Raw genomic sequence first — 56293 nt, 5'->3', positions numbered from 1 at the left:
TACGGCGTGCTGGTGACGGGTGTCGGCGGGACGGGCGTCGTGACGATCGGCGCGCTGCTCGGCATGGCCGCGCATCTGGAGAACAAGGGCGTCACCGTGCTCGACGTCACCGGCCTCGCGCAGAAAGGTGGCGCCGTGATGAGCCACGTGCAGATCGCGAAGAATCCGGCCGACATCCACGCGACCCGCATCGCCATGGGCGAAGCGAGTCTCGTGATCGGCTGCGACGCGATCGTCACGGCCAGCGACGAATGCGTGTCGCGCATGCAGGCGGGCCGCACACGCGTGGTGTTGAACAGCGCGCATACGCCGACCGCCGAGCTCATCAAGAATCCGAACTGGCGCTTCCCGGGCACCAGCACGGAAGCCGACGTACGTGCGGCCGCAGGCGACGACGGTGTCGACACGGTCGACGCGAATCACTTCGCGGTCGCGCTGCTCGGCGATGCGATCTATACGAACCCGTTCGTGCTTGGCTATGCATGGCAACGCGGCTGGGTGCCGCTAATGTATCAGTCGCTGATGCGCGCCATCGAGCTGAACAATGTGCAGGTCGAGAAGAACCGCGCGGCGTTCGAATGGGGTCGCCGTGCCGCGCACGATCTGGCAGCGGTACGCAAACTCGCGCAATCGCAGGGCCGCGGCGCCGCGGCGGAAACGGCAAGCAGCAAGATCATCTCGCTGCACACGCCGAAGGCGCTCGACACGCTGATCGACAAACGTGCCGACTATCTGACGGCGTGGCAGAACAGCGCGTATGCCGAGCGCTATCGCGCGCTGGTATCGCAAGTGCGTGCGGCGGAGTCGGCGCTCGATTCGATCGACGGCCAATTGCCGTTGACCGAAGCAGTCGCGAAGAACCTGCACAAGTTGATGGCCTACAAGGACGAGTACGAAGTCGCGCGTCTGTACAGCCATCCGGCGTTCATCGAAAAGCTGAAAGCGAATTTCGAAGGCGACTGGAAACTGCACATTCACCTCGCGCCGCCGACGTTCTCGAAGAAGGATGCCAAGGGTCATCTGGTGAAGAAGAAGTACGGCCCTTGGGTTTTCAGCGCAATGCACGTGCTGGCCCGCTTCAAGTTCTTGCGCGGCACCGTGCTCGATGTGTTCGGCAAGACGGAGGAGCGTCGCACCGAGCGTGCGTTGATCGGCGAGTATGACGCGCTGGTGCGTGAACTGATCGCAGGTCTGACCGTGCAGAAGCGTGAGCTGGCCATCGAACTGGCGAATCTGCCGGACGGCATCCGTGGCTACGGTCACGTGAAAGAAAACAACGTGAAGGGCGTGCGCGTCAAATGGAACGAGTTGCTGGCGCGGTGGCGTTCGCCTGAGGCCGGCAAAACGCAACACGCGGCTTGATCGGAATGGCTTTGACCGGCTCGCCGGTCAAAAAAACAAAAGGCGGCTGTCCTCGCGGACAGTCGCCTTTTTTTACGTGCTGTGAGAGGTGAAGCGTGACACAGGTGCGACGAATGCGCCAATAAAAAGCCACGGACGCGACATCCGTGGCTTTTTCGCAGACTCGTCGCGAACGCCTCGACGAAGCGCCGCTCCGAGTTTCAAAGCACCCGCACTACTTCGCGTTCACAGCCTTGCGCGCGTTGGCCGAAGCCACTGCCGTCATGTTGATGATCCGGCGCACGGTCGCAGCCGGCGTCAGGATGTGCACCGGCTTCTCCGCGCCCAGCAGGAACGGGCCGACCGTCACGCCTTCGCCGCCGATCATCTTCAGCAGGTTGTACGTGATGTTCGCCGCTTCCACATTCGGCATGATCAGCAGGTTGGCTTCGCCGGTCAGCGTCGTACCCGGGAATGCAGCCTTGCGCACGGCTTCCGACAATGCCGCATCGCCGTGCATCTCGCCGTCGATCTCGAGCGAAGGCGCACGTTCGGTAATCAGCTTGCGAGCCGCAGCCATGCGTTGCGACGACGACGACGGTGCGCTGCCGAAGTTCGAGTTCGACAGCAACGCCACCTTCGGCGTGATACCGAACTTCTCCATCTCACCCGCAGCCAGCATCGTCATATCGGCGAGCTGCTCGGCGGTCGGCGTTTCATTCACGTACGTATCGCAGATGAACAGATTGCGGCCCGGCAGCATCAGCAGATTCATCGCGGCGAAGTTCTGCACGTTGTCCGCCTTGCCCAGCACTTGCTCGATGAACTTCAGATGCGCGTGGTACTGGCCGATCATGCCGCAGATCATGCCGTCCGCTTCGCCAAGGCGCACGAGGATCGCGCCGATCAGCGTGTTGAACTTGCGCATCGCGGCCTTCGCCACGTCCGGTGTCACGCCTTCGCGCGCGCCGAGCTCATGGTAAGCCTGCCAGGATTTCTGATAGCGCGGATCGTCTTCCGGATCGACGACCTCGAAGTCGTCGCCGCACTTGAGCTTCGAGCCCATCTTCTTCAGACGCATTTCGATCACCGACGGACGGCCGACCAGAATCGGCTTGGCGATCTTTTCCAGCAGCACGAACTGCGCGGCGCGCAGCACGCGCTCGTCTTCACCTTCGGCGAACACGATGCGCGCCGGCTCCGACTTGGCGGCCGCGAACACCGGACGCATCACCATGCCCGTGCGATACACCGTCGTGCCGAGTTCTTCGCGATACGCGTCCATGTCCTTGATCGGACGGGTCGCGACGCCCGAATCCATCGCGGCTTGCGCGACGGCCGGCGCGATCTTGATGATCAGACGCGGATCGAACGGCTTCGGAATCAGATACTCGGGGCCGAATTCCAGCGAGTGGCCTTCATAGGCCTTCGCGACTTCATCGCCCTGATCGGTTTCTTCGGCGAGTTCGGCGATCGCGCGCACGCAGGCGAGCTTCATTTCTTCCGTGATCGTGGTCGCGCCGACATCCAGCGCGCCGCGGAAGATGAACGGGAAGCACAGCACGTTGTTGACCTGGTTCGGATAGTCCGAACGGCCGGTCGCGATGATGCAGTCCGGGCGAACCTTCCTGGCCTCTTCCGGGCGGATTTCCGGTTCAGGGTTTGCCAGCGCGAGAATCAGCGGCTGCGTGCCCATTTCGGCGACCATCTCCGGCTTCAGCACACCCGCGCTCGAACAGCCAAGGAACACGTCGGAGCCGCGGATCGCGTCAGCGAGCGTGCGTGCCTCGGTGTTCGCCGCGTAGCGTTCCTTCGACGGATCGAGGTTGCCGCGGCCTTCGTAGATCACGCCCTTGGAGTCGGTGACGAGAATGTTCTTCTTCGACAGGCCCAGATTCACCAGCAGATCCAGACACGCGATCGCCGCTGCGCCCGCGCCCGAACACACGAGCTTCACTTCGTCGAGTTTCTTGCCGACCACTTTCAGGCCATTCAGGATCGCCGCCGAAGCGATGATCGCCGTGCCGTGCTGGTCGTCGTGGAAGACCGGAATCTTCATACGCTCGCGCAGCTTCTTCTCGATGTAGAAGCACTCGGGCGCCTTGATGTCTTCGAGGTTGATACCGCCGAGCGTCGGCTCGAGCATCGCAATCGCTTCAACGAGCTTGTCCGGATCGGACTCGGCGAGTTCGATGTCGAACACGTCGATGCCCGCGAATTTCTTGAAGAGACAGCCCTTGCCTTCCATGACAGGCTTCGCGGCGAGCGGACCGATGTTGCCAAGGCCGAGCACGGCCGTGCCATTCGTGATCACGCCGACGAGGTTGCCGCGCGAGGTGTACTTCTGCGCGTCGAGCGGCTCGTCGTAGATCGCCATACAGGCCGCGGCAACGCCTGGCGAGTAGGCCAGCGACAGATCGAGCTGGTTCGATAGCGGCTTGGTGGGCGTGACCGAAATCTTGCCTGGTTTCGGATTCTGGTGGTATGCGAGAGCGCTTTGCTTAAGTTGTTCGTCCATTTTTTGGCCTGCGAGACGTAAGTGATCGGGCCCGGCACACCGCACCGTCAGCGTCGCGTGCATCTGTCGGATGGATAATCGACCCAGGCGGTTTTGCGCATGCGCCGGTTGAGCGCGGCGTCGAACCTCGCCGGAGGACAGGACGATGCGGAGTGCTTCGCGGGCCGGTTAGTGTACACCCCGAATGAGGCGATGCACTGACTGGTTAACGTGACTCGCCATCGGCGAAACAAGGTGCGCGCAATGCTGCGGCGCCGCATCAGGCGGCGGTCTTGCGCTTTATCAGCCGCAGGTCACGCACAGGCCGTTCGCGCTCACTCGAGCTCCGCGCCCCGTCGTTCGGGAATCAGGAAGAGCGTGGCGCAGATGTCGAGCAAGTAGATCGACGCGAGCAAAGCGAGCGCCGCGCCGAATGAATAACGCGCGGCCAGAGCGCCCACCACCACGGGCCCGAAACCGCCCACCGCGCGGCCGACATTGAAGAGCACGTTCTGCGCGGTGGCGCGCGCGTCGGTGGGATAAAGCTCGGAGATCAGCGCGCCGTAACCGCCGATCATGCCGTTGACGAATACGCCCATCGCCGCGCCGCCAATCAGGAGCGCCATCGGCGTGCCCAGATGAGCGTAGACGAATACCATCACCACCGCGCCCGCCTGATAGAAGAGAAAGGCCGGCTTGCGGCCGAAGCGGTCGGCGGCAATCCCGAACAGCCAGATGCCGCACGCCATGCCGAGAACCGTCACGGCGGTCCACAGTCCGGATTTGGTCAGCGAATAGCCGAAGGTTTTCGACAGATAGCTCGGCAGCCAGATCATCAAACCGTAATAGCCGAAGTTCTGCACCGAACAGAGAATCGCGACGCCGATGCTGGCGCGCGTGGTGCGACCATCGGCCACAAGCAGTTTCAGCGGCAGCTTGCGCATGCCGCGCGCCGCACGCTCGGTGAAAAGTGCCGGCTCCTCGACGCGGCGCCGCACGAAGAACGACACCACCGCCGGCAAGAGTCCGAGCGCGAACATGCCGCGCCAGCCGATCGCCGGCAACAGCAGCGGCGTCAGCAACGCTGCGGCCAACACGCCGAGCTGCCATCCCAACCCGACATACGACGACACGCGCGCCCGCTGCGACGCCGGCCACGCTTCGGCCACCAGCGTCATGCCGATGCCGAACTCGCCACCGAGCCCGATCCCGGCAATGGTCCGGTAGGTCAGCAGGTCGGCATAGCCTTGGGCCAGTGCGCACAAGCCGGTGAACACGGCGAAGATCAGGATCGTCCACGTCAGCATGCGCACGCGGCCGAAATAGTCGCTCAGCACGCCGAAGATCACGCCACCCGCGACCGCGCCGATCAGCGTCCATGTAACGAGCGAACCGGCCTGTGCGGAGCTCAGATGCAGATCGGCGGCAATCACCGGCAGCATGAAGCCGAGAATCAGCAGATCGAAGCCGTCCATTGCGTATCCGAGCACCGAGGCGATCAGCGCTCGGCCGGCGTAGCCATTTCTCACTAGTGCGCGGGAATCGGTGGCGGAGGGAGCGGCGTTCATTGAAAGGATTCCGTAGGTCAAATGGGCGGCAACAGCGGCACGCGCCCGAGAAATTCGCGTGAGTGTAAAGGTGCCCTTGGCGGCTCACAAGCGAGCCAAAAAGCATTCGCCGAGGCGAGTGCCCTGCGCCGCCCTTCGGTGTCTGGCAAGGCCGCCCGATGCGTCCGTTGTGGCCGTCATTCGGCGCCGCCACGCACGACAGGCTCCTCGGAAGGGTCCGTTTCGGGTAAAATGTCGGCCTACGCGCGCAGCAAAAACCGGCCTGCACTCCACTGACCGGCCGCGTACTCCGCCCAACATGGCGCGGAATACCACGCTTGCTGCGCCACCGGGCCCCGCGCCCGCTTCTCCCCGCTCACACCCAAGGATTCCGCCCATGACAGGCTTCGATCGCCAGACGATCTCCGACACGACCGCCAAAATGCTGCTCGAAGTGCAAGCCGTGCACTTCAACGCGGAGAAACCGTACATTTTCACGTCCGGCTGGGCGAGTCCGGTTTACATCGACTGCCGCAAGCTGATCTCGTATCCGCGCGTGCGCCGCGGCCTGATGGAAATGGCCGAGACCACGATTCTGCGCGACGTCGGCTATGAGCAGATCGACGCGGTCGCCGGTGGCGAAACCGCTGGCATCCCGTTCGCGGCATGGCTCTCCGATCGCCTGATGGTGCCGATGCAATACGTGCGCAAGAAGCCGAAGGGTTTCGGCCGTAACGCGCAGATCGAAGGCCTGCTGACCGAAGGTCAACGCGTGCTGCTGGTCGAAGACCTGACCACCGACAGCCGCAGCAAGATCAACTTCATCAACGCGCTGCGCACTGCCGGCGCCACGGTGAACCACTGCTTCGTGCTGTTCCACTACAACATCTTCAAGGAAAGCGTGTCGGTGCTGAAAGACATCGACGTCGATCTGCACGCGCTCGCCACGTGGTGGGACGTGCTGCGCGTCGCGAAGGAAAACAACTACTTCGACACCAAGACGCTGGACGAAGTGGAAAAATTTCTGCACGCACCGGCTGAATGGTCGGCTGCGCACGGCGGCGCTACCTCGACGCCGCAGTAAACCTCTCCGCCTCGCGCGGATTGAATAAAAAGGGCGCCTGTCTTATCGACAGGCGCCCTTTTCTATTTTTGCCTTAACCCTCGTACACGACTTTAAGACACTCCGCCTTTGTCTTCCGTTGAATGCGACGACAGGTTCAGCAAGCCATTGCTCTGCGCGTACTGGAACAACTCGGAATCGCGCTCGATGCCGAGCTTGCGCATGGCGGTGTTCTTCTGCGTGCTGATAGTCTTGATGCTGCGGTTGAGATGCTCCGATATCTCCTTGATCGTCATGCCCGACACGAACAGACGCACCACTTCCAGTTCGCGTTTGGACAGCATCACTTCGTCGTTCTTGCCACCGGCATTCATGCGCAGCGTATCGAGCGATGCCTTGACCGACGGGCTCATGTATTCAATGTGGCGGCTGACGTGCTGCACCGCGAGCCCAATGTGGCTGAGATCGTCCGACTTGTTGACGACGGACGTCACGCCGAGTTCGCTCAGTCGCTTGAGCAACGCGGCGTTCTCCAGCATCGTCAGGACGACGATGGGAAGATTGGGGAAGTTGCGGCGCAGATAGCCGATCAGCGGCAACCCGTCGCCGTACTGACCGCCTGGCATTGCCAGATCCGTGACGAGCACGTCGCAGGCAATGGTTTGCAGCACTTTGATCAACTCGGTTGACTGTCGCGCACGCGCGACGACCTGCAGACCGGGGAACTTGAGCAAAGCCTGTTCGGCGCCGAACAGAATAACCGGATGGTCGTCAGCGACCACGACCCTGACTGGATCTTGCATTGCCCTCCCCTCAACAGGTAAATCTCTCTCCAGAACTTCCGACATGTCTTTTATATTCTAGCTACTCAAACGGGTGAGGACGCGGCCTATCACGGCTCGGATAATTCCTCCGACTATAGCCGATTACGGTCCGCAAATTCCAGCGGACCGCAACAATGATGCGTCGTAGAGCTAATGTTAGACTTGGATCGACCTTGGGGCACAAAATAGGGACAATAACCATCGCGAGGACAACCGCCTCGCGCCCTCACAGGAGAACCGGCACATGCGCTCGCGTTGCCTGGTTGTTTCGATTGCTTCGCCGTCGCGCCGTCTACCGTCGTTCCCCTGCGTGATGCTGGGTCTCGCGCTACTGGCCGCGCACGGACCACACGCCCTTGCCGAAGGCGCGTTCGCGCTGACCAGCGCCAGCTTCCGTGCCGGCGGCACCGTGGCGGACGCTCAGGTATTCAATCAGGACGACTGCAAAGGCGGCAACCGCTCACCGCAACTTTCGTGGCGCGACGCGCCGCCCGGCACGCGCAGCTTCGCGATCACCATGTTCGATCAGGATGCGCCGGGCCGCGGCTGGTGGCACTGGTCGGTGGCGGGCATTCCGGCCACGGTCAGCAGCTTGCCGGAGAACGCGAGTTCTTCGGGCTTCCTCAGCAAACTCGGTGCGGTCGAAGCGCGCAACGACTTCGATACCGACGGCTATGGCGGTCCCTGTCCGCCGCCGGGCAAACCGCATCGCTACATCATCACCGTTTATGCGCTCAGCACCGCCGACCTACGCCTCGCGCAAGGCCGTCCCGCGCTGATGTTCGATCATGAGATCGGCACCGCCACGCTCGGCTTTGCGCGGATGGTGGTCAATTACGGGCGCTAACCTCGCGCACTGCAGCGCATCGTGGTGCATCGCGGCGCGGCGCGAGCAAACCGAACGGCATGACCGCCGGCCCGAGCCGGGGCCCGAGCCGGAGCCCGGAGCCCGGAGCCCGGCGCATGGCGCATGGCGCATGGCGCATGGCGCATGGCGCATGGCGCATGGCTTGCATCGTATTGCCGCTCGCGCGGAATTTCCGTCATCTGTGCCCGCTGATGTGCAGCCTGGCGGTGTGCGCCATGCTTGCCGCTGTCGTGCCGCTGCACGAGCGCACCATTGCCGTGCCCGACCCATCGTCTTTTCACTTTGCTGGAGTTTGTCATGTCGAAGATCGTCATCGTTTATCACAGCGGCTACGGCCACACGAAGAAAGTCGCCGAGTCCGTGCTGGCGGGCGCCCTCGAAGCCGGCGCGGACGCGAAACTGATGCCGGTCGGCGAGATCGACGACGCAGCGTGGGCCGAGCTGGCCGCGGCCGACGCCATTATCTTCGGCGCGCCGACGTACATGGGCGGCCCCTCCGCCGACTTCAAGAAATTCGCCGACGCGAGCTCGAAGCCGTGGTTCGGCCAGACGTGGAAGGACAAGATCGCGGCCGGCTTCACCAACTCGGCGACCATGAACGGCGACAAGTTCTCGACGATCCAGTACTTCGTCACGCTGGCCATGCAGCACAGCATGATCTGGGCGGGCACCGGCATGATGCCGTCGAACACCAAGGCGGCCACCCGCAACGACCTGAACTATGTGGGCGGCTTTACCGGCCTGCTCACGCAGTCGCCGGCCGACGCCTCGCCGGAAGAAGCACCGCCCGCCGGCGATCTGGAAACGGCGCGGATGTTCGGCACACGCGTGGCCGCGGTCACGGCGCGCTGGATCGCCGCGGCCCGCTGACGCGCGGATTGCCGCGATCCGGCCGGCATCGGCTTGCATCTGCTGCATAACGGGTCACGCCGATGTCATGTTCGGCGCGCATCGTCGTTTTTTCACCGCTTTTGCACGTCCGGCGCCGTCACGTCTTAAAATGACGTTCCGGCGCGCTGTCGCGCCCCGTTTCCAGCAAGCCAGTGAGAGCGAGATGAGCACGAAAGTTTTTGTCGACGGACAGGAAGGCACGACCGGCCTGAAGATTTTTGAATACCTGTCGCAGCGCGCCGACGTTGAGATCCTGCGTATCGAAGAAGCAAAGCGCAAAGACCTCGAAGAGCGCCGTCGTCTCATCAACGCGTCGGAGGTCACGTTCCTGTGCCTGCCGGATGTCGCCTCGCGCGAATCCGCTTCGCTGGTGGAGAACGATCGCACGGTGCTGATCGATGCCAGCACCGCGTTCCGCACGTCCGCCGACTGGGCTTACGGCCTGCCCGAACTGGCCCGCTCGCAACGCGAGCGTCTGCGCACGGCGAAACGCATTGCCGTGCCGGGCTGTCATGCGTCGGCCTTCGTGCTCGCCATGCGTCCGCTGGTCGAAGCCGGCGTGGTGGCGCCCGAGTTCGCCGCGCATGCGTACTCGATCACCGGCTACAGCGGCGGCGGCAAGAAAATGATCGCCGACTACGAAGCCGGAAGTAACGACAAGCTCAAGAGCCCGCGTCCGTACGCGCTCGGCCTCACCCACAAGCATCTGCCGGAAATGGCCGCGCATACGGGCCTGAAGTCGGCGCCGATCTTTACGCCGATCGTCGGCGATTTCTACAAGGGTCTCGCGGTCACCACCTTCTTCTCGCCGAACCAGCTGGCGAAGAAGGCCACGCCGCAAGACGTGCAGGCGCTGTTCGCCGAGTATTACGCGGGCGAGGCGTTCGTGCACGTCGCACCGTTCGACGCGGAAGCAAACCTCGACAGCGGTTTCTTCGACGTGCAGGCGAACAACGACACGAACCGTGTCGACCTGTTCGTGTTCGGCAACGAAGAGCGCTTCGTGACCGTCGCGCGGCTGGACAATCTGGGCAAGGGCGCCTCGGGCGCAGCCATCCAGTGCATGAACCTCGCGGTCGGCGCCACGGAGGAAAGCGGCTTGAAACGTTAATCACGCTATTCGAGCTGGAAATTACGGACGGTAATTCTCCGTCAATATATTGAAAGGCCGGTCTACAAAGACCGGCCTTTCTTTTTTTAAAATCCCGCCGCTCAAAATTCCTTTTCCGCGTTTAATCAGTAGTAGCCCGTATTACTTAAAAAATAAAAACGGATTGCTTAACAAATCACCGGTAATTCATTCCTGATATCGCCGCGTAGCGCATAGTTTTCCGCATAGGGAAACTCCGGATTTTTTCGCGAACGGTCGTTCGCAGATCATAGAGCCATTTTGCTCTAACGCTTACCTGGTAAGGGAGTGCGGTGGAGCACCGATGCCGTCTCACAAGCGAAAAATCCTTTTTTGTTTAAAAGCCCGGCACATCCCCGCGCGCTGCGCGTCTGGTAAAAAATCGCACTGTTTGAATCATTATTTTTAGACGGCTCATTCAATTGACAGCCATTAATCGTGCAGCGAAATTAGTTCGCACAATTACATGAAGGGAGACAGAAGCATGTCGCACGCCATTACTCGAAGCCTGGCGATGGCCATTGCCACGGTTCCGTTCCTGATTGCTTGCGGCGGCGGCAAAGCCGACAACCCAGGCGCGATCAACGCACCGCAATGTTCAGGCGCGAGTTGCGGCGTGCAAGGGCCGCCCGCCTCAGGCGCCGGCGCGGTGGCGTTGTGCCCGGCGACTGCCGACATCGTCAAGAGCACCTTCCTCGGTGGCGCGGGTAGTGGCGAAGTGGTGCAACTGAACATCGACGCGACGGCGATGACCTATACGCTGAAGTGGCTCAAGTCGCCGATCCCGCTGACCAGCGCCGACGTCACGATCACGCGCGAAGGCACGCAGATCACCGGTGCGGTGATCCATCCGCCGACCGGCACGCTGCCGACCGCGGAGCAAACCCGTTGCGCATTCATTCTCGGCAAAGGCACCGGCATCGCGCCCGCCAACGGCACGACCTATACGACACCCGACTTCGTCAACAACCCGAATCCGCCGATGATCCTGGTCGGCCAGGGCGTAGCCGGCGGCGGCATTCCGGGCGCGACTGTCGAGTACGACGGACTGACCGTCATTCAGGGCGTCATCGATCATGTCGGCGCGGTGCCGAACCGACACTTCGATTTCTATCCGTTCCTGGGCTTCGCCAGCACGACGAACGATCTCACCAGGCTGGCCGGCACCTACAACGGTCTGCTGTACCACCTGGTGCCGTCCGGTTCGTATGCGGCGACGGCGACCAACACAGTCGAAACCTTCGACGCGGCCGGCAACTGCACGGGCTCCAATCCAGCGAACGCAGCCTTTACGCCGAGTCCGAGCGGCTGCCTGACGACCGGCACGGCGTGGACCGCCAATAGCAGCGGCTACTTCGACAGCCAGAACGCACCGCAAATCGGCGCGCAGCTCAAGCTGCCGCCGCTGAATAAGCCGAGCGGCGTATCCGCGCAGGCGCACATGATTCTCGGCCAGATCAACGGCGCGACGGTGCCGCTCGTGATCCGCACGGGCTCAGTGAACCTGGGCACGCCAGTGCTGTTCCACGCCGACGCCAAGGTCGACGACGAGTCCGGCATCGCGATGCTCGCCGTGGCCACGCCGCTTGCCTCCGGCGGCTTCGACGGCGGCTACGCGGGGGCGGACTCCAACTTCAAGTACACCGCGGCGTTGATCCAGGGCGGCGTCGGCACCTTCATCAACCCGTCGACTTCCGCAGGGGAAGACGGTTTCGGTTTGGGCTACGGCTTGCCGAGCCCGGGGCTGGTCGGCGTCCAGCAAGCGAACGGTCAAACCGGCCTCGCCATCGCTTCCGGCGGGCTGTACGCGATCGAGATTCAAGGGACCGTCAACGGCGGCGTCGCGCCGACGTCGCAACTCAGCAGCACGGCTTCCAGCGCACCCTACTTCGGCATCGGAGCACAAATCAGCAAGTAGATCACCCAAGTGACCCAGCGCGAACCGGCCGTGGGCAGTACGAGAGACAAATAGCAAAAAGGTGGCGGGACTGGGAGCCGGCCACACACAAACGAGAAAATTCTGGAGGCGGTATGAAATGGAGAATCCTTTCGGTGCTCGCTCTTACTGCACCGTTGCTGGGGGCGTGCGGCGGCGGCGGCGCAGGCGCCGGACCCGTTACGGAAGTCCGTCTGTGTCCGGCGTCGCTGGACTACGGCACGGTCTTCACGGGCGGCGGCGGTGACGGCGAACTGGTCAAGCTGCAACTCGATACGAGCAAGATGACCTGGCAGGTCAATTACATCGAGTCGCCGATCCCGGCGGCCACCGGCACCGTCGTTCCGACGCGCGCGGGCCAGAGCGCCAGCGGCACGCTGACGCAGGAAACCCTGCTGCCGACCAGCAAGCTCAACCAGTGCGCGTTCCGCCTGAACGGCGCGAGTCTCGATCCGAATCGTCCAGCGCGGATTTTCGTCGGCGAAGGCGTGGCGGGCGGCACGATCCCCGGCGCGGAAATTTCGTTCGGCGGGATTCTGGGCGTGGGCGCCGTGCCGGATACCAGGTTCCCGTACTACCCGTTCATCGGTTTTTCGTCGATTGAAACGAACCTCGCGAACGTAGCCGGCACGTACAACCAGCTCGGCTATCACCAGGTGCCGTCGCAAAACTTCGCGCCGGTCGTGGTCGATTCGAAGATCACGATCAACGCGGACGGCACATGGACCGAGTGCGACAACGCCGGCGTCAACGCGGGCAAGTGTCAGCAGCCGGGCGGCAGTTTCGCGCCGGCGGCGGACGGCAGCGGCGCGTTCCAGACCAACAACTTCCTGGGCCAGGCCAAACCGACGCTCGCGACGACTCCGCAAGCGCGCGGCTACATGATCGTCGGCAAGTTGCGCAACCAGCTGGTGCCGATCCTCGTGCGAACCGGCGCGGCGAACTCGTCGGTGACCGTGCCGCAAAACGGCGCGCTCGGCCCCTACGCCGACGACGAATCGGGGATTTCGATTCTGGCGCCGCAAAGCGCGATCACGGTGAACTCGCAAAACGGTGAGTACATCGGCGTGGATAGCCAGTTCGACTACCGCACCACCGCGCTCGAAGGCACTCAGGCCACGCTGCTCGATCCGTTCAACGCCTCGCAGGCATCGCTGGCGACCGCGCTGAATCTGGACTTCACGCAAGCCGTGTCCGGCGTGGTGACGACGACGCAAGTGGGCGCTTCCACCGGCACCACGCCGACCGGAAAGATGATCTTCACGGGTGGTGTGTTCGGCTACCTCGACCTGACCAACGCGGCCTCGCCGTACTTCACGATCGGCGCCTTCGTCCAGTAACGGACGCAGCACGCGCCGCCAATCCGTAACGTGGCGCGCGCGTCCCGGCTGCTGCGCAGCGCAACCGCGCGGCAGCGGGCTGCCCAACGAATATGCAGCGCGCCGTCGTGGTCGCCGACCCGCCGCCGCTTGCCGCGCGCGCGACGAGCCTCAAGCGCGCCTCAGGAGGAACAAGATGAAAAAAAACTATCTCGCGTTACTGGCCGCGTGCCTGTCCGCCAGCGCGCACGCCCAGCAAGCGGGCGACAACGTCGCCGCGCTCGGCTGGTTCCACGTGATGCCGCAGGACTCCAGCACGCCGCTCACCACCCATGTCGCGCCGACGCCGATCAACACGCCGCTGCGTCTACCGAGTTCGTTCACCTCGACCGGAACGAGCTTGTCGACCAATAGCGCCGACACCGTCGGCCTGGTGTTCAGCCATTACCTTACCGATCACATCGCGGTGACGACGGTGGCGGGCGTGCCGCCAGAATTCAAGATCTACGGGCATGGCACCATCAAACCGCCGGGGCCGGCCGGCGCGCTCGGCCAGCAGGATCTGGGCGATCCGCAGGCCAACCCGATCGTCAAGAGCGTGCGCCAGTGGAGCCCGGCGCTGCTGTTCCAGTACTACTTCAATGCGCCGACGGCGAAATTCCGGCCGTTCGTCGGCATCGGCGTGTCGTACAACTGGTTCTCCGACGTTCAGTTGAGCCCGAACTTCGTGACATCGACGCAAAACAACCTCGGCGCCGTGCTGGCGGCCGGCGCGGGCAAGCCGGGGCAAACGCAGGTGTCGGCGAAAGCGTCGTCGTCCTGGGCGCCAGTGTTCAACGCGGGCCTCGTGTACAACATCACCGAGCATTGGGGCCTGCTGGCCTCGGTCACCTACATTCCGCTGAAGACGACCTCGTCGGTCATCATCAAGGCGGCGGACGGCACGGAGCTGGGTGTGTCGAAGGCGGACCTGAAGGCCGATCCGATCATTTCCTTTCTCGCCGTCTCGTACAAGTTCTGAGTTCGATCCTGACGCAACGCAGCCGGCTACCTTGCGCAAAGGTGAGCCGGCTTTGTCTTTTCCGCGACGCTGGAAATTCTGGGCAAAAAAAAGCCCGCCTAAGTGGGCGGGCTGAATCCATATCAGAGGAGACATGGAGGAGACAAGACAAACTATAGCAAACGGCTTGGTGCGGCGCAACATGAAAATTAGGGTAGACCCTCGGCGTTGCAAGTACGCAACGCTCGCCGAATGGCTTGCCGCCTCCACTGACGCACGGCTCCGCGTTGCCTATCAGTGGCGCACCAGCGCCATCATCGCGCCGAAGCCGACGAACACCCCACCCGTCAGACGATTGAACATCCGGGCGACGCTGCGGCTCTTCAACTTTGCGCCAATCCGCGTACCGAAGCCCGCGTACACCAGATACCAGCTCACCTCGATCACCGCGAAGGTAGCGACGAGTACGCCGAACTGCGGCAACTTGGGCTGCGCGGCGTCGATGAATTGCGGCAGCAGCGCCGCGGCGAACAGAATCGCCTTGGGATTGCTGCCCGCGACCAGAAAGCCGTTGCGAAATAGCGCGAAGCGCGAGCGCGCGGGCTTCGCGGCCAGTTCGTCGGCGTCGCCGGCGACGGCTTCGTCAGCGGGTGCGCGCCACGCCTTGATGCCGAGATACACGAGGTAAGCCGCGCCGATCAGCCGCAGCGCGTTGAACATGGCCGGCCACGCCTCGAGAAACACGCCGAGACCCGCCGCCGACATCGCCAGCATCAACACCAGCGCCGACAGGCAACCCGCCATGGTCGCGCTGGAGCGGCGCAGGCCGTGCTGGGCGCCGTGCGTCATCACGAGCAGCATGTTCGGACCGGGAATCGCGGAAACGACAAAGACAGTGGCGACGAACAGCCACCAGGTATGCAGACTCATGGGAATCACGGCGGATAGAGGATCGGGCGGCTATTATGCCCGCCCGCGCCCGTCCATGCCGCCGGTCAGTGGCTTTTAGCGTCCTGCTCGCCGCGCGGCGACCTGGCCCAGCACGGCGAAATCCTTCTCACCGTCGCCGTGAGCGACGGCTTCGAGCAGGCTGTCGCGCACCACGCTGGCGATCGGCAGCGGCGTCGTGACGGCGTCGGCCGCGGCCAGCGCGAGACGGATGTCTTTGAGGCCCAGACGCGCCTTGAACAGCGCCGGCTCGTAGCGCTGCTCCGCGATCAGCTTGCCGTAGCCCGAATAGACGGGCCCAGGAAACAGGCCGCTCGTAATGACGTCGAGGAAATCCTGCATCGCGAGACCGTGGCCGGTCACCAGTGTGGCCGCTTCACCGAGCGTCTCGACCGCCGCGCCCAGCATGAAGTTAGCGGCGAGCTTCATGACGTTCGCCTGCTGCGGCAGTGAACCGATGCGCCATGTCTTCTGGCCGACCGCGTCGAAAATCGGCTGGACGCGGTCGATCGACTCAGCCGGTCCACCCGCGACGATGGTCAGCTTGCCCGCCGCCGCGACGTCGGGCCGGCCCATCACCGGCGCGGCGACGTAGTTGACGCCGCGCGACGCGTGCGCCGTCGCCAGCTCCTCGGCCAGCGCCACCGAGATCGTCGCCATGTTCACGTGGATCAGCCCGCGCGGAGCGTGTTCCAGCAGCGACGCGGTGATGACCTCGCGCAACGCGCTATCGTCGGCGAGCATTGAGAACACTGCGTCGCCCGCAAACGCTTCGGCCGGCGTCGCGACGATCCGCGCGCCTGCGTCGGCGAGCGGCTGCGCGCGCTCCGGTGAGCGGTTCCACACGCGCACCTGATGCCCGGCTTTCAAAATGTTTGCAACCATCGCGGCGCCCATCTCGCCGAGACCGATAAAACCGATGTCCATCTGTCACTCCGTCTTCTAAAGAACTGGAAGTAAAGCACACCCATGCGACACGTGCAGGACAGCGCGCAAAGAAACACGGTGCGATACTGCGGTGATGGTGACCGCGACATTCCGCTTCTACGAGGAGCTGAACGATTTTCTCGCCCGGCCGCTGCGCCGGCGCGCGTTCAGTTACGCCTGCGCGCCGGGCGCCACTGCGAAGCACATGATCGAAGCGCTCGGGGTGCCGCACACCGAAGTCGAACTGATTCTGGTCAACGACGAGTCGGTCGGTTTCAATCATCCCCTCTCGGACGGCGATCGCATAGCCGTCTATCCGAAGTTTGAAGCGCTCGACATCCAGCCGCTCCTGCGCGTGCGCGAACGTCCGCTGCGCGTGGTGCGTTTCATCGCCGATGCGCATCTGGGCGGCCTCGCGCCGCTCCTGCGGCTCGCCGGCTTCGACACGCTATACGACAACCACTTTCCCGATGCCGATATCGAAGCGCTTGCCGCCGCGCAGCAGCGCATCGTCCTGACCCGCGACCGCGAGTTATTAAAACGCCGCAGCATCACGCACGGCTGCTACGTCCGCACGCTCAGGCCGCGCGAGCAATTGCGCGAAGTGTTTGAACGGCTCGATCTGGCCGGCAGCGCGCAACCGTTCCGCCTATGCCTGATGTGCAATGTGCCGCTGCGGCGCATCCCCAAAGAGGAAGTCGGCACGCGCGCCCCCGACGGTGTGCTGGAACGGCATGCTCAATTCGTTACCTGCGACGTGTGCCGCCGCGTATTCTGGGAAGGCACGCACTGGCAAAGAATGCGCGCGCTGATGGATAGCGTGGCTGCCGCGCCGGGCCGGTCCAGGTGAGCTTGCATCGAGGTTCATCCCGGCTTCCGCTCCGCGCGGCAATCGGTGCGCGCGCAATCCGAACGCCGCGCGTTCGCGCGACGTCCGGCGCGGTGCGTACAATGCGGGATTACTTATCTGGCAAAGGCCTTCCGTATGGCAATGAAAAAGACCGACCTTGAAAAGAACAAGGCACTCAAGCTGAACAATGCAATGAAGCTGTCGACCGCCGATCGCTTCGGTAAAGCCGCCGCGGCCGAACCGAAGCTCGACCGCCGCGAACAGCGCAAGCTCGATCAGGCGCAGGGCCTCGTCGCGTTTGCCTGCAAGCTGAACGGCGATCTGGTGACCGAACTGAAAGAGCGCGCCGCGACCCATCCCGAAGGAATGACCGGACTGCTGAACGAAGTCATCAAGCGCGGCCTTGCCGGCTAATCGCCGCAAGAACCCACCCCGAATGCAAAAAGGCCAGAGCACGAGCTCTGGCCTTTTTGCTTGCGACGCCTTCATCCGAAGCGCGCTGCACTGGCCGGCTGGCGGCGCAGTGCAGTCAACCGGCGAAGCTGGCCCGAAAGCTCGGGCGGCAGCTTAGTTTGCCGTGCCCTTGTCGTTCGTGCCAGCTGCCGAAGCGGCTGCCGAAACCGGAGCGCGCTTGCCGTGCGTGTTCAGCTTCTTGATGTGATGCTTCTTCGGCGCGCTTGCCGCAGCAGCCGGTGCTGCGTCCGACGCTTGTGCGAAAGCTTGAACGGAAACCAGCGCGATCGAAGCGGCTGCGAGCGAGACGATAACTTTTTTCATGTGTTGTTCCCCAAACCTGGACGACTGAGTCAATGTGAATGAATAGCTGCACGGTGAAGCAGACAGGGCTTTGAGGCGCCTTCCCGCTCCCCGCGGGAGAGTATTACCCAGTGTAGGCGGTTTGTCATGCCCAAAACTCGATATGTATTTTCCGGGAGACAGCTTGCTTTCGACCTGCTTTCACTCATTAAGCGGCCCATACCAGGGGATTCACCTAGACCGTCTCAAACCAGATTGCGCAACAGGCTGGCATTCTCCAAAAGGGTCGGCAACACCCGGTCCAGCGCGGCGTTGGCCGACTCCTGTCCGACCAGCATCGAGGAATATTTGCGCGATTACGTTCAAGGGCTCGAGACTGTTCGCTCCGTCTCGGACGTCCGCACACGCGGATAAAATCAACGCCTGCCTAACACAACAAACAGATTAGAAAGACCACCTTTGAAAACCGAAACCCGCCAACACCTGCGTGCCAATGTGCTGATGCTGATCGCCGCGATGATCTGGGGTTCCGCATTCGTCGCGCAACGCCTGAGTCTCGACGCGATCGGACCGTTTCTGTTCACCGGTCTGCGTTTTCTTCTCGGCGCGCTCGTCGTGCTGACGCTAATCGTATGCGTGCGACGCTCCGCGCTGGCCGAACTGTCGAAGCGCGAGGCCGGCGGCGCGCGCGAACTGCTCGGCGCCGGCGTGCTGCTCGGCGTGGTGCTGGCCGCCTCGATTTCATTGCAGCAGATCGGCCTGCAGTACACGAAGGTCGCCAACGCGGGTTTCATCAGTTCGCTGTACGTAGTGATCGTGCCGTTGCTGGGCGTGCTGTTCAGACATCGCACGGGAATCGGCACGTGGCTCGGTGCGGCGCTCGCGGCCGTGGGCATGTATTTCCTGAGCGTCAACGACCATTTTTCGATGCTGTACGGCGACTGGTATCAGCTTGCCGGTGCGCTCGTGATCTCCGTTCAGATGATGCTGGTCGGGCGCTTCGCGCTGCGGCACGATACGCTCATGCTCGCGCTCGTGCAGTTCGTGACGTGCGGGCTCGCGTGCCTCGTTGTCGGGATCGCCATCGAACCATTCAGCCTCGCGGTGATGGCGCGCGCCGCGCCGACCATCCTGTACGGCGGGGCGCTCTCAGTCGGCATTGCCTATACGATTCAGGTGGTCGCGCAAAAACACGCGGCGCCGTCGCACGCGGCGGTGATCTTCAGCATGGAAGGGGTGTTCGCCGCGCTCGCGGCGTGGTTCGTGCTCGGCGAAACGCTGTCGGCGCGCGCGCTGTTTGGATGCGCGCTGATGCTCGCGGGTTTGATCGTGTGTCAGGTGATGCCGGCTTGGCGACGCGGGCGTGAGCGCGTGCCTCATGCGTCGTCTTGAAGATGGAGGCAGTCATCGCATTCCACGCCAAAGCGTGCAGGATTTTTGCACCGGCGGCCGGCGGTGTTGGATTGCTTGATGCCCTCACGCAGCCCGCGAATGCGCATACAGAGCCGGCGTATCGGCAGTAGGCGGAAACACGCACCAGCAGCCGTCGTCATGCCGAAAGAAGAACAACCCCCGTGAGCCCGTCCCGAGCGACGTCTCGACTCGGACATACCGTCGGCCTCCCAGGCGAGTGCGACTGAATTCGGTGACATGGACCGGCGCCGAAGGCTCCGGCGCGAGCCATTTCTCCACCAGAAACCGCAGCGACTGTTCGCTCGCCATTCTCATGATCCGCTCCGTGCCGGCTTGTCCCGACGCGCGTCGCGCGTGGCGTCGGTGTTGTCGTCGCTATCGGCGTCCGCGTCGTGTTCAGCGGATGCGAGCGCGATGGCCCGGTTGGTGGCTGCCGCCCGCAGCGTGCTGCAATGGGTGGCATGTCGAATATCCGAGAGAAGACGGACAAGCTGTCGTGCTGTTCTGCGTTTCATTACACACCCCCGCACTGCACCAATAACCTCAGAAAACACTTTAACTCTATGCCTGGATCGGGCGTTGCCGAAATGGTTTTGACTAAATAGCAACAGTTGCGCTTGCAAAAAGAGAGACGCAATCTTTGTACCGTCCGTCTTCAATGTGCGCGTCGGGCGGGTGGCGGTCTGTACGGTGGCGAGCGCTTCGACAACTTGAAAAACTTGCTCGGCAAGCGTTGGAGAAACGACTTCGAAGCCGAGTTATCCACAATTCCCTATGAATAACTTCGGGATAGCGCATGGAACAGCCTGTGTGCGGAATCTTGATAAGACGCCCCGGCAGGCAAGCCCCATCAAAGTTATCCCGGTTTGGTACTTTTTCTACAAGCGCGTTCCGTACGCTTATGGGCTTCGCATGACGTTGATGTGATGGAACATTCCCAAGTTATCCACAGAAGGGGTTAACCCTTGTTAACTATTACTACCTATGTATACGTATGAAGTAAAAGACATAGGATAAGTGATGCTTCGCGATGAGATTGAAGGCTGATCAGGTCTTGAACCGCTTCGAAAACGCGAACTCCCCGCTGAATCAGGGCGCTACGCCGACCCCGCTCACCGGCTGCACGGACGCAGCCTTGCCGATCGCGTCGAGCATGTCGGGAACGGGCGCCGGGGCCGTCGCTTCGACGGGCACCGGCAGCAGGCGCGTCTCGATGCGGTTATTGGCGACCGGTTGCGTGCGCACCACCGTCTGCAGATAGTGATCGACGAGCCCGAAGAAACGGTCGTAGAACTTGCCCGACGGAATGGTCTCGCTGGAAATCTTGACCATCGCATCGCTGTTCGAACGGATCGGCAGCGAGAGCGAACCCAGCACGCTCAGTCCAACGCTCGCCGACGTATCGCTTTTCTTCAGCGCAAAGCCGTTCTGCACCGCATTGACGTAGACGATGCTCGTATCGCTCGCCTCTTCGCCAGGCGTACAGACCACATGAAATTCAACGACCACGTGCGTATCGCCTGTCGGCTGGAAGTTCTTGGTGCCGTCGACAGTGTCGTTGCGCGTCATCGTCGTCAGATAGCCTTGGCTCAAGAGAGCGCGGCGCGCGGCCTCGCAACTGTCCGTGGTGTTCGAGTTGAAATTGCGTGCGTACGGACTCGCGCCAGTTTCGAACAACTCCTGCTGGAATTTCGGCTGCGGCGTGCTGCTACAGGCGGCAAGGGTCAGCAGGCCGACAAGTGCGGTGGCTGTGGTTCTGGAAAACGAGGTCAACATGGTCGATCGGAAGAGGTGCTGCGTCAGCGCGATGGGAATGCATTGTAGAGCGGTTGCTAACCGCGCGTAAAAAGCACGCAACGCGACGTCTTGCAGCCCGTGACCGTGCATTGCCGCAGCTGCGATGCGACTGCGGCGGATAAAAAAAGAGAAAGCGGAAAGCCGCTCAGTGCGATGTAGCGGGAAGTCCCGTCGCCGATGTGGCTGGGCCGTTCAACCAAGCGGCGTTGACGGCAGGAACGCTGAACGCGTTGGCCCAGTTGCCCGGTGCCGCGCAACGGTCAGAGGTGGACCGTGCCGCGCACATGCCGGTCTGCGCATCCGATTGCTGGGCGGCAGCTTGCGACGGAGCGATCGCTGCAAAGTCTTCGACGCGCAAGCTCACTTTCTGCGCGTAGGCTTGCGACCCGCCGTAGCTCTTAAGCGCGGCGTTCAGGTCGCCATTGGCCGAGCGCATGTAGCCGTACAGGATCGCCGAGCCCACTTCGATGTTCGCGGTGGGCTCGGTGAGGTCCTTGACGTTCCTCAGCATTCCGCGATGCGCGCCCGGCACGACCTGCATCAGCCCGGTCGCGCCGTTGGCGCCTTTGGCCTTTTCCTTGAAGCGGGATTCGATCGAGATGATCGCCAGCAGAAGCGCCGGCGGGAGAGAGTATTTCGAGGCGGCGGACTGCACCGCGTCGGAAATCTTCTGAGCCTTTTCCTTTGCCAGACCGAATTTTTGCGTCAGATAGGCGGACATTCGGTCGGTGTTTTCATCGGCCGTCGCGGTGTGCACGAGGCCGAGCGAAAGCACGATCAGGCAAAGTAACCGGCTCATAACGGAGGACGGGAAAAAAAGGGGATCCGGGCATTATAGCTCTGCCCCCAAATTAGCCCCAGAACGAGCGCAGATTCATCTTAGGAATCGCGCCCGGCCGGGCTTCTTTTCGCGTTTCAGCGCGACGGCTTCGATAGATAGTGCGCAGCGAGATCGCGCATTCGCCGGCGAGCGACTGCGCAGTGACGCGGCCACGGGCCTGTAGCGTCATCAGAATGGAAAGAAGCCGGCTGGCTCTCATGCGAACAAGCGTAGTCATACCTGACACCAACTGACAGGTATGGACGCGTAGGATGAACGCATCCCCGGTGCTTCTATTGCCTCAAGCCGGTTTTCGTCCACGACGCTAATTCGGGAACGCTCAAGCCATGACCACAGACCGCACGATCACGCTGTTCCATTCGCCGCAGTGCCGTTCCGTCAGCGCGCTCACGTTGCTTGAAGAACTCGGCGCGACGTATCAGTTGAAAGTGTTGAACATGAAGGCCGGCGAGCAGCGCAAAGCGCCCTATCTCGCCATCAATCCGCTCGGTAAAGTGCCGGCGATTCTTCACGGCGACGCGCTGGTCACCGAACAGGTCGCCATCTTCATCTATCTGGCCGACCTGTTTCCTGAAGCCGGTCTCGCGCCGGCGCTGAACGATCCGTCGCGCGGGCCGTATCTGCGCTGGCTGGTGTACTACGCGGCGTGCTACGAGCCGGCGCTAGTCGACAAAGCGATGAAGCGCGAACCCGCGCCGCCCGCCACTTCGCCCTATGGCGATTTCGATTCGATGATCGGAACCGTGACAAGCCAGTTGCAGGCCGCGCCCTATCTGCTCGGGGACACGCTGTCGGCGGCGGATATCTTGTGGGGCATCGCCTTGCATTGGGGAATGATGTTCAAGCTGGTGCCCGAAACGCCGGTCCTGCTCGAGTACGTCGAACGCATTTGCTCACGGCCGAGCTTCGTGAGCGTGAGCGAGCGGGACGTCGCGCTGGCGGCCGAACACGCAGCAGCAGTCAAAGACGCCTGAAGATGCCGACGACCGGCTGCGTTGGCGGCCGCCGGTCGGTTCGCTCGCGGGCCGGTCGGTTGAATCCGCCCGGATTTGAGACAATGAAGCCCGCCGGCGAATATCCTCCCGGGACAACCGGGTGTAGGCTTGGCCTTTCGTGCCGCGCCGGCCCATTGAACAAGAGATGTTTTCAGGTATGAGCAAGACTGCATTTATTCCCAGCGTCCCCGCGACGTCGGAGGACGAATTTGAGATTTCAGCCACCTCGAAACTGGCCGGCTACCGGCGTTTCTTCGGCGTGTTGAAAGTGGTTCGAACCACCGACGGACGCGTGCTGTTTCCGTTCGACGGCGCGCCCGAACTCGGGCCATATGCGACCAAGCTGGAAGCGGTCGCGGCGGCACAGGTGTACGGCGAACACATCGTCACCAGCGATCTGGCGCGCCCGGAATTGTAGGCGCGAGCGCGCGGCGGGTGTCGCGCCCCCTCACTCCACCGTCACCGACTTCGCCAGATTCCGCGGCTTATCCACATCCGTACCCCGCGCACACGCCGTGTGATACGCCAGCAACTGCAGCGGCACCACGTGCAAGATCGGCGACAACAAACCATAGTGCTCCGGCATCCGGATCACATGCAGACCTTCGTCGTTGACGATCTTCGTATCCGCGTCGGCGAACACATACAGCTGACCGCCACGCGCACGCACTTCCTGAATATTCGACTTCAGCTTTTCCAGCAGCGCGTCGTTCGGCGCCACCGTCACCACCGGCATCGCTTCAGTCACGAGCGCGAGCGGCCCGTGCTTCAACTCACCGGCCGGGTAAGCCTCGGCGTGGATATACGAGATCTCCTTGAGCTTCAGCGCGCCTTCGAGTGCGATCGGGTAGTGCAAGCCGCGCCCGAGGAACAGTGCATGTTCCTTGCGCGAAAACTCTTCCGACCACGCGATGATCTGCGGCTCCAGCGCCAGCACGCTATTCAATGCCGCGGGCAAGTGACGCAGCTGTTTCAGATATACCGCTTCCTGCTGTTCGCTCACACGACCGCGCATTTTGCCCAGCGTCGCCGCCAGCACGAACAGCGCAACCAGTTGCGTCGTGAACGCCTTGGTCGAAGCCACGCCAATCTCGCGGCCCGCGTGCGTCAGGAACGACAACTCGGTCTGGCGCACCATCGCGCTCGTACCGACGTTGCAGACCGCCAGCGTATGTTTGTGACCGAGCTCCTGCGCATGCTTGAGCGCCGCGAGCGTGTCCGCCGTTTCGCCCGACTGGGAGATCACCACCACCAGCGACTTCGGATTCGGCACTGACTCGCGGTAGCGATACTCGCTGGCAATTTCCACCTGAGTCGGAATCTTCGCGATCGATTCGAGCCAGTACTTCGCGGTCAGCCCCGAGTAGTAGCTCGTACCGCACGCGAGAATCAGCAGGCTGTCGATCTCCGCGAACACCTTGTCCGCGCTCTCGCCGAACAGTGACGCTTCGAACGAATCTGATTGCGGGATCGTGTCGGTGATCGCGCGCGGCTGCTCGAAAATTTCCTTCTGCATGAAGTGGCGATACGGGCCGAGTTCGACCGCGCCGCCATATGCCGCCACCTGACGCACTTCGCGCTGCGCTTCGTTGCCGTCACGATCGGCGATGCGCACACCGTCGAGCGACAGTTCGCAGACGTCGCCCTCTTCGAGGAAGATGAAGCGTTCGGTGCTGCCCGCGAGCGCCAGCGCGTCCGAGGCGAGGAAGTTCTCACCCTGGCCGAGCCCGACCACCAGCGGCGAACCCTGGCGCGCGCCAACCACCGTATGCGGCTGGTCCTTATGCAACACGGCGATCGCATACGCGCCGTGCAATTGCCCGACGGTTTCACGCACAGCGGCGAACAGATCGCCGCGATACAGGCTATGAATCAGATGCGCGATAACCTCTGTGTCGGTCTGCGAGACAAACGTGTAGCCCTTGCCGCGCAGCATCTCGCGCAGTGTTTCGTAATTCTCGATGATGCCGTTGTGTACCAATGCGAGGGCATCTTTGGAGAAGATCGGGTGCGCGTTGTCCGTCACCGGCGCGCCGTGCGTCGCCCAGCGCGTATGCGCGATACCCGTGATGCCTTCAAGATGGCTCTCGCGCACCTGCTCGTCGAGATCGGCCACACGCGCCACGCTGCGCGCGCGGCGCGGACCGTCGTCGCCGAGTACGGCCACGCCGCACGAATCGTAGCCGCGATACTCGAGGCGACGCAGTCCTTCGATCAGGACGGGAACGATGTTACGTTGCGCTACCGCGCCGACAATGCCACACATGGCTCATTCCTTTTCAATGCTCTAGTGCCGGGTTTCAAGGACCGCGCCTCGTGCGCGTGTCATGTCCATCAGCTTTTCTTTTTGGTCGGGCGCACGTAGCCCGTTTTGCTCGTTTGAGTCTTGTCGTTCAGGACCAGCGCGTCGGCGTCGACGTCTTTCCAGACCGTGGTGCCCGCCGCGATCGTCGCGCCGCGCTGCACACGCACCGGCGCAACCAGTTGCGTGTCCGAACCGACGAACACGTCGTCTTCGATGATCGTGCGGAATTTGTTCGCGCCGTCGTAGTTGCAGGTGATGGTGCCCGCGCCGATGTTCACGCGCGCGCCGATATCCGCGTCGCCGATATACGTGAGGTGGTTCGCTTTCGACCCATGCCCGAGCACCGCGTTCTTCACCTCGACGAAGTTGCCGACATGCGACTCGTCGTGCAGCGACGCGCCGGGGCGCAGCCGCGCATACGGTCCGAGCACGACATTCGCGCCGACTTCCGCGCCTTCGATGTGCGTGAACGCGTCGACGCGCGTACCGGCGCCGATGTTCGCATCGCGGATCACGCAGTTCGGTCCGATGGTGACGTTGTCGGCCAGCGTCACGCGGCCCTCGAACACGCAGTTCACGTCGATCGAGACATCGCGGCCACATTCGAGCGTGCCGCGCACATCCAGCCGCGCCGGATCGGCGAGCGTCACGCCCGCGACCAGCAGCGCATCCGCCACGTTGTGCTGATGAATCCGTTCGAGTTCGGCAAGCTGCTGCTTGCTGTTCACGCCGAGCGTTTCCCACTCGTCGTCCGGTTGCGTGGTGACGACTTCGAGTCCGGCTTCGATCGCCATCTCGACCGCGTCGGTCAGATAGAACTCGCCTTGCGCATTGTCGTTCTTCAACGCTGCGAGCCAGCCGCCCAGACGCTCGGTCGGCGCGACGATGATCCCGGTGTTGATCTCCGCGATATCGAGCTGCTCGGGTGTAGCGTCTTTCTGTTCGACGATGCGCGCCACCTTGCCTTGCGCATCGCGCACGATGCGGCCATAGCCGCTCGGGTCCGCCAACGTGACGGTAAGTACGCCGTAGCCGCCTTGCCCCGCGCGATCGGTCAGCGCCTGCAGCGTGCTGGCGCGCGTGAGCGGCACGTCGCCGTAGAGCACCAGCGTGGGCGCGGACGGATCGAGCAGCGGCAACGCCTGCTGCACCGCGTGGCCCGTGCCGAGCTGCTGTTCCTGCACGGCGAACTGCACGTCCGGCGCGGCGACGGCCTTGCGCACGGCTTCGGCGCCGTGGCCGATCACCACCACGAGATGTGCGGGCTTGAGCGTGCGAGCCGTGTCGATGACGTGAGCGAGGAGCGGCCGGCCAGCCAGGGGATGAAGCACCTTGGGAAGCGCGGACCGCATGCGCTTGCCGGTGCCCGCCGCCAAAATCACAATGTTCATGGCACGGCAAATAGAGGAATTTGAAGCCGATGATTCTAACATGCACCCTCTAACGAAAAAGGCCGCTGTGGCGGCCTTGCTGCGAACTTCAATATGCGCGGACGCCCGTACTGCGGGCGTCCGCGTTAAAGATCGTCGAACTGGACGATGGCAATCGATTTCGCGCCGCCGGGCATCGCGCTGTCGCCGGCATCGGTCGAACACGGCTCCTCGTCGAAGGCGATATCGCCTTGCGGATCGGCCTCGCCGTTCGCGCGCAGGCCCGCGAACGGGAACAGCTTGTCGTCCATCAAATGCGAGGGCACGATGTTCGACAGTGCATTGAACATGTTCTCGATGCGGCCAGGGAAGCGCTTTTCCCAATCGCGAACCAGCGCCTTCATTTCCGCGCGCTTCAGATTCGGCTGGCTACCGCACAGGTTGCACGGAATGATCGGAAATTCGCGCAGCTCGGCGTACTTCTCCAGATCGGTTTCCTTCACGTAGGCGAGGGGGCGGATCACGATGTTCTTGCCGTCGTCCGATTGCAGCTTGGGCGGCATGCCCTTCAGCTTGCCGCCGTAGAACATGTTCAGCAGCAGCGTTTGCAGAATGTCGTCGCGATGATGGCCGAGCGCGATCTTGGTCGCGCCGAGTTCGCCCGCGACGCGGTAGAGAATGCCGCGCCGCAAACGCGAGCACAGCGAGCAGGTGGTCTTGCCTTCCGGCACCAGCCGCTTGACGATGCTGTACGTGTCCTGGTTCTCGATGTGAAAGGGAATGTCGAGTTGCTTCAGGTACTCGGGCAGAACATGCTCGGGAAAACCGGGCTGCTTCTGGTCGAGATTCACCGCAACGATGTCGAAGTTGATCGGCGCGCGCTCGCGCAGCCGCATCAGAATTTCGAGCATCGCGTAGCTGTCCTTGCCGCCCGACAGACACACCATGACCTTGTCGCCGTCTTCAATCATGTTGAAGTCGCCGATCGCCTGGCCGACCTGGCGCGCGAGTCGCTTGAACAGCTTGTTGTTCTCGTACGCTTCCTTCTGTTCGCGGCGCGTGAGCGGCGACTTGGCGCGCGCGGCGGCCTGCGTGGCCACGGTTGCGTCGGCGGCCTCGGCGGCCGCTGCGCTGGTCAGGATTTCCGGAGCATGCATGGCTCAATCCTCTTTGATGCGGAAGACTTCGACGCCCACCGCGTCGCAGTCAGGATAAACGTCCGGCTTCTCGGTCGACACGCGCGCGGCCCGCACCTGCGGATGTTCGAGCATGGTCTTGACGAGGTCGTCGCAGAGCGTTTCCTGTAAGTGGATGTGGCCTTGCTCGACGCGGCGCGAGATGGTGGAACGCATGAAGTCGTAGTCGACGACTTCGTTGAGCTTGTCCTGAACCGGCGTGGACAGCGCGAGCGGCACGAACAGTTCGACGTTGATCACGACGCGCTGTTCGCCGCGCTTTTCGAAGTCGTGCACGCCGATGTTGATGTGCACTTCGTAATTGCGCAGAAAGAGCCGGCGGCAATCGGCGAGCCGGGGATGCGAAAGAGCGGCAAACATGTTCGTTCCAGTCGAAAAAGGCGTGCGGAGCACGCAAAGGGGCGCTTCACAGCGCGGCGGCCGTCGCTACGGCGGCTGGCCGCTCGCGCTTCACGCGCCCGTCAAAAACATCACGTCGCGCGGCAGCGGCACGAGGTGCTGCCCGCCGTCGACCACCAGCGTCGTTCCGGTGACGCCCGCTGCATCCGCGAGATACAGCGCGGCGGCGACAATATCCTCGGCCCGCGACGCGCGGCCCAAAGGCGTAGTACGGTGAGCGGCCGTGAAACCGTCCGCCGTTTGATCGCCGGATTGCATCGTCAGACCGGGCGCGAGCCCGACCACGCGCACTTTAGGCGCCAATGCCTGCGCCAGTGCGACCGTGGCTGTCTGCAACGCCGCCTTGGTCAGCGTGTAGGACAGGTAATCCGGATTCATGTTGTACAGCTTCTGATCCAGCACGTTGATGACGACGCCGCGCAGACTTTCGTCGGTGCGCGCGGCCTCCGGCGTCGCCTCGAACAACCTGCGCGCCAGCACCAGCGGCGCACCGACATTCATCGCGGTCAGCTTCAGCAGCAGGTCGTAACCGACGGTTTGCGCCGTGTCCTCCTCGAAGCGCGACGCGTTGTTGACGATACACGACGGCCGGCCCAAGGCGTCGATACACGCCGGCAAAAGCCGCTCGACTTGCGCCTCATCGCCCAATTCGGCCTGCAACGCGACGGCCCTGCGGCCCAAGGCTGCGATTTCCGCGACCAGTTCGTCGGCCTCCTCCTTCGACGCGCCGTAGTGGACGGCCACGTCCCAGCCACGCGCGGCAAAGCCGAGCGCAAGCGCCCGTCCGATACGACGGGCGGCGCCGGTAATCAGCACGACGCGCGGCGTTTCAGGCGCGCGGGCGACGACGGTGTCCAAAGAGGCGGTCATTTACAATGCGGGGATGAATCCGAAAGCTCACCAACCCGATAGTTTACCTGCTCCCGGCCCAAGCGCGCTTGCGCAGTCCGAAGCGCTGGTCGCGCGGATCCGCGCGGAGCTCGACGCCGCCGGCGGCTGGCTGCCGTTCGACCGCTACATGGAACGTGCGCTGTACGCGCCGGAACTCGGCTATTACAGCGGCGGCGCGCGCAAATTCGGGTTGCGCGGCGACGACGGCAGCGACTTCGTCACTGCCCCGGAACTGTCCCCGCTGTTTGCCGCGACGCTGGCGCGGCCGGTCGCGGAAGCCTTGCGGGCGAGCGGCACGCGCGACGTGATGGAATTCGGCGCCGGCACGGGCAAACTCGCCGCCGGCGTGCTGAACGCGCTCGACGCTTTGGGTGCGGAATTCGACAGCTACTCGATCGTGGATCTGTCGGGCGAGTTGCGCGAGCGTCAACGCGAGACGATCGAAGCCACAGCGCCCGCGCTTGCCGCCAGAGTGCGCTGGCTGGACGCATTGCCGGAGCGGTTCGAGGGTGTGGTGATCGGCAACGAGGTGCTGGACGCAATGCCGGTGCGGCTGTTCGCCTTCACCGGCGGCGTATGGCTAGAACGTGGCGTGGCGTGGCGTGGCGAAGCGTTCGCATTCGACGACCGGCCTGTGTCCGCCATTGCGGATCTCGCGCGGCTATCGGAAATCGAAACCGCGGGCGACGACTACGTGACCGAAACGCACGAAGCCGCGAGCGCATTCACACGGACTATTTGCACAATGCTCGCGCGCGGCGCGGCGTTTTTCATCGACTATGGTTTTCCGCGTCACGAGTACTACCATGCGCAACGCGCCCAAGGCACGTTGATGTGCCATTACCGGCACCGGGCGCACGGCGATCCTTTTCTCTACCCGGGTTTGCAGGACATCACGGCGCACGTGGAATTCACCGGCATCGCCGAAGCCGGCGTCGAGACCGGCGCGGACTTGCTGGGCTTTACGTCGCAAGCGCGGTTTCTGCTGAATGCAGGGATTACCGAGGCGTTGTCCGGGATCGATCCCGCGGACGCCAAGCAGTATTTGCCCGCGGCGAATGCGGTGCAGAAGTTGCTGTCGGAGGCGGAGATGGGTGAACTCTTCAAGGTGATCGCATTTTCGCGCGGACTGGATGACACGCTGCAAGCGTTTTCCAGCGGCGACCGGTCGCATACGCTGTGAATTTTTGCTTCAGGAACTGACGATGATCCGCTGGCTGTTGACTACGTTTATTGCAGTGGCCGTGTTGTCGTCTTGCTGGCCGTGGCTCAGGAAGATCGGCATTGGGCGCCTGCCTGGTGACGTCACCTTGCGGATCTTTGGGCGGGAGTACCCGTTTCCGTTTATGTCGACGCTGGTGCTTTCGATGGTGTTGTCGATTATTGCCAGGCTTTTGTGAGAGAGGTTTTTTTGACTTTTGGCCGGCGGCGGGCGTTGGTTCTTTTTGTCTGGTTGCCTGGTGTTGGCCTTTCCTTGCTTTGTTAGTGGTCTATTAGCGTTGCCCCTGTGCGGGGCGGCACCTACTTTCTTTGCCGCCGTGTATGGAACTGGGACATAGGTAACAGGTGTATCGGGACATGGGTAACACTCTGGAAACGTTTTTTCCGGAGCTGACCATGTCGTGGAACCCGAGAGATACCGTGAACCTACGTCTGGAATTTGTTCAGCTGGCCTTGCAGAAAGGCGCAAACCGGCGCGAGTTGTGCCGGCGCTACGGCATCAGTGCGAAGACCGGTTACAAGTGGCTCAAACGTTACGCGCAGTCTGGTGAAGCCGGTCTGCATGACCGCTCAAGCAGGCCGCTCTGCAGCCCGAACCGCACCGCCCCTGAGATCGAGCAGCGCGTGGTTGCACTGCGTAACGAGCATCGATGGGGCGGGCGCAAGCTCGAACGACGTCTGCACGACCTTGGTGATCCGGCGGTGCCCACCGCTGGCACCATGAGCCGGATCCTGCATCGACACGGCCTGATTGTGCCCGAGGCATCGCAGGCGGCGCCCCCCTGGACGCGCTTCGAGCACGAGCAGCCCAACGACCTGTGGCAGATGGATTTCAAAGGCTGGATCGAACTCATTGATGGCCGGCGCTGCTCACCGCTGACCGTGCTCGATGATCATTCGCGCTTTAATATCGCGCTCGACGCATGCGGGCCGACCAACACGCAGGCCGTGCGCCAGCGGCTGCGCGAGGCGTTCCGTCGTTATGGGCTGCCGTTGCGCATCAATGCCGACAACGGCTCTCCGTGGGGGAGCCCCGCACAGCCCGGACAACTCACCACGCTGGGCATCTGGCTGATCCGTCTGGGCGTGAAACTCTCATACAGCCGCCCGGCGCATCCGCAGACCAACGGCAAGGATGAGCGGTTTCACCGTACGCTGAAGGCTGAACTTCTCAGCGGCAGGCACTTCGCCAGTTTCCGTGGCGCGCAGCACGCATTTGACACCTGGCGTACTGTCTACAACACACAGCGTCCGCATCAGGCGCTGGAGATGGCCACGCCAATCACCCGTTACCGGCCAAGTCCGCGCGCCTATCCCGAACGGTTGCCACCCCTGCAGTACGGCGACGCGGACATTGTCGTGCGCGTGCGCATTAATGGCGATCTGCGTTTCCGGTCAAGGCGCTTCAAGGTCTCAAGTGCGCTCGACAACCTGCCCGTTGCCATCCGGCCGAGCACGACGCAGCCCGATTGTTACGACCTCTACATCGCCCATCATCACTTCGATACGATCGACCTGAACCTGACGAAATGACCGGCAAAATGTGTTACCCATGTCCCGTTACGTGTGTTACCCATGTCCCAGTTCCATACACCGCCGCAAAGAAAGTAGGTGCCGCCCCGCACAGGGGCAACGCCAATAGACCACCATGAATTCAAGGAAAGGCCAACCCCTCAAAAGAACCCACCAAAAAACACCCGCCGAGCAGGCCAACCCCTCATGCAAGAGCCACTTCCACAGCCCGAACCCGCTCCCGATGCACCGCATCCTTAATCCCCGCAGGCGCATCGGCAAGCCGCTTAGCCACAGCTCCGGCATCCACGCCTCGCGCAGCGACCAGCGCCACTCTCAACCGCTCAGCCTGCGGATAAGCCCGCATCTCAAACCCAAGCCTCCCGCGAGCATCGGCCTCGCACGCCTGCAAGGCCTCAGCAAAGCGCGCGGGTTTTCGAATCGCATCGCTGCGCTCAAGCAGCCTCACCAGCGCCGCAGCCCCCATTTCCATCACACGATGAATGTTGCCATGCTCACGCGCAACCAGCACCGCAAGATCGCGGCAATCGTTCGGCACTCGCAGTCGCTCGCATAAAGGCTTCAGCAGATCCACACTGCGCCCCTCGTGGCCGATATGCCGCGGCAGCACGTCTTCGGGCGTGGTGGCCTTTCCCAGGTCATGCGCCAGCGCGGCGAACCGAACCGGCAGCGCATACCCCTGCTGCGCGGCATGATCGACCACCATCATCACGTGCACGCCCGTGTCCACTTCGGGGTGATAGTCGGCGCGTTGCGGCACGCCGAATAGCGCGTCGATTTCCGGCAGAATCCGCGCCAACGCACCGCACTCGCGCAGCACCTCGAACATGCGCGACGGCTTCTTCTCCATCAAGCCGCGCGACACTTCCTGCCACACCCGTTCGGCCACCAGCGCGTCCACCTCGCCGTCGGCCACCATCTTGCGCATGAGCGTCTGTGTCTCCGGCGCGACCGTGAAATCCACAAAGCGCGCCGCAAATCGGGCGATCCGCAAAATCCGCACGGGGTCTTCGAGAAACGCACTGCTGACGTGGCGAAACAGGCGCGCCCGCAAATCACCCTGGCCGTTGAACGGGTCGATCACCGGGCCGGTCAACTCACCGTCAGGACGCACCTCGCGCGCCATGGCGTTGATGGTCAGGTCGCGGCGCGCCAGGTCCTCCTCGAGCGTGACGTCCGGCGCATAAAAGAACTGAAAGCCGTGATAGCCGGCCGCCGTCTTGCGCTCCGTGCGCGCGAGCGCGTATTCCTCGTGGGTCTGCGGATGCAGGAACACCGGAAAATCCTTGCCCACCGGACGGTAGCCTTGCGCCACCATCTGCTCCGGCGTCGCGCCGACCACCACGTAATCACGGTCCTGCACCGGTACGCCCAGCAACTCGTCGCGAATCGCGCCGCCTACTGCATAGATGTTCATGGGCACACGTCGAGGTATGGAGCCGCGTGCGTTTCACTCAGCGCGTCGTCGATCCACGCTTTCACCGCCGGCAGTTCGGTCACGCGCTGCACATAAGCTCTGGATACCTCCGACAACGCCGGCTGCCACGTCCTGAAGCGCATCACGACCGGTGCGTACATTGCGTCAGCAATGCTGAATTCGCCAAAGAGAAACGGGCCGCCGTAGGTGTCGAGACAGTCGCGCCAGATTGCCTCGATACGCGCGATATCGGCCAGCACGCCCGGCGTCGCGTTCTTGCCCGGAAACGACGCGCGAATGTTCATCCACATGTTCGAGCGCAATTCGCCGAAGCCGGAGTGCATTTCCGCGCTCACGCTGCGCGCGCGGCTGCGCGCCGCCGCGTCGCGCGGCCACAGCGCATGTTGAGGAAATCGCTCAGCCAGCGTCTCGGCGATCGCCAGCGAATCCCACGTGGCCGAACCGTCGTCGTTAACGAGGCATGGGATCTTGCCCGGACCCGACGGCGCAAGCGCGAGCACTCTCGCGTTGGTGTCCGGCTGATTCAGGTGGATCAGCACTTCTTCGAACGGAATGCCGAAGTGTTTGAATAGCAGCCAGGGCCGCATCGACCATGAAGAGTAATTCTTGTCACCAATAAGCAGCTTCATGCTTTGTATAAGGAAAGAGAGGAAATTTAACGTCCCGCAGTGGCGCGGAACGTGTCGAAGCGCGAACGCGTGGACGTGCCGGTCAGGTAGATCGGCGCAATCGTTTCGATGCTGGCCGGCTCGATGCCGAGTTCAGGCGCAAGCGGACCGCTCAACACATTGTCGACTTTCATCGAATCGAGATTGTCGCGCGAGATCACCGGTTCGCCGGGCGCCATTTCGAAGGTCAGCGCCTGCAGCCGCGCGAACGCTTCCGGCAAGCGGATGATGCGTGCATGCTTGCCGATCACGTCGCCGCAATATTCGACGAGATCTTCGAGCGAGTAAACAGTCGGGCCGCCCAGTTCATAGGTGCGGCCGCCGGCGGCGTCGAGGTCGAGCACGTTGACGATCGCCTTCGCGACGTCGCCGACGTACACCGGCTGAAACTTCGCATCCGGCATGGCGAGTGGAAGCACCGGAAACATTCGTTGCAGGAACGCGAACTTGTTGAGGAATTGATCTTCCGGTCCGAACACCACGGACGGGCGGAAAATCGTCCACGCCAGATTCGCCGCGTGCACGGCCTTCTCGCCGTCTGCCTTCGAGCGCGTGTACATGCTCGGACCATTCGGGTCGGCGCCTAGCGCGCTGATATGAAGCAGCCGGTGCACGCCCTTGCCCTCGCAAGCGGCCACGATTTTGGTCGGCAGTTCCACGTGCATCCGCGCGAATTCCGGACCGTACGGCGTGCCGCGCTTGCCGTGCAGCGTGGCCACGAGGTTGATCACGCAATCGGCGCCTTCGACGAAACGCGCGAGCTGGACCGGATCGAACACGTCCGCTTCGATCACGTCGATGGGCAAGAGGGTGAGATGGCGGGCGTTGTAGCGCCGCCGGGTGGCGATGCGCACGTCCTTGCCCATTTCGACGAGGGCGTTGACGAGATGGCTGCCGATAAAACCGGAGCCGCCGATGATCGCAATGGCTTTATGTCGCATTTTCGACTCCCTGGTGGAAGCCGCGGCAACGGCTGGCGTGGCGCGCCGCCGCCTCGATACGAGGCGGCGGCGGCACGGCGCTTACGGCGCGATATAACCCAGACGCGCCTTCAGCGATTGCGGACGGCCTTCGAACAATGCCGCGTAGTAGACCGTGTTGGACAACACATTCTTAACGTAGTCGCGCGTTTCCTGGAACGGAATCGCCTCGGCGAAGATCGCGCCTTCCACCGGATGCTGCAAGGACTGCCGCCAGTTGCGCGGACGACCCGGACCTGCGTTATAGCCCGCGGTGGCCAGCACGGCCGACCCGTCGAACTGATTGTAAATCATCGACAGGTAGTTGGTGCCGAGCAGGATGTTGGTGTTGATGTCGTTCATCTGTTCACGCGAGATCGGACCGAGACCGATCTTCTTCGCGACCAGTTGCGCGGTGCCCGGCATCAACTGCATCAAACCGCTCGCGCCGACTTCCGAGCGCGCGTTCATGATAAAGCGCGACTCCTGGCGAATCAGGCCATAGGCCCATTCCACGTCCAGACCGTTCGACTGCGAATCGCGCTCGACGATATCCTTGAACGGCGACAGATAACGCAGCGAGAAATCGTGCTCGCTCTTCGTGCGGTCCGCTGTGTTGACGGTGCGGTCATACAGTTCGATACGGCGTGCGTATTCGGCGGCGGCGATCAGTTGCCGGTCGCTCATGTTGCGCAGCGGCCAGTTCCATTCGCGATTGCCTTCGAGCCGCAGATTCAGCGCATAGAAACGCTGCGCCAGATCAAAGCCAGGCGTGTTGCCGGCCTGTTGCACTTCGGCGTCGCTCACCGTGGTTTTCGGCGGAATCGTGATCTTCTGGCCCAGTTCTTCCGCGGCCAATTGGCCGTAGAAGTTGAAGCCCTGCGAAATCGACTCGAATTCCTGGTTGGCCGTGGTGGTGTCGCCGGCCTGCTTGAGCGCGCGCGCGTGCCAATATACCCACGACGGCTGATTGCGCAGCGCCGCCGGCATCTGTTCGATCGACCAGCGCACCATCGTCCAGTCGCCCGCGAGCAACGCGGTGCGAGTGCGCCACTCATACGCGGGATTCGACAGCGGCGCATTCACCGACAGCCGATACCAGTCCACCGCGCTCGGCATCTGCTTGGCGGCGGCCTGATAGGCAATCGTGCCCCAACCGATGGCGCGCTCGGGCGAACTCAGCGACGGCGCTACCGACGCGAACGTGGCGGCGGCCATGGCCGGATCGTTGCGCGCCATGCGCGTGATGGCCAGCAGCGCCAGTTGATGCGACTGGGTATCCGGACCGACGCCCCGCGCCAGCAGCAACGGCGGCGTGGTGGTGGCCTGATTGAACAGCTCCGGATCGGGCGGCTGGTTGCTGAGCGCGTCGACGAGTTTGGCGCCCGTGTTGGGGTAGTTCTGTTCGTAGGCGAGGCGGATCTGTTGCCACACGTCGGCGGCACTGAACTGCTGGTTGATAGCCAGCGAGTTGACCAGATCGACGCAGCCGTCGCCATACCACTTCGGATCGACCAGCAGCGCGCGGGCCGCGTCGGCGACGTTTTCGCCGCGCGAGGCGCGCGATTCGAGCGCGTAGCACTTCACCTGCGTGTCGTCGTTCAGCACGAAGCGGGCATACTGCTGATCGAAGTTACGCCAGTCGTGGCGTGCGCCGAGCACCGTGAGGTAGTCGTTGCGCATGCGGTCGGCGATCGCCTGGCCGTCGTACTTTTGCAGGAACGCCAGCACCGGCGCGTCCGGCGCGTCGATCCGCGCATGGCCGCTCGAATCGAACAGCTGCGGCTTGATCTGGAAGTACTCCAGATACGAAGGCGCCGGGTAGCTCGGGATCATGGCGGCCAGTTGCGCTGCGCGTGCCGCGTCGTTACTGCGGGCGGCCTCGCGCAGTTGGACGAAGATCTGGTCGTCGTTCGTGAGTTGCGAAAGGGGAAGGGGCTTGACGGCGGAGGCCGTGCTGCACGCGACGAGTGCCGCAGCGGCAAGCGCCAGACCGGCCGCGCGATATACTCGGTAAAGGCGTTTTGACATCGTTGTTTCTGGAGCGCGAATTGAACTCAAGCATAGCATGCAACCCTGCCGCGGAATCGAAAAAGGCGCTGCGTAAAATGCTATTGGAAGCAAGGCTGCAAGCCGCTTCTGAGCCGGCGCACAATACCGCGCTCGCCCGGCACCTGCTCGATGCATTAAAGCAGTATGGCGTGAACAGCGTGGGATTCTACTGGCCGCTCGCCGGCGAGTTCGACGCGCGCGCCGCGATCTCAATCTGGCTCGCAGCGAGCGCGCAACGCGAGGCGAGTCTGCCGGTGGTCAAGGAGCGCGGCGTGCCTCTTGAGTTTCACGCATGGACACCCGCGATGCCGATGAAGATCGGCCATCACGAGATCGCCGAGCCGACGTCCGGGCGCGTTGTGATTCCCCAACTGCTGTTCGTGCCGTGCGTGGGTTTCGACGTGCACGGCTACCGGCTCGGTTACGGCGGCGGCTATTACGATCGCACGCTGGCCGCGTGGCCGGGTGCGACCAGGCCGATCACCGTCGGTATCGCCTATGAAGCGTGCCGCGCACCGGCATTGCTACGCGAAGCCCACGACATTCCGCTCGACCTGATCGTCACCGAGGCGGCGCTTTACCCGCGCCCAGCGGATTGAGCGTGCGCGCGCCGCGCTTTCTAGCCGCGGCGCGCCGCGCCGCCGCAAAACAAACGGCCCCGCGTTATAAAGACGCTGCCGCCCGCGCGGCGGTGTCGTACAGGCCAGACGCGTTACGCATCAACTGCGCCGCTTCGCCGATCTGCTCGTTGGTCAGGCCGCTTTCCTTCAGTGTCGAGATGAGACAGCTCTCGCGCACTTCGCGATATTTCAGACAGAGCTCGCGGCCTACATCGGTCGCCGAGAAGAACACTTCCTTGCCGGTCTTTTCGCTTTTTACATACCCTCTAGCTACGAGCTTCTTCAACGCGTAAGTGGCGACGTGCGTGTCCTCGATGTTCAGCACGAAGCAGATGTCCGCCAGCTTCTTGCGTCGCTCGCGATGGCTGACGTGGTGCAGCAGCGAGACCTCGATGGCGGTCATGTCCTTTTCGCCCGCCGCCGACATGCAGCGCACCATCCATCGGTTGAATGCGTTGCCCGCCATGATGAGCGCGTACTCGAGTTCGGACAGTTCCGCGCTGGTCTCGGACACGAGATGTTCCGAAGAGACGATCTTGGTGGGATGGCGCGACATGGTGACGATTCTCGAGAGACAGATTGGGAAGGTGTCGGGAGTGTACGACGCGCGTCCAATGCCGGGGAGCCTGGCAAAAACGCTTATTGAGAAATTGTTGATATTTTATTGATAATGTACGCTTCAACCGTCGCCCACCCCTGCCGTTAACCGTTCAAAGGGTGTGCTGTGCCCGAATCCTCCGACTCGACCTGGGCTGTTAATCCATGACCCAACCAAGAATCTATCCGCTCGGCGATACCGCGCTAGTCTGCGAAGCGCCGCCGCCCGCCACGCTGGAATGCCAGCGGCGCGTGTGGGCGGCCGCCGAGGCCGCGCGCGACTGGCCGCATGTGCTGGAGGTGGTGCCGGGCATGAACAACCTCACACTGGTCTTCGATCCGCTCGAGGCCGATCGCGAAGCTTTGGTGAGCCAGTTGCAGGCGGCCTGGGATGCGGTGAGCGACGCGCCCGCGCCCGGCCGTGAAGTCGAAATTCCGGTGCAATACGGCGGCGAGTTCGGGCCCGATCTGCAAGCGGTGGCCAACCACACGGGCTTGAGCGCGCGTGAAGTCGTCGAACGTCATTCCCAGGGCGACTATGTCGTGTTCTTCCTTGGCTTCCAGCCGGGCTTCGCCTATATGGGCGGACTCGAAGCCGCGCTGCACGCGCCGCGCCGCGCGTCGCCGCGACTGGAGGTGCCGGCGGGGTCGGTCGGCATCGGCGGCGAACAGACCGGCATCTATCCGGCCACTTCGCCAGGCGGCTGGCAACTGATCGGCCGCACCGAGGTGCCGCTGTTCGACGCGGCGCGGCGGCCGCCCACGCTGTTGCAACCGGGCGACCGGGTGCGCTTCACTATCGCGGGGATACACGCATGATCGATGTGATTCGCGCGGGTCTCCTGACCACGATTCAGGATCTCGGCCGTCACGGCTACCGGCATCTCGGCGTCGCGATGGGTGGCGCGCTCGACCGTCTGTCGCTCGAAGTCGGCAACCGGCTGGTCGGCAACCGGCCCGACACGGCGGGGCTGGAAATCACCTTTGGTCCGACCGTGCTGCGCTTCCTGCGCGCCACGCGGGTGGCCATCACCGGCAGCGAATTCGGCGCGACACTTGACGGCAAGCCGGTCTACTCGTGGTGGAGTCTGCCGGTGCAGGCCGGCCAGGAGCTGGTTCTGAATGCGGCCAAGCGCGGCATGCGCGGCTACGTGTGCGTGGCGGGCGGCGTCGACGTCCTGCCGATGCTCGGCTCGCGCAGCACCGATCTCGCCGGTCATTTCGGCGGACTCGGCGGCCGTGCGCTGCGCGACGGCGACCGCCTGCCGGTCGGCGCGCCGCCGCAGCGCGGCCATCTCGGCTTTACGCCCGAGGCGCCCGAGTTCGGCGTGAAGGCGCCCGCCTGGTGCAAGTTCGTGCTGGTTCACGAGCCGCTGCGGCGCGGCCGTCATCCGTCGGGCGTGCCGTGGGCCGTGCCGATCCGCGTCTTGCGCGGACCTGAATATGAAAGTTTCACCGATGAGGCCCACGAATCGTTCTGGTCCGATGAATGGCTCGTCACGCCGAACAGCAACCGCATGGGCTATCGCCTCGCGGGCGCCGAACTCAAGCGCACCCGGAAAGCCGATCTGCTTTCGCACGCCGTGCTGCCGGGCACGATTCAGGTGCCGCCGAACGGCCAGCCGATCGTGCTGATGAGCGACGCGCAAACCACCGGTGGTTATCCGAAGATCGGCGCCGTGATTCAGGCCGATCTCTGGAAGCTCGCGCAGGTCCGCCTGAACGCCGCCGTCCGCTTCATCCCGACGACGCCTTACGAAGCGCGTCAGGCCCTATTGGAAGAACGCACGTATTTGCGGCAGATCGACGCCGCGATCGCGATGCATGAAGAACGCTGCGCACGGCAGATGGCCGTCGCGACAACGTAATACCGAAGCAGAGGAAACACCATGGAAATCGATTTGAACGCCGATCTCGGCGAAGGCTGCGGCTCCGACGAGGCGCTGCTCGATCTGGTCAGCTCGGCGAACATCGCGTGCGGCTGGCACGCGGGCGGCGCCAACGCGATGCGCGACTGCGTGCGCTGGGCGGTGCAGAAAGGCGTGTCGATCGGCGCGCATCCGAGCTTTAACGATCCGGAGAATTTTGGCCGCAAGGAAATGGATCTGCCGGCCAACGACATCTATGCGGGCGTGCTGTATCAGCTCGGCGCGCTGTCGGCGATTGCCCAGGCCGAGGGCGGGCGCATCGCGCACGTCAAGCCGCACGGCGCGCTGTACAACCAGGCCGCGCGCGATAACAGGATTGCCGAAGCGATCGTTTCGGCGGTGCACGATTTCGATCCGTCGGTGGCGGTGTTCGCGCTCGCCAACAGCGGCCTCGTGACGGCCGCGCGCAAAGCGGGTCTCGTGGCCGTCGAAGAAGTCTTCGCCGATCGCGGCTATCGCGCGGACGGTTCGTTGGTCCCGCGCAAAGAACCGGGCGCGCTTCTCGACGACGAAGACGAAGTGCTGGAGCGCACGCTCGCCATGATTCGCGAGCAACGCGTGCAGGCCGTGGACGGGCAATGGGTGTCGCTGAACGCGCAGACCATTTGCCTGCATGGCGACGGTCCGCATGCGCTGGCGTTCGCGCGGCGCATCCGCGGCGCGCTGCAGGACGCGGGCATCGAGGTCCACGCGGCCGGCGCCGCCCGCGCCTGAAGCAGCGGCCAAACCGCGAGCCGGACAGCGCGATTCAACCCTTGTGCATCTTGCAACGCCCCGCTCCACGCGGGGCGTTTGCCAGGTACAGGACGCATTGCAGTACCCGCAGTCGATCAGCAGGTGCAGGTGCAGGTGCAGGTGCAGGTGTAGATGCAGGTGTAGTTCGGAGCAAACGCGGCCATCAAGAGCCGTGGCAACAAGACGGCGTCTGGGCCACCCGGCGCCGGCCCACGTTAGCCGCCACAAGCGGCGAGGTTGAAACCCTGTTTGGAGATCCAGATGCAGACAACAGTCAGTCTATGGCCGCTCATTGGCGTGGCGGTCATCATCGTCGGCTTTTTATTACGGTTCAATCCGATGCTGATCGTGGCGGTCGCCGCGATCATCACCGGCCTGGCCGCGCACTTCCCGCCTGAAAAGATTCTTGCCGAGATCGGCACCGGTTTCATCAAGACCCGCAATATCCCGTTGATCATTCTTCTGCCGCTCGCGGTGATCGGTTTGCTCGAACGGCATGGCCTGCGTGAACGCGCGCAAGCGTGGATCGGCGGCATCAAGGCCGCGACCGCGGGGCGTCTTCTGATCGTCTATCTGCTGGTACGCGAGCTGACCGCCGCGGTCGGTTTGACCGGACTCGGCGGCCATCCGCAGATGGTGCGTCCGCTGATCGCGCCGATGGCCGAAGGCGCGACCGAAACCCGCTTCGGCAAGATCAGCGACGCGGTGCGTTTCAAATTGCGCGCGTTCTCCGCGGCGACCGACAACGTGGGCCTCTTCTTCGGCGAGGACATCTTCGTCGCGTTCGGCGCGATTGTGCTGATGACCACCTTCCTGAAGGAAGCGGGGATCATCGTCGAGCCGATTCACGTGGCCGTGTGGGGCATTCCGACCGCCATCTGCGCGTTCATCATTCACGGCTTCCGCCTGTATCTGCTCGACCGCAAGCTCGAGCGCGAACTGCGCGGCAATGCCGCAGCGAGCAACGCCGCAGGGGCGTCGACGCAATCCGCCGCAGGAGACAAAGCATGACGCTCACGATTACCTATCTCTTCTGGCTGCTGGGTGTGGTGCTGCTGGTTGTCGGCGGCATGATCGTCACGGACAAGGATCACCCGCGCCGTTTCACCGCCGGCGGTTTCTGGATTCTCTACGCGCTGATCTTTCTGATCGGCGACAAGCTGCCGCCCGCCGTGGTCGGCGTGCTCGTGATCGTGATGGCGCTGATCGCCGGCTTCGGCGGTGTGACCGCAGGCAAACCGAAGGTGCTGTCGCTCGAAGCGCGCAAGGCGAGCGCCGCTCGTCTGCGTAACAAGCTGTTCGTGCCCGCGTTGACGATTCCCGTGGTCACCGTGATCATCACGCTGTCGGCGAGCCATCTGGTGTTCGGCGGCATGCCGTTGATCGAGAAGGCCAACGTCACGTTGATCGGTTTCGGCATCGGCTGCGTGATCGCACTCGCGATTGCCTGCGTGATAACGCGCGACACCGTCGGCCAGTCGATGAAGGAAACGCGCCGCCTCGTCGACGCGTTATCGTGGGCCGCCGTGCTGCCGCAGATGCTCGGCATGCTTGGCCTCGTGTTCTCGGACGCGGGCGTCGGCAAGGCCGTCGCGCACGTGACCACGGCGTACATCAGCCTCGACTACCGCTTCATCGCGGTGGCCGTGTACTGCATCGGCATGGCGCTCTTCACCATGGTGATGGGCAACGGCTTCGCCGCGTTCCCGGTGATGACAGGCGGCGTCGGCGTGCCGATTCTGGTGGGCGTGTTTCACGGCAATCCGGCGGTGATGGTCGCGATCGGCATGTTCTCCGGCTACTGCGGCACGCTGATGACGCCGATGGCCGCGAACTTCAACATGGTGCCGGCCGCGCTGCTGGAATTGCCGGACAAGAACGCGGTGATCAAGGTGCAGATACCGACTGCGCTAACCTTGTTGATCGTGAATATCTTGCTGCTGAATTTCCTGATGTTCTTGTAGGACGCTTACCGTTGATATTGAGAAACACCGACGTGCCACAGAATCTCTCTGCGATACGTCGGTGAAATGGACACACTGCACGACACGGATGCAACCGAATTAGGATGCGTCCGATCGTCGGGAAATGGGGGGCGACCATACGATGCTGGACGCTATCCCATCCACACGCGCCGGCACGCGCACCGCGCGCTGCCGACGCTCTCCTGCAGGTTTCCATGGAACATCAATCCCAGCCTGACAAAGCGCGCGCCGAACCGCCGCACGCCGCCTATCTCACCTCGTTGATCGATGCCGCGCTTCAAGCGCATCAGGCCGGCCGGCTCGACGTCGCCGAATCCCTTTATCGCGAAGCCCTTGCGCTCGATCCCGAGCATACGGGGGCGCTGCATTACTTCGGCGTGCTGCACTATCAGCGCGGCAATCACGACGCCGCCGCCGGTTTGATGAGCCGCGCGCTCAAACTCGACCGTCACGATGCCGCCTGCTGGAGCAACCGCGGACTCGTGGCCGCCGCGCTCGGCCATCTTGACGAAGCGATGATCTGCTACGACCAGGCCCTGCAACTCCAGCCTGATTTCGCCGACGCGCGCAACAACTTCGGCGTCGCATTGCAAGCGCAAGGCAACTTCGAGGAAGCAATTGAACAGTATCGCCTGGCGCTGGCCTCGCACCCCGCGCTGCTCGACGCGCACCTGAACCTCGGCACGGCGCTCAGCAAACTCGCACGTTTCGACGAAGCTCTCGCGTGCTATCGCGAGGTCTTGTCGCTCGACCCGACATCGGCGCAAGCGCACTTCAACGCGGGGAATGCGCACCAGGCGCGAGGCGACCACGGCGCGGCGATCGAGAGCTTCGAGCGCGCCCTGGCGCTACGCGCGAATTACGCGGAGGCGCACGTCAATCTCGGCAGCCTGATCGGCAAGCTCGGCGACTATGCGGGCGCCGAAGCGCATTACCGGCGCGCGGTCGCACTCGAACCGATCGCGACACACCTCGTGTGTCTGGGTGGATCGCTTGGTGCGCAAGGCCGGCTCGACGAAGAGGAAGGCTTCTATCGTCGGGCGCTCGCGCTCGATCCGCACTACGCGGACGCGCACCAGAATCTCGCATGGCTGTTGCTCAAGCGCGGCGACTATCAGCAGGGCTGGGCCGAATTCGCGCTGCGCTGGCGCAACAAGGACTATGACGCGATCGCGGTGCCAGGCGTGGCCGAATGGCATGGCGAGCCGCTCGAGGGGCGTCGACTGCTGCTGGTCGGTGAACAGGGTTTCGGCGACCACTTCCAGTTCCTGCGCTTTGCAAGCGTGCTCGCCCAACGCGGTGCGACGGTCGACCTGTGCGTGCGCGAGCCGCTGCTGCCGCTGGTCGAACGCATCGCGGGCGCGCATCGCGCATTCAGCGGCAAGCCCGACGGCGAATACGATTTCTGGGTTCCAATGATGAGCGTGCCGTCGTGCATCGGCATGGACCTCTCCGACATTCCCGCAGACGTGCCTTACCTGTTCGCCGATAAAGCGAAGGTCAAGGCATGGCGCAAACGGCTCGGCGCAGTCAACAAATCAAAGCGCAAAGTCGGCCTCGTTTGGGCCGGCAGTCCTACATTCGGCAACGACCGCTACCGGTCGATGCAGCTAAGCGACCTGAACGCGCTCAGCGAGTTGGATAACGTCGCCTGGTACGCATTGCAGAAAGGTCCGTCACACACGCAATTGGCCGACGCGCCGCCCGCTTTCCGTGCCCGCGATTTCACCGCCGAGCTGAACAGTTTCGACGACACGGCTGCGTTGATCATGAACCTCGATCTGGTAATCGCCGTGGACACCGGCGTAGGACATCTCGCAGGCGCGTTGGGCAAGCCCGTGTGGTTGATGTTGCCCGCCAACTCTGACTGGCGCTGGCTCGAAGCGCGTAGCGACTCGCCGTGGTACCCGGGGATGAGGTTGTTCCGGCAGGCGGTGCTGGGGAATTGGGCGCCGGTGGTCAAGGAAGTGAGTGAAGCACTGCGCGACGGCGGCTTCTAACGCCCGCGCTGCGCCAAGGCCCGACGCCTTCGCGCGGCATCGCTCATGCCGGGTGTAGACAAAATGCGGTTGTCCCGCGACTTAAGGACGCCGCCGCTGATGCGCCAGCATGTAGGCGCGCAACAATTTGTTGATGCGCGTCTGATAACCCTGCCCCTGCTCCTTGAACCAGCTCAGCACGTCCGCATCCAGACGCATTGTCACTGCCTGCTTCGGCGGAACGTGCAATTCGGCGCGTTGAAAAAAGTCGTCGCCCAACTCGGGCAGCTCGCTCGTGTCGATCTGCGCGTCGTCCGTTTTGGCGAGTCGCTTCCAGTCTGTTCCCGATGTTTTAGCCATCATTTCACCTCTGCTCATGCCTTGATTGCCACCATGCCAGTCAATGCCAGACGCGCTGCTTGTAGTGTTTGACCTCGTGCCGCGTTGCCTTGCGTGCCGAAATGATCCGGACCACATCCACACTGCGCTCGACGTACACCACCACGCCCACAATGGCTGCTATCCAGCCTAGCGCGACCCAGCGCTCTTCTCCGTAGTCTTCCCGCAGGTCGAGCGCCGTGAGTACCGGGTGGTTGAACACGTCGATGGCATCCTGAAAATCGATGCCGTGTTGATGGATGTTGATCTGATTTTTGACTTCGTCCCATTCAAACAGCACGCGCCACCTGTATTGACGTTTGTACATACATCATAGCATGCAAAAGGCCGCTATGGCTGCCTGTGCCGCTAGCATTTTGCGGCACAGGTGAGCGTCGGACTGGATGCTTCAGACACGGGTTCCGGTGATGGCCGAACGGCCGATCCCGCTTAGGACGTTGGCATCGCTGCGTGTGCTGCGTCCCGGGTTCTGGCGACTCTCACCCCGCCTCCACCACAAACCCGTGCTGCCGCAAAATCTGCAGCACGCCTTTGCGGCCGCCCAGATGCAACGCGCCAATCGCCACGAAAACCGGCTTGTTCGGCGCGGCGAGCAACAGCATGCGCGAAACGAAACGCCGGTTGCGGTCATAGACGATCTTGTTGTCGATCGAATCGGAGATGCGCTTGTCGCGCGCCAGTTTTTCGGACTTCGCGGCCTGCCAGGCGGCGATCGCGTCCGCATCGCCCACGCGCCACAGACGATGCAAGGTCCGCACATCCTCGACGTTTTCCGCCGGCGTCTGCACCAGATCCTGCGCCAGCATCTCGCGCTGCTGCGCGAGCGACAGGCCCGTAAACGCACGCATCTGCTGCGACAAGGTTTCCAGACCGACGATCTTGCCGCGCGTGCGCAGATACACGTTCTGGAGTTGCGCTTCAGAGCCGTACTCGGTCTGCAGGCCGGCACTCAGAGAATCGTAGGTTTCGACCAGCAATGAAGCGAGCCACGGACGCATCTTCTTGATGGCGTCGAGCGCCGCCGGATTGCCGCGTAGCCGAAACGCCAGCTTGTGCCACAAAGGCTCCGGCAGCAAAGTCGGCAGACAGTCGCGCCGGCACACGCCGTACTTCGAGACATCGTCTTGCGAAACCAGCAGTTCGTCGGGTGAGAGTTCGAGCGCCAGCGTCGGCGAGGCGGCAAGCGCGCCGAGGATCGCCGCGCGGAAAGGCTGATTGGCCGGGTAGTCGGCGGGATCGCCGACGTGCAGCGTGCCCAGCACGTAGATAGTGGTCGTGCCGCGTGTCGCGACATAGAACGGCATGCGCGCCGGCTGCGCGCGCACAGGACCGCTCGCCGTAGTGCCCGGCGAGGCAGGCGGTGAAGCGGGCGGCGGATTCAGGCCCGGCAAGCTGGTGCGTGGCGACGCCGGCATGTTGGGCACGGGCAGCGCAGGACGTCCCGCCTGTGCGGGCGCATTGGCTGCCGCCCCTGCGGCATGCGCGACGCCGATCGGCCCCACGCCCGGATGAAATACTGCACAAACGCCGAAGAGCGCGGCACCGGTCAGTGCACGCGCCCTCCAGCGCCGCGCGAAAGCAGCACTCTGGCCGCCATCACGCAAGCGGCGCGCAAGACGACGCGCCGCCAACCCATCAGGCATCCACGTCCCCCACCTCCTCGGCGCGGTGACACGACACCTGGCGGCCATCCACTTCACGCAGCTTCGGTTCTTCGCTGCGGCAGCGGTCGATCACGTACGGGCAGCGCTGATGAAACGTGCAACCCGACGGCGGATTCAGCGGCGACGGCATTTCGCCTTGCAGCTTGATCTTGATCGTGCGATCCGCTTCGAAGATCGAAGGCGTGGCCGACATCAGCGCGCGCGTGTACGGATGACGCGGGTTCGAGAAGATCCGCTTCTTGTCGCCAAGCTCCGCCACGCCGCCGAAGTACATCACCATCACATCGTCGGCGATATGCTCCACCACCGAGAGGTTGTGCGAGATGAACACGTAGCTGGTCTTGAACTGTTCCTGCAGATCCATGAACAGATTCAGGATCTGCGCCTGGATCGACACGTCGAGCGCCGAGACGGGTTCGTCGGCGACCACGATCTGCGGGTCGAGAATCATCGCGCGCGCAATCGCCACACGCTGCCGCTGACCGCCGGAGAACATATGCGGATAACGCTTCGCATGTTCCGGACGCAGGCCGACGGTGCGCATCATCTGCGCGATCCGTTCGGCGCGCTCGGTCGCGCTCAATTGCGTGTTGATCGCGAGCGGTTCGCCGAGCGTCTGCTCGACGGTCTTGCGCGGATTCAGCGAGGCAAACGGATTCTGGAACACCATCTGCACGCGCCGCCGCAGCGCCGCGATCTTCGCGTGATCGGCGCCGGCCACGTCTTCGCCGTCGATCAGCAGACGGCCCGCGGTAGGCGCTTCGATCATGGTCAATTGACGCGCGAGGGTCGATTTACCGCAGCCGGATTCGCCGACCACCGCCAATGTCTTGCCACGGTCGAGTGCGAACGAGACACCGTTAAGCGCCTTCACCGTGCCCGACGCGAACATGCCGCGCTTGACCGAGTAGTAGCGCGCCAATTGCTCCGCGACCAGCACGTGATCGCCCGCATGGTCCGACTGGCGCCGCGTTTCGAGTACTGCGTTCATCGTGCGCCTCCATGGGTGTGAACGTTGGCGTCGCCGCTCAGGTTCAGGGGTTTGATGCAGCGCACGCGCGCCACTTCAGCGTGACCTTGCATCGGCGCGAGCGCGGGCCGCGCCTTCATGCAGTCGTCGACCACATACTTGCAGCGCGGCGCGAACAGACAGCCTTTGGGACGGTCGTCGCGACCCGGCACCATGCCCGGCAATGCAGCGAGCCGCACGGCGCCGACATTGTGCTCGGGAATCGCCGCCAGCAACGCTTCCGTGTACGGATGATGCGGCGCGGCGAAGATGTCGGGCACTTTGTTCGTTTCGATCACTTCGCCAGCGTACATGACCGCGACGCGTTGCGCGACTTCGGACACCACCGCCAGATCGTGCGAGATCAACACGAGCGCCATGCCGCGTTCCTTCTGCAGCTTGATCAGCAGCTCCATGATCTGCGCCTGGATCGTGACGTCGAGCGCGGTGGTCGGTTCGTCGGCGATCAGCAGCTTCGGATTGCAGGCAATCGCCATGGCGATCATCACGCGCTGATTCATGCCGCCCGACATCTGATGCGGAAATGAACCGATGCGGCCCTTCGGGTCCGGAATGCCGACCTGATCGAGCAGTTCCAGCGCGCGCTTGTCCAGCGCACTGCCGCGCAAGCCTTCATGCAGCTTCAGCACTTCCTTGATCTGATAGCCGACGGTGTAGCTCGGATTCAGACTGGTGAGCGCGTCCTGGAACACCATCGCGATGTCTTTGCCGATGATCTTGCGGCGTTCCTTCGCCGATGCCTTCAGCAGGTTCCTGCCGTTGAAGGTGATTTCGTCGGCCGTCACGATGCCCGGCGCGTCGATCAGGCCCATCAGCGCCATCATCGTCACGCTCTTGCCCGAGCCCGATTCGCCGACCACGCCGACCACTTCGCCCGGCGCGACATCGAGGTCGATCCGGTCGACAGCGGGTAGTCCGTTGAAGCTCACCGCCAGATTGCGGATGGTCAATAAGGTACTCATATCAGGCCATCCGTTTCAGTTTGGGATCGAGTGCGTCGCGCAGCCCGTCGCCGAGCAGATTGATCGCAAGCACCGAGATCAGGATGGACAGACCTGGCATGGTGACGATCCACCATGCGCTGTCGATGTAATCGCGCGCCGATGCCAGCATCGCGCCCCACTCCGCCGAGGGCGGTTGTACGCCCAGGCCGAGAAAGCCGAGGGCCGCGGCGTCGAGAATCGCCGACGAAAAGCCCAACGTGGCCTGCACGATCAGCGGCGCGGTGCAGTTCGGCAGCACTTGCGAGAACATCAGACGCAAGGTGCCGGCGCCCGCCACGCGCGAAGCCGTCACGTACTCTTTCTGCAACTCGCCCTGCGCGGATGCGCGCGTCAAACGCACATAGCCCGGCAGCGCGACGATCGCGATCGCGAGCATCGTGTTGACGAGCCCCGGACCGATGATCGCCACCACCGCGACGGCGAGCAGCAGCGACGGCAACGCGAGCAGCACGTCCATGATGCGCATGATCGGCGTGTCGGCCCACTTCTCGAAGAACGCCGCGATCAGACCGAGCACGACGCCCGGAATCAGCGCGAGCACCACCGAGACGAAGCCGATCCAGAACGACAGCCGCGCGCCGTACATCAGACGCGAGAGGATGTCGCGGCCCGCTTCGTCGGTGCCGAGAATGAACTTCCAGTTGCCGCCGTCGAGCCATGCGGGCGGAATCTTCACGAAGTCGCGGTACTGCTCGATCGGGCTGTGCGGCGCGATCAACGGCGCGAAGATCGCCACGAAGATCAGCACGAGCACGACGACGCCGGCGCTGACCGCGCCACGGTTGCGCGAGAAATTCGCCCAGAATTCACGGGCGGCGATAGCGCGGCCACTCGGAGGAGTGACCGACTGGGGAACTGTGTTTTGAATGTCTGCCATGATCAGCTTTACCTCGTATGGCGGATGCGCGGATTCAGCACGCCGTACAACAGATCGACGACGAGGTTCACGACGATCACCAGCGTGGCGATCATCAGGATACCGCCCTGCACTACGGGATAGTCGCGCCGGCCGATCGCGTCGATCAGCCACTTGCCGATACCTGGCCACGAAAACAGCGTCTCGGTCAGCACCGCGCCCGCGAGCAGCGTGCCGACCTGCAGACCGATCACCGTCACCACCGGAATCAGCGCATTGCGCAACGCATGCACGACGATCACGCGTGCCGGCGACAAACCCTTCGCGCGCGCGGTACGGATGTAGTCCTCACGCAGCACTTCGAGCATCGACGAACGCGTCATGCGCGCGACCACCGCCAGCGGAATCGTGCCGAGCACGATGGCCGGCAGGATCAGATGGCTCAGTGCGGATTTGAACGCGCCTTCGTCGGTGGACATCATCGCGTCGATCAGCATGAAGCCGGTCACGTGCGGAATGTCGTATTCGACCGCAATGCGGCCGGACACCGGTGTCCAGCCGAGCTTCACGGAGAACACCATGATGAGGATCAAGCCCCACCAGAAGATCGGCATCGAGTAGCCGGTCAGGGCCGTACCCATCACGCCGTGATCGACCACCGTGCCGCGCCGCAAAGCCGCGAACACGCCCGCCGGCAAGCCGACGATCAGCGCGAACAGCATCGCGCAGATCGACAGTTCGACGGTGGCGGGAAAGCGTGCGAGGAATTCGCCCATCACGCTGGTGTTGGTGATGATCGAGGTGCCGAGGTCGCCGTGCAGCGCGCGCCCGATGTAGTGGACGTACTGCATCGGCAGGGATTCGTCGAGCCCGAGCCGGTGCATCGCCGCGGCGTGCATGGCGGGATCGACGCCGCGCTCGCCCATCATCACTTCGATGGGGTCGCCCGGTATCAGGTGAATCAGCGCGAACGCGAGGATCGTGATGCCGATGAAGGTCGGAATCACCATGCCGATGCGGCGCAAAACAAAGCGGAACATGGTTTTGTCCCTATGGTCTTGATGAAGAAAAAACGCAACCGGCGACGAGGGCTTGTGACCCCGGTCGCCGGACCATTTCGACCAGTTTTCTAACCGTGCGAAAAGCGTACTGCGTAAGCTTTACGAATTACTTGATGCTAACGCCATCGAAACGCGCGTAGCCGAGCGGTTCGATACGCATGTCCACGACCTTCTTGCTGACAGGCTGGTACACCGTGGAGTGAGCGATCGGCGAGAACGGCAGCTGCTGCGCGAAGATCTGCTGCGCCTGCATATAAGCCGTCGTGCGCGCGCCCTGATCGGACGTGACGCGGCCCTTCTGGATCAGATCGTCGAACGGCTTGTAGCACCACTTCGAGAAGTTGTTGCCGTTCACCGCTTCGCAGCCGAGCAGCGTGCCGAGCCAGTTGTCCGGATCGCCGTTATCGCCGGTCCAGCCAATCAGCATCGTGTCGTCCTCACCCGCGTGAGCGCGCTTGATGTACTCGCCCCACTCATACGTGACGATCTTCGCCTTCACGCCGATCTTGGCCCAGTCGGCCTGGATCATTTCCGCCATCAGGCGGGCGTTCGGGTTGTACGCGCGCTGCACCGGCATTGCCCACAGCGTGATGTCGAAGCCGTTCGGATAGCCGGCCTTCGCCAACAGAGCCTTGGCCTTGTCCGTGTCGTAGGACGCGCTCTTCAGGTTCTTGTCGTACGACCATTGCGTCGGCGGCATCGGGTTCGTGGCAGCCTGGCCCGCGCCCTGGTACACCGAGTCGATGATCGCCTTCTTGTTGATCGCCATGTCGAGCGCCTGACGCACTTCGACCTTGTCGACCGGCTTATGCGTCACGTTGTACGCGAGGTAGCCGAGGTTGAAGCCCGGTTGCGACGGCATGGCGATGTTCGCTTCAGCCTTCAGCGGCGCGATGTCGGCCGGACGCGGATAGCTCATCACCTGGCATTCGTCGCGCTTGATCTTCTGCACGCGCACGCCGGCGTCCGGCGTGATCGAGAAGATCAGCTTGGAGATCTTGACCGTGTTCGGCTTCCAGTAATCCGGATTGCCGTCGAAGCGGATCGTCGCGTCTTTCGTGTAGCTGCGGAAGATGAACGGGCCTGTGCCGACCGGGAACTGGTTGATGTCGGCAGCCTTGCCGGCTTTCATCAACTGGTCGCCGTATTCACCCGAGAGGATCGACGCGTATTCCATTGCCAGATTCTGGATGAACGGCGCGTTGACTTCCTTCAGCGTGAACTTGACCGTGTACGGGTCGACTTTTTCGACGCTGGTGATCAGCTTGTCGAGGCCCATGTCGGTGAAGTACGGGAATTGGACCGGGTAAGCCTTATGAAAGGCCGAGTTCGGGTCCAGCATACGCTGGAACGTGAACACGACGTCGTCCGCATTGAATTCGCGCGTCGGCTTGAAGAACGACGTGGTCTGGAACTTCACGCCATGACGCAGATGGAACGTGTATGTCTTGCCGTCCGCGGAGACATCCCACTTTTCGGCGAGGCCCGGTTCGACCTTGGTGCCGCCGCGCTCGAATTCGACGAGGCGGTTGTAGACGGTGAACGTATTAGCCGTGAAATCGGTGCCCGTGGTGTATTGGGCCGGATCGAAACCCGCGGGGCTGCCTTCTGAGCAGTAGACCAGGGTTTTATTCGGGATCTCGGCGCGCGCGACACTTGCGCCCACCATCGATGCCGCTGCAGCTGCGACGAGCGTCGTAACACGCGCGGCGCGCAACAGATTGTTTTGCTTCATGTTTCCTCCAGGTTCGTGGCCGGCTCCCGCCGGCGTAGCGCGATATTACTTGAGCTTGGGTCACAGCACCAAGCGGAGGAAATTCCGTATGTCGCGAACGATCGGAAACCATTCGAGCCTAAGGGCGGCCGCACGCCGGCGCAGGCCGGGACGTGCGGCTTCAGAGGTCGAATCAGCAAAAAAGCGGCCTGCCGGCGTTATTTCAGGCCGACGTTCATGAATTGCGTCGGGCCGAACGGGTCGATCTTGAAGCCCGTCACATTCTTGCTGATCGGCTGATAGACCGTGGAATGGGCGATCGGCGTGAACGGAACCTGATCCTTGAAAATCTCCTGGGCTTGAGTATAGGCACTGGTGCGCTGTGACAGATCAGTCGTACTACGACCCTTCTTGATCAGATCGTCATAGGGTTTGTAGCACCATTTGGAAAAGTTACTGCCGCTGACTGCGTCGCAACCCAGTAATACCCCAAGCCAGTTATCCGGATCGCCATAATCGCCGGTCCAGCCGATCAGCATGGCTTCATGCTCGCCGGCATGGCCGCGGCGAATATATTCACCCCATTCAAACGTGGCGATCTTCACCTTGACGCCGATCTTCGCCCAATCGGATTGCAGCATTTCCGCCATCAGCCGCGCATTCGGGTTATAAGGCCGTTGAACTGGCATGGCCCACAGCGTCAGGTCGAAGCCGTCCGGAAAACCCGCCTGTTTCAGCAGCGCTTTGGCTTTTTCCGTGTCGTATGGGGCGTCCTTCAGATTCTTGTCGTAGCCCCACTGCGTCGGCGGCATGGGGTTGGTCGCCGCCTGGCCCGCGCCTTGATACACCGACTCGATAATCGCTTTCTTATTGATCGACATATCGAGCGCGCGGCGCACCAGCACATTGTCGAGCGGTTTCTTGGTGGTGTTGTAGGCGATATAGCCGAGGTTGAAACCCACCTCGTTCGGCATGACGAGCGATGCATCGGTTTTGACCGTCGGAATATCGGCGGGACGTGGATACGCCATCACCTGGCATTCGCCGCGTTTCAATTTCTGCAAGCGCACCGCCGGATCGACGGTAATCGCGAATATCAGCTTGCCGACTTTGACGACACCCGGCTTCCAGTAGTCGGGATTACCGTCGAAGCGAATCGTGTCGTCTTTCGTATAGCTGCGAAAAATGAATGGGCCGGTGCCGACGGGATATTGGTTGATATCCGATGCTTTACCCGCTTTCAACAACTGGTCGCCGTATTCAGCCGAGAGAATCGACGCGAATGGCATTGCGATCTGTTGTAAAAACGGCGCGTCGACTTCCTTCAGCGTGAATTTGACCGTGTACGGATCGACCGCTTCGACCTTCGCGATGTTCTTGGCAAGGCCCAGATCGGTGAAATATGGAAACGGCACCGAGTACGCCTTGCGGAACGGCTGCTCCGGATCAAGCATCCGCTGATAGGTGAAAACGACGTCGTCGGCGTTGAATTCCCGTGTCGGCTTGAAGAAGGACGTGGTCTGGAACTTCACACCGTGGCGCAAATGAAACGTATAGGTCAGTCCGTCAGGCGAGACATCCCACTTTTCGGCGAGGCCCGGTTCGATATCCGTGCTGCCGTGCGCGAACTCGATCAGGCGGTTATAGACCGTGTACGATCCCGCGCTGAACTCGACGCTGGTGGTGTACTGCGCACTGTCGAAGCCCGCCGGACTGCCCTCGGAGCAGAACACGAGGGTCTTGTCGGGCAGCTTTGCCGCGTCGGCGACAGCGGGCGAAAGCCCGGCGCTCAGGACCGCACAGGCGGCGAGCGCCGGAAGGCAGGTTTGGCGAACTGCAAACAGCAACTTGGGTACCGTCATCACGTTCTCCGCGCAGCAGCCACGTCAGCTGCGCTTTGATCATAGACAGCACAAAAATCGGGTTCAATCCGGGCTTACGCGCCGCAAGCTTTACTCGAACTGGCGTGTTTGTTGCGACGCAACAGTGGGTGCGGCCGATTTCGTGCGTCGGAATCGCCGTTCCTCGATTCGCAGCGCCCACTCGTTGCGCGAAAAAAAAACCGCGCGACCGAATCAGCCGCGCGGTTTCGTCTCAACGACGTGGTTCGGCCTTAAACGCCCAACCGTTCGCAGATCGCCTTGGTCGCCGCGGCGCCATTTAGCGTGTAGAAGTGCAGGCCCGGCACTTTGGCGTCGATGAGACGCCCGCACAGGTTCGTCACCACATCCAGCCCAAACGCGCGAATCGACTCGCGGTCGTCGCCGAAACTTTCCAGCCGGCGCGCGATCCAGCGCGGCACTTCAGCGCCGCACATCTCCGAGAAGCGCATCAGTTGCGAGAAGTTCGTGATCGGCATGATGCCCGGCACGATTGGCACGTCCACGCCGAGCTTGCGCGCGTCGTCGACGAAACGGAAATACGCGTCCGCGTTGAAGAAGTACTGGGTGATCGCCGAATTGGCGCCGGCCTTCACCTTGCGGGCGAAGTTTTCCAGATCGTGTTGCGGCGAGCGCGACTGCGGATGGTATTCCGGGTAGCCGGCCACCTCGATCCAGAACCAGTCGTCGAACTCGGCGCGGATGAAGCTCACCAGTTCCGACGCGTAGCGCAGTTCGCCGACCTCGCCCATGCCGGAGGGCAGATCACCGCGCAGCGCGACGATGTGGCGAATGCCATGCGCGCGGTATTCGTTGAGGATGGCGCGCAGGCTCTCTTTCGACGAGCCGATGCACGACACGTGCGGCGCCGCTTCGAGCCCTTCCTTCGCCATATCGACGACGGTGTCGAGCGTGCCCTGTTGCGTCGAGCCGCCGGCGCCGAACGTGACGGACATGAACTTGGGCTTGAGCGTGGCGAGCTGGGTGCGCGTGGCGCGCAGCTTGTCGACGCCTTCCTGCGTTTTCGGCGGGAAGAATTCGAATGAAAGTTCGATCGGGTTCATGATTCAGTGGGTCAACCGAGACTGCGGTTGCCGAAAATAAGCGCGGACAACAGCCACGAAACGATGCTGTACAGAATCGAGCCGAAGAACGCCGACCAGAAACCCGACACTTCGAAGCCCTTCAGCAGCGACGCGCACAGCCAGAAGCACAGCGCATTGACCACCAGAATGAAGAGTCCGAGCGTGAGAATCGTGACGGGCAGCGTCAGCAGGATCAGCACCGGCCGCAGGATCGTGTTGATCAACCCGAGCACCACCGCGACGATCAATGCGGTGCCGAAACTGCGGATATGAATCGACGGAACGAGGTAGGTGATGATCAGGAGCGCAAGCGCGTTGATCAGCCAGGTCAGCAGCACGGTCATGTAGAGCTCCTTTGGCAGGATGTCCGTTAGCGGGAAAAAAGCGCGAAAAGCGGCGGCATGGCGAACAAAGCGGCGCATGATGCGCCGCCCTGTCGTCAAACTATCATGTTGTCAAACCGCTCGCGGCGTGCTTAATAACGGTAGTGGTTCGGCTTGAACGGACCGTTCTTGTCGACGCCGATGTAGCCGGCCTGCGCATCCGACAGCACGGTCAGGTTCGCGCCGATACGCGCCAGATGCAGGCGTGCGACCTTCTCGTCCAGATGCTTCGGCAACACGTACACCTTGTTCTCGTACTTCTTGCCTTGCGTGAACAGTTCGATCTGCGCGAGCGTCTGGTTCGTGAACGAGTTCGACATCACGAACGACGGGTGGCCCGTCGCGCAACCCAGATTCACCAGACGGCCTTCGGCCAGCAGAATGACGCGCTTGCCGTCC

At 62.9% G+C, this 56293-nt stretch carries 55 protein-coding genes (2 of these 55 cut by a window edge); 23 read left to right on the top strand and 32 right to left on the bottom strand.

Annotated elements, in window-relative coordinates:
- Nucleotides 1-1362, top strand: the 3' end of a protein-coding gene (locus tag RI103_RS01040; protein WP_310813656.1) for an indolepyruvate ferredoxin oxidoreductase family protein. It extends 2238 nt beyond the left edge of the window; 1362 of the gene's 3600 nt are visible here — the last part of the coding sequence; its start codon lies off the left edge, out of view; its stop codon occupies nt 1360-1362.
- Nucleotides 1363-1576: 214 nt separating this feature from the next.
- Here the strand turns inward: RI103_RS01040 and RI103_RS01035 are convergent, their stop codons facing one another.
- Both RI103_RS01035 and RI103_RS01030 read right to left on the bottom strand, forming a co-directional pair.
- Nucleotides 1577-3859, bottom strand: a complete 2283-nt coding sequence (locus tag RI103_RS01035; RefSeq protein WP_310813655.1) for an NADP-dependent malic enzyme — start codon at nt 3857-3859, stop codon at nt 1577-1579.
- A gap of 314 nt (nt 3860-4173) precedes the next feature.
- A complete protein-coding gene (locus RI103_RS01030; protein ID WP_310813654.1) occupies nt 4174-5406 on the bottom strand; it encodes an MFS transporter in 1233 nt (410 codons plus the stop codon).
- 376 nt (nt 5407-5782) lie between these two features.
- Here RI103_RS01030 and RI103_RS01025 point away from each other — a divergent pair, with 376 nt between their 5' ends.
- Nucleotides 5783-6469, top strand: a complete 687-nt coding sequence (locus RI103_RS01025; RefSeq protein WP_310813653.1) for an orotate phosphoribosyltransferase — start codon at nt 5783-5785, stop codon at nt 6467-6469.
- A 92-nt stretch (nt 6470-6561) separates the two neighbouring features.
- On the opposite strand, the gene RI103_RS01020 is transcribed toward RI103_RS01025, so the two are convergent.
- Nucleotides 6562-7251 carry a response regulator gene (locus RI103_RS01020; RefSeq protein WP_310813652.1) on the bottom strand — a complete coding sequence of 230 codons (690 nt, stop codon included), beginning with the start codon at nt 7249-7251 and terminating at the stop codon, nt 6562-6564.
- A gap of 265 nt (nt 7252-7516) precedes the next feature.
- On the opposite strand from RI103_RS01020, the gene RI103_RS01015 reads away from it, so the two are divergent.
- From RI103_RS01015 to RI103_RS00990, 6 genes are all read left to right on the top strand, one after another.
- Entirely contained in the window at nt 7517-8119 is a 603-nt protein-coding gene (locus RI103_RS01015) for a YbhB/YbcL family Raf kinase inhibitor-like protein (RefSeq protein WP_310813651.1), read from the top strand.
- 318 nt (nt 8120-8437) lie between these two features.
- Nucleotides 8438-9010, top strand: coding sequence for a flavodoxin family protein (locus tag RI103_RS01010; RefSeq protein WP_310813650.1), 573 nt, complete (start codon nt 8438-8440; stop codon nt 9008-9010).
- A 184-nt stretch (nt 9011-9194) separates the two neighbouring features.
- On the top strand, nt 9195-10142 hold the full coding sequence (gene argC, locus RI103_RS01005; RefSeq protein WP_310813649.1) for an N-acetyl-gamma-glutamyl-phosphate reductase: 948 nt from the start codon (nt 9195-9197) through the stop codon (nt 10140-10142).
- Between the two features lie 502 nt (nt 10143-10644).
- Nucleotides 10645-12078: a DUF2957 domain-containing protein gene (locus tag RI103_RS01000; RefSeq protein WP_310813648.1), complete on the top strand. Its 1434-nt coding sequence runs from the start codon at nt 10645-10647 to the stop codon at nt 12076-12078.
- 113 nt (nt 12079-12191) lie between these two features.
- Nucleotides 12192-13436 carry a DUF2957 domain-containing protein gene (locus RI103_RS00995; protein ID WP_310813647.1) on the top strand — a complete coding sequence of 415 codons (1245 nt, stop codon included), beginning with the start codon at nt 12192-12194 and terminating at the stop codon, nt 13434-13436.
- A gap of 175 nt (nt 13437-13611) precedes the next feature.
- On the top strand, nt 13612-14436 hold the full coding sequence (locus RI103_RS00990; protein ID WP_310813646.1) for an OmpW family outer membrane protein: 825 nt from the start codon (nt 13612-13614) through the stop codon (nt 14434-14436).
- Nucleotides 14437-14709: 273 nt separating this feature from the next.
- Here the strand turns inward: RI103_RS00990 and RI103_RS00985 are convergent, their stop codons facing one another.
- Together RI103_RS00985 and RI103_RS00980 are read right to left on the bottom strand one after the other, a co-directional pair.
- Nucleotides 14710-15345, bottom strand: a complete 636-nt coding sequence (locus RI103_RS00985) for a LysE family translocator (RefSeq protein ID WP_310813645.1) — start codon at nt 15343-15345, stop codon at nt 14710-14712.
- Nucleotides 15346-15420: 75 nt separating this feature from the next.
- A complete protein-coding gene (locus RI103_RS00980; RefSeq protein WP_310813644.1) occupies nt 15421-16290 on the bottom strand; it encodes an NAD(P)-dependent oxidoreductase in 870 nt (289 codons plus the stop codon).
- A 94-nt stretch (nt 16291-16384) separates the two neighbouring features.
- Here RI103_RS00980 and RI103_RS00975 point away from each other — a divergent pair, with 94 nt between their 5' ends.
- Complete coding sequence (locus RI103_RS00975) at nt 16385-17140, top strand: Mut7-C RNAse domain-containing protein (protein WP_310813643.1); 756 nt, start codon at nt 16385-16387, stop codon at nt 17138-17140.
- 135 nt (nt 17141-17275) lie between these two features.
- On the top strand, nt 17276-17554 hold the full coding sequence (locus RI103_RS00970; protein WP_012434605.1) for a hypothetical protein: 279 nt from the start codon (nt 17276-17278) through the stop codon (nt 17552-17554).
- A 153-nt stretch (nt 17555-17707) separates the two neighbouring features.
- Here the strand turns inward: RI103_RS00970 and RI103_RS00965 are convergent, their stop codons facing one another.
- On the bottom strand, nt 17708-17917 hold the full coding sequence (locus RI103_RS00965) for a hypothetical protein (protein ID WP_310813642.1): 210 nt from the start codon (nt 17915-17917) through the stop codon (nt 17708-17710).
- A gap of 438 nt (nt 17918-18355) precedes the next feature.
- Between RI103_RS00965 and RI103_RS00960 the strand changes: the two genes are divergently transcribed.
- Nucleotides 18356-19288, top strand: coding sequence for a DMT family transporter (locus RI103_RS00960; RefSeq protein ID WP_310813641.1), 933 nt, complete (start codon nt 18356-18358; stop codon nt 19286-19288).
- An 84-nt stretch (nt 19289-19372) separates the two neighbouring features.
- Here the strand turns inward: RI103_RS00960 and RI103_RS00955 are convergent, their stop codons facing one another.
- The 4 genes from RI103_RS00955 to RI103_RS00940 form a co-directional block, all read right to left on the bottom strand.
- Nucleotides 19373-19624 (bottom strand): hypothetical protein, encoded by a 252-nt coding sequence (locus RI103_RS00955; RefSeq protein WP_310813640.1) that lies wholly within the window; start codon nt 19622-19624, stop codon nt 19373-19375.
- Between the two features lie 774 nt (nt 19625-20398).
- A complete protein-coding gene (locus tag RI103_RS00950; RefSeq protein ID WP_310813639.1) occupies nt 20399-21085 on the bottom strand; it encodes a DUF2242 domain-containing protein in 687 nt (228 codons plus the stop codon).
- Between the two features lie 166 nt (nt 21086-21251).
- On the bottom strand, nt 21252-21905 hold the full coding sequence (locus tag RI103_RS00945) for a transglycosylase SLT domain-containing protein (protein WP_310813638.1): 654 nt from the start codon (nt 21903-21905) through the stop codon (nt 21252-21254).
- A gap of 52 nt (nt 21906-21957) precedes the next feature.
- The gene (locus tag RI103_RS00940; RefSeq protein ID WP_310813637.1) at nt 21958-22164 is read right to left on the bottom strand and encodes an HTH domain-containing protein; all 207 of its coding nucleotides are present in this window, start codon (nt 22162-22164) and stop codon (nt 21958-21960) included.
- A gap of 109 nt (nt 22165-22273) precedes the next feature.
- Here RI103_RS00940 and RI103_RS00935 point away from each other — a divergent pair, with 109 nt between their 5' ends.
- Together RI103_RS00935 and RI103_RS00930 are read left to right on the top strand one after the other, a co-directional pair.
- Complete coding sequence (locus tag RI103_RS00935) at nt 22274-22921, top strand: glutathione S-transferase family protein (RefSeq protein WP_310813636.1); 648 nt, start codon at nt 22274-22276, stop codon at nt 22919-22921.
- Between the two features lie 178 nt (nt 22922-23099).
- A complete protein-coding gene (locus tag RI103_RS00930) occupies nt 23100-23360 on the top strand; it encodes a DUF6723 family protein (RefSeq protein WP_310813635.1) in 261 nt (86 codons plus the stop codon).
- Between the two features lie 30 nt (nt 23361-23390).
- Here the strand turns inward: RI103_RS00930 and glmS are convergent, their stop codons facing one another.
- The 5 genes from glmS to RI103_RS00905 all read right to left on the bottom strand — a co-directional run bounded on the left by glmS (nt 23391) and on the right by RI103_RS00905 (nt 29082).
- Nucleotides 23391-25208, bottom strand: a complete 1818-nt coding sequence (gene glmS, locus RI103_RS00925) for a glutamine--fructose-6-phosphate transaminase (isomerizing) (RefSeq protein ID WP_310813634.1) — start codon at nt 25206-25208, stop codon at nt 23391-23393.
- A gap of 68 nt (nt 25209-25276) precedes the next feature.
- Entirely contained in the window at nt 25277-26638 is a 1362-nt protein-coding gene (gene glmU, locus RI103_RS00920) for a bifunctional UDP-N-acetylglucosamine diphosphorylase/glucosamine-1-phosphate N-acetyltransferase GlmU (protein ID WP_310813633.1), read from the bottom strand.
- 125 nt (nt 26639-26763) lie between these two features.
- A complete protein-coding gene (gene ttcA / locus RI103_RS00915; protein WP_310813632.1) occupies nt 26764-27774 on the bottom strand; it encodes a tRNA 2-thiocytidine(32) synthetase TtcA in 1011 nt (336 codons plus the stop codon).
- Nucleotides 27775-27777: 3 nt separating this feature from the next.
- Entirely contained in the window at nt 27778-28173 is a 396-nt protein-coding gene (locus tag RI103_RS00910) for a dihydroneopterin aldolase (RefSeq protein WP_012434647.1), read from the bottom strand.
- 90 nt (nt 28174-28263) lie between these two features.
- Nucleotides 28264-29082 carry an SDR family oxidoreductase gene (locus tag RI103_RS00905; protein ID WP_310813631.1) on the bottom strand — a complete coding sequence of 273 codons (819 nt, stop codon included), beginning with the start codon at nt 29080-29082 and terminating at the stop codon, nt 28264-28266.
- Nucleotides 29083-29095: 13 nt separating this feature from the next.
- Here RI103_RS00905 and RI103_RS00900 point away from each other — a divergent pair, with 13 nt between their 5' ends.
- The 3 genes from RI103_RS00900 (at nt 29096) to RI103_RS00890 (ending at nt 31857) form a co-directional block, all read left to right on the top strand.
- Nucleotides 29096-30286, top strand: a complete 1191-nt coding sequence (locus RI103_RS00900) for an SAM-dependent methyltransferase (protein WP_310813630.1) — start codon at nt 29096-29098, stop codon at nt 30284-30286.
- A gap of 22 nt (nt 30287-30308) precedes the next feature.
- Nucleotides 30309-30503, top strand: a complete 195-nt coding sequence (locus RI103_RS00895; RefSeq protein WP_310813629.1) for a DUF2905 domain-containing protein — start codon at nt 30309-30311, stop codon at nt 30501-30503.
- Nucleotides 30504-30720: 217 nt separating this feature from the next.
- Entirely contained in the window at nt 30721-31857 is a 1137-nt protein-coding gene (locus RI103_RS00890; protein ID WP_310813045.1) for an IS481 family transposase, read from the top strand.
- Nucleotides 31858-32041: 184 nt separating this feature from the next.
- On the opposite strand, the gene RI103_RS00885 is transcribed toward RI103_RS00890, so the two are convergent.
- The 4 genes from RI103_RS00885 to RI103_RS00870 form a co-directional block, all read right to left on the bottom strand.
- A complete protein-coding gene (locus tag RI103_RS00885; protein ID WP_310813628.1) occupies nt 32042-33274 on the bottom strand; it encodes a multifunctional CCA addition/repair protein in 1233 nt (410 codons plus the stop codon).
- The gene (locus RI103_RS00880) at nt 33271-33924 is read right to left on the bottom strand and encodes a glutathione S-transferase family protein (protein WP_310813627.1); all 654 of its coding nucleotides are present in this window, start codon (nt 33922-33924) and stop codon (nt 33271-33273) included. Before RI103_RS00880 ends, RI103_RS00885 begins: the two co-directional genes overlap by 4 nt.
- Before the next feature lie 26 nt (nt 33925-33950).
- Nucleotides 33951-34904, bottom strand: coding sequence for a complex I NDUFA9 subunit family protein (locus tag RI103_RS00875; protein WP_310813626.1), 954 nt, complete (start codon nt 34902-34904; stop codon nt 33951-33953).
- A gap of 81 nt (nt 34905-34985) precedes the next feature.
- On the bottom strand, nt 34986-36953 hold the full coding sequence (locus RI103_RS00870) for a transglycosylase SLT domain-containing protein (protein ID WP_310813625.1): 1968 nt from the start codon (nt 36951-36953) through the stop codon (nt 34986-34988).
- Nucleotides 36954-37030: 77 nt separating this feature from the next.
- Between RI103_RS00870 and RI103_RS00865 the strand changes: the two genes are divergently transcribed.
- Nucleotides 37031-37573 carry a 5-formyltetrahydrofolate cyclo-ligase gene (locus tag RI103_RS00865; RefSeq protein ID WP_310813624.1) on the top strand — a complete coding sequence of 181 codons (543 nt, stop codon included), beginning with the start codon at nt 37031-37033 and terminating at the stop codon, nt 37571-37573.
- 64 nt (nt 37574-37637) lie between these two features.
- Here RI103_RS00865 and RI103_RS00860 read toward each other — a convergent pair whose 3' ends face one another.
- Nucleotides 37638-38150, bottom strand: coding sequence for a winged helix DNA-binding protein (locus RI103_RS00860; RefSeq protein ID WP_310813623.1), 513 nt, complete (start codon nt 38148-38150; stop codon nt 37638-37640).
- Between the two features lie 206 nt (nt 38151-38356).
- On the opposite strand from RI103_RS00860, the gene pxpB reads away from it, so the two are divergent.
- From pxpB to RI103_RS00830, 6 genes are all read left to right on the top strand, one after another.
- Nucleotides 38357-39010 (top strand): 5-oxoprolinase subunit PxpB, encoded by a 654-nt coding sequence (gene pxpB, locus RI103_RS00855; RefSeq protein WP_310813622.1) that lies wholly within the window; start codon nt 38357-38359, stop codon nt 39008-39010.
- Nucleotides 39007-40059, top strand: a complete 1053-nt coding sequence (locus RI103_RS00850) for a biotin-dependent carboxyltransferase family protein (RefSeq protein WP_310813621.1) — start codon at nt 39007-39009, stop codon at nt 40057-40059. Before pxpB ends, RI103_RS00850 begins: the two co-directional genes overlap by 4 nt.
- Nucleotides 40060-40080: 21 nt before the next feature.
- A complete protein-coding gene (gene pxpA, locus RI103_RS00845; RefSeq protein ID WP_310813620.1) occupies nt 40081-40833 on the top strand; it encodes a 5-oxoprolinase subunit PxpA in 753 nt (250 codons plus the stop codon).
- Nucleotides 40834-41115: 282 nt separating this feature from the next.
- Nucleotides 41116-41865 (top strand): DUF969 domain-containing protein, encoded by a 750-nt coding sequence (locus RI103_RS00840; protein WP_310813619.1) that lies wholly within the window; start codon nt 41116-41118, stop codon nt 41863-41865.
- Nucleotides 41862-42818, top strand: a complete 957-nt coding sequence (locus RI103_RS00835) for a DUF979 domain-containing protein (RefSeq protein WP_310813618.1) — start codon at nt 41862-41864, stop codon at nt 42816-42818. Before RI103_RS00840 ends, RI103_RS00835 begins: the two co-directional genes overlap by 4 nt.
- Before the next feature lie 215 nt (nt 42819-43033).
- Entirely contained in the window at nt 43034-44839 is a 1806-nt protein-coding gene (locus RI103_RS00830) for a tetratricopeptide repeat protein (protein WP_310813617.1), read from the top strand.
- Between the two features lie 81 nt (nt 44840-44920).
- Here the strand turns inward: RI103_RS00830 and RI103_RS00825 are convergent, their stop codons facing one another.
- The 12 genes from RI103_RS00825 to ahcY form a co-directional block, all read right to left on the bottom strand.
- Entirely contained in the window at nt 44921-45181 is a 261-nt protein-coding gene (locus RI103_RS00825) for a BrnA antitoxin family protein (RefSeq protein WP_310813616.1), read from the bottom strand.
- A gap of 37 nt (nt 45182-45218) precedes the next feature.
- On the bottom strand, nt 45219-45524 hold the full coding sequence (locus RI103_RS00820) for a BrnT family toxin (RefSeq protein ID WP_310813615.1): 306 nt from the start codon (nt 45522-45524) through the stop codon (nt 45219-45221).
- 172 nt (nt 45525-45696) lie between these two features.
- Nucleotides 45697-46860: a TraB/GumN family protein gene (locus RI103_RS00815; protein ID WP_310813614.1), complete on the bottom strand. Its 1164-nt coding sequence runs from the start codon at nt 46858-46860 to the stop codon at nt 45697-45699.
- Nucleotides 46853-47872 carry a peptide ABC transporter ATP-binding protein gene (locus tag RI103_RS00810; protein WP_310813613.1) on the bottom strand — a complete coding sequence of 340 codons (1020 nt, stop codon included), beginning with the start codon at nt 47870-47872 and terminating at the stop codon, nt 46853-46855. The genes RI103_RS00815 and RI103_RS00810 overlap by 8 nt, the downstream gene beginning before the upstream one ends.
- The gene (locus tag RI103_RS00805) at nt 47869-48873 is read right to left on the bottom strand and encodes an ABC transporter ATP-binding protein (protein WP_310813612.1); all 1005 of its coding nucleotides are present in this window, start codon (nt 48871-48873) and stop codon (nt 47869-47871) included. The genes RI103_RS00810 and RI103_RS00805 overlap by 4 nt, the downstream gene beginning before the upstream one ends.
- Before the next feature lies 1 nt (nt 48874).
- Complete coding sequence (locus tag RI103_RS00800; protein WP_310813611.1) at nt 48875-49792, bottom strand: ABC transporter permease subunit; 918 nt, start codon at nt 49790-49792, stop codon at nt 48875-48877.
- Nucleotides 49793-49800: 8 nt separating this feature from the next.
- On the bottom strand, nt 49801-50811 hold the full coding sequence (locus tag RI103_RS00795) for an ABC transporter permease subunit (protein ID WP_310813610.1): 1011 nt from the start codon (nt 50809-50811) through the stop codon (nt 49801-49803).
- A gap of 127 nt (nt 50812-50938) precedes the next feature.
- Nucleotides 50939-52567, bottom strand: coding sequence for an ABC transporter substrate-binding protein (locus RI103_RS00790; protein ID WP_116118485.1), 1629 nt, complete (start codon nt 52565-52567; stop codon nt 50939-50941).
- A 197-nt stretch (nt 52568-52764) separates the two neighbouring features.
- Nucleotides 52765-54408 (bottom strand): ABC transporter substrate-binding protein, encoded by a 1644-nt coding sequence (locus RI103_RS00785; protein WP_310813609.1) that lies wholly within the window; start codon nt 54406-54408, stop codon nt 52765-52767.
- A 251-nt stretch (nt 54409-54659) separates the two neighbouring features.
- Nucleotides 54660-55490 (bottom strand): methylenetetrahydrofolate reductase [NAD(P)H], encoded by an 831-nt coding sequence (metF, locus tag RI103_RS00780; protein ID WP_310813608.1) that lies wholly within the window; start codon nt 55488-55490, stop codon nt 54660-54662.
- A gap of 11 nt (nt 55491-55501) precedes the next feature.
- Nucleotides 55502-55855: a phage holin family protein gene (locus tag RI103_RS00775; RefSeq protein WP_013340808.1), complete on the bottom strand. Its 354-nt coding sequence runs from the start codon at nt 55853-55855 to the stop codon at nt 55502-55504.
- 131 nt (nt 55856-55986) lie between these two features.
- Nucleotides 55987-56293, bottom strand: the 3' end of a protein-coding gene (gene ahcY, locus RI103_RS00770) for an adenosylhomocysteinase (RefSeq protein ID WP_310813607.1). It continues 1115 nt past the right edge of the window; the window shows 307 of its 1422 coding nt (coding positions 1116-1422); its start codon lies beyond the right edge, outside the window; the stop codon is at nt 55987-55989.

The organism is Paraburkholderia sp. FT54 (assembly GCF_031585635.1).
In the GTDB taxonomy this organism is placed as follows: Bacteria; Pseudomonadota; Gammaproteobacteria; order Burkholderiales; family Burkholderiaceae; genus Paraburkholderia.
The sequence above is the reverse complement of the archived record's forward strand: the minus strand, read 5'-3'. Positions and strand labels throughout refer to the sequence as shown.

Excerpts from the sequence above, each read along its gene's own strand:
- RI103_RS01035 (WP_310813655.1), bottom strand. The coding sequence starts at position 3,859 with ATGGACGAACAACTTAAGCAAAGCGCTCTCGCATACCACCAGAATCCG.
- RI103_RS01030 (WP_310813654.1), bottom strand. The coding sequence starts at position 5,406 with ATGAACGCCGCTCCCTCCGCCACCGATTCCCGCGCACTAGTGAGAAAT.
- RI103_RS01025 (WP_310813653.1), top strand. The coding sequence starts at position 5,783 with ATGACAGGCTTCGATCGCCAGACGATCTCCGACACGACCGCCAAAATG.
- RI103_RS01020 (WP_310813652.1), bottom strand. The coding sequence starts at position 7,251 with ATGCAAGATCCAGTCAGGGTCGTGGTCGCTGACGACCATCCGGTTATT.
- RI103_RS01015 (WP_310813651.1), top strand. The coding sequence starts at position 7,517 with ATGCGCTCGCGTTGCCTGGTTGTTTCGATTGCTTCGCCGTCGCGCCGT.
- RI103_RS01010 (WP_310813650.1), top strand. The coding sequence starts at position 8,438 with ATGTCGAAGATCGTCATCGTTTATCACAGCGGCTACGGCCACACGAAG.
- argC (WP_310813649.1), top strand. The coding sequence starts at position 9,195 with ATGAGCACGAAAGTTTTTGTCGACGGACAGGAAGGCACGACCGGCCTG.
- RI103_RS01000 (WP_310813648.1), top strand. The coding sequence starts at position 10,645 with ATGTCGCACGCCATTACTCGAAGCCTGGCGATGGCCATTGCCACGGTT.
- RI103_RS00995 (WP_310813647.1), top strand. The coding sequence starts at position 12,192 with ATGAAATGGAGAATCCTTTCGGTGCTCGCTCTTACTGCACCGTTGCTG.
- RI103_RS00990 (WP_310813646.1), top strand. The coding sequence starts at position 13,612 with ATGAAAAAAAACTATCTCGCGTTACTGGCCGCGTGCCTGTCCGCCAGC.
- RI103_RS00985 (WP_310813645.1), bottom strand. The coding sequence starts at position 15,345 with ATGAGTCTGCATACCTGGTGGCTGTTCGTCGCCACTGTCTTTGTCGTT.
- RI103_RS00980 (WP_310813644.1), bottom strand. The coding sequence starts at position 16,290 with ATGGACATCGGTTTTATCGGTCTCGGCGAGATGGGCGCCGCGATGGTT.
- RI103_RS00975 (WP_310813643.1), top strand. The coding sequence starts at position 16,385 with ATGGTGACCGCGACATTCCGCTTCTACGAGGAGCTGAACGATTTTCTC.
- RI103_RS00970 (WP_012434605.1), top strand. The coding sequence starts at position 17,276 with ATGGCAATGAAAAAGACCGACCTTGAAAAGAACAAGGCACTCAAGCTG.
- RI103_RS00965 (WP_310813642.1), bottom strand. The coding sequence starts at position 17,917 with ATGAAAAAAGTTATCGTCTCGCTCGCAGCCGCTTCGATCGCGCTGGTT.
- RI103_RS00955 (WP_310813640.1), bottom strand. The coding sequence starts at position 19,624 with ATGAGAATGGCGAGCGAACAGTCGCTGCGGTTTCTGGTGGAGAAATGG.
- RI103_RS00950 (WP_310813639.1), bottom strand. The coding sequence starts at position 21,085 with ATGTTGACCTCGTTTTCCAGAACCACAGCCACCGCACTTGTCGGCCTG.
- RI103_RS00945 (WP_310813638.1), bottom strand. The coding sequence starts at position 21,905 with ATGAGCCGGTTACTTTGCCTGATCGTGCTTTCGCTCGGCCTCGTGCAC.
- RI103_RS00940 (WP_310813637.1), bottom strand. The coding sequence starts at position 22,164 with ATGACTACGCTTGTTCGCATGAGAGCCAGCCGGCTTCTTTCCATTCTG.
- RI103_RS00935 (WP_310813636.1), top strand. The coding sequence starts at position 22,274 with ATGACCACAGACCGCACGATCACGCTGTTCCATTCGCCGCAGTGCCGT.
- RI103_RS00930 (WP_310813635.1), top strand. The coding sequence starts at position 23,100 with ATGAGCAAGACTGCATTTATTCCCAGCGTCCCCGCGACGTCGGAGGAC.
- glmS (WP_310813634.1), bottom strand. The coding sequence starts at position 25,208 with ATGTGTGGCATTGTCGGCGCGGTAGCGCAACGTAACATCGTTCCCGTC.
- glmU (WP_310813633.1), bottom strand. The coding sequence starts at position 26,638 with ATGAACATTGTGATTTTGGCGGCGGGCACCGGCAAGCGCATGCGGTCC.
- ttcA (WP_310813632.1), bottom strand. The coding sequence starts at position 27,774 with ATGCATGCTCCGGAAATCCTGACCAGCGCAGCGGCCGCCGAGGCCGCC.
- RI103_RS00910 (WP_012434647.1), bottom strand. The coding sequence starts at position 28,173 with ATGTTTGCCGCTCTTTCGCATCCCCGGCTCGCCGATTGCCGCCGGCTC.
- RI103_RS00905 (WP_310813631.1), bottom strand. The coding sequence starts at position 29,082 with ATGACCGCCTCTTTGGACACCGTCGTCGCCCGCGCGCCTGAAACGCCG.
- RI103_RS00900 (WP_310813630.1), top strand. The coding sequence starts at position 29,096 with ATGAATCCGAAAGCTCACCAACCCGATAGTTTACCTGCTCCCGGCCCA.
- RI103_RS00895 (WP_310813629.1), top strand. The coding sequence starts at position 30,309 with ATGATCCGCTGGCTGTTGACTACGTTTATTGCAGTGGCCGTGTTGTCG.
- RI103_RS00890 (WP_310813045.1), top strand. The coding sequence starts at position 30,721 with ATGTCGTGGAACCCGAGAGATACCGTGAACCTACGTCTGGAATTTGTT.
- RI103_RS00885 (WP_310813628.1), bottom strand. The coding sequence starts at position 33,274 with ATGAACATCTATGCAGTAGGCGGCGCGATTCGCGACGAGTTGCTGGGC.
- RI103_RS00880 (WP_310813627.1), bottom strand. The coding sequence starts at position 33,924 with ATGAAGCTGCTTATTGGTGACAAGAATTACTCTTCATGGTCGATGCGG.
- RI103_RS00875 (WP_310813626.1), bottom strand. The coding sequence starts at position 34,904 with ATGCGACATAAAGCCATTGCGATCATCGGCGGCTCCGGTTTTATCGGC.
- RI103_RS00870 (WP_310813625.1), bottom strand. The coding sequence starts at position 36,953 with ATGTCAAAACGCCTTTACCGAGTATATCGCGCGGCCGGTCTGGCGCTT.
- RI103_RS00865 (WP_310813624.1), top strand. The coding sequence starts at position 37,031 with ATGCTATTGGAAGCAAGGCTGCAAGCCGCTTCTGAGCCGGCGCACAAT.
- RI103_RS00860 (WP_310813623.1), bottom strand. The coding sequence starts at position 38,150 with ATGTCGCGCCATCCCACCAAGATCGTCTCTTCGGAACATCTCGTGTCC.
- pxpB (WP_310813622.1), top strand. The coding sequence starts at position 38,357 with ATGACCCAACCAAGAATCTATCCGCTCGGCGATACCGCGCTAGTCTGC.
- RI103_RS00850 (WP_310813621.1), top strand. The coding sequence starts at position 39,007 with ATGATCGATGTGATTCGCGCGGGTCTCCTGACCACGATTCAGGATCTC.
- pxpA (WP_310813620.1), top strand. The coding sequence starts at position 40,081 with ATGGAAATCGATTTGAACGCCGATCTCGGCGAAGGCTGCGGCTCCGAC.
- RI103_RS00840 (WP_310813619.1), top strand. The coding sequence starts at position 41,116 with ATGCAGACAACAGTCAGTCTATGGCCGCTCATTGGCGTGGCGGTCATC.
- RI103_RS00835 (WP_310813618.1), top strand. The coding sequence starts at position 41,862 with ATGACGCTCACGATTACCTATCTCTTCTGGCTGCTGGGTGTGGTGCTG.
- RI103_RS00830 (WP_310813617.1), top strand. The coding sequence starts at position 43,034 with ATGGAACATCAATCCCAGCCTGACAAAGCGCGCGCCGAACCGCCGCAC.
- RI103_RS00825 (WP_310813616.1), bottom strand. The coding sequence starts at position 45,181 with ATGATGGCTAAAACATCGGGAACAGACTGGAAGCGACTCGCCAAAACG.
- RI103_RS00820 (WP_310813615.1), bottom strand. The coding sequence starts at position 45,524 with ATGTACAAACGTCAATACAGGTGGCGCGTGCTGTTTGAATGGGACGAA.
- RI103_RS00815 (WP_310813614.1), bottom strand. The coding sequence starts at position 46,860 with ATGCCTGATGGGTTGGCGGCGCGTCGTCTTGCGCGCCGCTTGCGTGAT.
- RI103_RS00810 (WP_310813613.1), bottom strand. The coding sequence starts at position 47,872 with ATGAACGCAGTACTCGAAACGCGGCGCCAGTCGGACCATGCGGGCGAT.
- RI103_RS00805 (WP_310813612.1), bottom strand. The coding sequence starts at position 48,873 with ATGAGTACCTTATTGACCATCCGCAATCTGGCGGTGAGCTTCAACGGA.
- RI103_RS00800 (WP_310813611.1), bottom strand. The coding sequence starts at position 49,792 with ATGGCAGACATTCAAAACACAGTTCCCCAGTCGGTCACTCCTCCGAGT.
- RI103_RS00795 (WP_310813610.1), bottom strand. The coding sequence starts at position 50,811 with ATGTTCCGCTTTGTTTTGCGCCGCATCGGCATGGTGATTCCGACCTTC.
- RI103_RS00790 (WP_116118485.1), bottom strand. The coding sequence starts at position 52,567 with ATGAAGCAAAACAATCTGTTGCGCGCCGCGCGTGTTACGACGCTCGTC.
- RI103_RS00785 (WP_310813609.1), bottom strand. The coding sequence starts at position 54,408 with ATGACGGTACCCAAGTTGCTGTTTGCAGTTCGCCAAACCTGCCTTCCG.
- metF (WP_310813608.1), bottom strand. The coding sequence starts at position 55,490 with ATGAACCCGATCGAACTTTCATTCGAATTCTTCCCGCCGAAAACGCAG.
- RI103_RS00775 (WP_013340808.1), bottom strand. The coding sequence starts at position 55,855 with ATGACCGTGCTGCTGACCTGGCTGATCAACGCGCTTGCGCTCCTGATC.